At 62.6% G+C, this 57,671-nt stretch carries 48 protein-coding genes (1 of these 48 running past the window's edge); 22 read left to right on the top strand and 26 right to left on the bottom strand.

Annotated features, from left to right (window positions below; genetic code table 11):
* The 4 genes from gatA to RQI43_RS11475 all read left to right on the top strand — a co-directional run.
* Window positions 1-1,129: the 3' portion of an Asp-tRNA(Asn)/Glu-tRNA(Gln) amidotransferase subunit GatA gene (gatA, locus tag RQI43_RS11490; RefSeq protein WP_056424143.1), read on the top strand. It extends 353 nt beyond the left edge of the window; 1,129 of the gene's 1,482 nt are visible here — the last part of the coding sequence; its start codon lies beyond the left edge, outside the window; its stop codon occupies window positions 1,127-1,129.
* 10 nt (window positions 1,130-1,139) lie between these two features.
* Complete coding sequence (locus RQI43_RS11485; protein WP_056424145.1) at window positions 1,140-1,439, top strand: hypothetical protein; 300 nt, start codon at window positions 1,140-1,142, stop codon at window positions 1,437-1,439.
* Between the two features lie 68 nt (window positions 1,440-1,507).
* Complete coding sequence (gene gatB, locus RQI43_RS11480; protein ID WP_056424146.1) at window positions 1,508-2,980, top strand: Asp-tRNA(Asn)/Glu-tRNA(Gln) amidotransferase subunit GatB; 1,473 nt, start codon at window positions 1,508-1,510, stop codon at window positions 2,978-2,980.
* A gap of 88 nt (window positions 2,981-3,068) precedes the next feature.
* Window positions 3,069-3,404 (top strand): hypothetical protein, encoded by a 336-nt coding sequence (locus tag RQI43_RS11475; protein ID WP_311275240.1) that lies wholly within the window; start codon window positions 3,069-3,071, stop codon window positions 3,402-3,404.
* A gap of 655 nt (window positions 3,405-4,059) precedes the next feature.
* On the opposite strand, the gene RQI43_RS11470 is transcribed toward RQI43_RS11475, so the two are convergent.
* From RQI43_RS11470 to RQI43_RS11450, 5 genes are all read right to left on the bottom strand, one after another.
* Complete coding sequence (locus tag RQI43_RS11470; protein ID WP_311275239.1) at window positions 4,060-5,865, bottom strand: methyl-accepting chemotaxis protein; 1,806 nt, start codon at window positions 5,863-5,865, stop codon at window positions 4,060-4,062.
* A gap of 139 nt (window positions 5,866-6,004) precedes the next feature.
* Window positions 6,005-7,030, bottom strand: coding sequence for an HlyD family secretion protein (locus RQI43_RS11465; protein WP_311275238.1), 1,026 nt, complete (start codon window positions 7,028-7,030; stop codon window positions 6,005-6,007).
* A gap of 35 nt (window positions 7,031-7,065) precedes the next feature.
* Window positions 7,066-7,260 carry a DUF1656 domain-containing protein gene (locus tag RQI43_RS11460; protein WP_056424155.1) on the bottom strand — a complete coding sequence of 65 codons (195 nt, stop codon included), beginning with the start codon at window positions 7,258-7,260 and terminating at the stop codon, window positions 7,066-7,068.
* Window positions 7,261-7,272: 12 nt separating this feature from the next.
* Window positions 7,273-9,297 (bottom strand): FUSC family protein, encoded by a 2,025-nt coding sequence (locus tag RQI43_RS11455; RefSeq protein WP_311275237.1) that lies wholly within the window; start codon window positions 9,295-9,297, stop codon window positions 7,273-7,275.
* Window positions 9,298-9,346: 49 nt separating this feature from the next.
* Window positions 9,347-9,763, bottom strand: coding sequence for a DUF4345 domain-containing protein (locus tag RQI43_RS11450; protein WP_207412021.1), 417 nt, complete (start codon window positions 9,761-9,763; stop codon window positions 9,347-9,349).
* 247 nt (window positions 9,764-10,010) lie between these two features.
* On the opposite strand from RQI43_RS11450, the gene RQI43_RS11445 reads away from it, so the two are divergent.
* The 3 genes from RQI43_RS11445 to RQI43_RS11435 all read left to right on the top strand — a co-directional run bounded on the left by RQI43_RS11445 (window position 10,011) and on the right by RQI43_RS11435 (window position 13,985).
* Entirely contained in the window at window positions 10,011-11,711 is a 1,701-nt protein-coding gene (locus RQI43_RS11445; RefSeq protein ID WP_311275236.1) for a DUF6538 domain-containing protein, read from the top strand.
* A gap of 421 nt (window positions 11,712-12,132) precedes the next feature.
* The gene (locus tag RQI43_RS11440) at window positions 12,133-12,876 is read left to right on the top strand and encodes a Crp/Fnr family transcriptional regulator (protein WP_311275235.1); all 744 of its coding nucleotides are present in this window, start codon (window positions 12,133-12,135) and stop codon (window positions 12,874-12,876) included.
* Between the two features lie 944 nt (window positions 12,877-13,820).
* On the top strand, window positions 13,821-13,985 hold the full coding sequence (locus RQI43_RS11435) for a hypothetical protein (RefSeq protein WP_311275234.1): 165 nt from the start codon (window positions 13,821-13,823) through the stop codon (window positions 13,983-13,985).
* A gap of 56 nt (window positions 13,986-14,041) precedes the next feature.
* On the opposite strand, the gene RQI43_RS11430 is transcribed toward RQI43_RS11435, so the two are convergent.
* From RQI43_RS11430 to RQI43_RS11410, 5 genes are all read right to left on the bottom strand, one after another.
* Window positions 14,042-14,191: a hypothetical protein gene (locus RQI43_RS11430; protein WP_311275233.1), complete on the bottom strand. Its 150-nt coding sequence runs from the start codon at window positions 14,189-14,191 to the stop codon at window positions 14,042-14,044.
* Window positions 14,184-14,540: a hypothetical protein gene (locus RQI43_RS11425; protein ID WP_311275232.1), complete on the bottom strand. Its 357-nt coding sequence runs from the start codon at window positions 14,538-14,540 to the stop codon at window positions 14,184-14,186. The genes RQI43_RS11430 and RQI43_RS11425 overlap by 8 nt, the downstream gene beginning before the upstream one ends.
* Window positions 14,541-14,832: 292 nt before the next feature.
* Complete coding sequence (locus RQI43_RS11420) at window positions 14,833-15,810, bottom strand: hypothetical protein (RefSeq protein ID WP_311275231.1); 978 nt, start codon at window positions 15,808-15,810, stop codon at window positions 14,833-14,835.
* A gap of 404 nt (window positions 15,811-16,214) precedes the next feature.
* Window positions 16,215-17,384 (bottom strand): hypothetical protein, encoded by a 1,170-nt coding sequence (locus tag RQI43_RS11415; protein WP_311275230.1) that lies wholly within the window; start codon window positions 17,382-17,384, stop codon window positions 16,215-16,217.
* Between the two features lie 84 nt (window positions 17,385-17,468).
* Window positions 17,469-21,989, bottom strand: coding sequence for a phage tail tip lysozyme (locus tag RQI43_RS11410; protein WP_311275229.1), 4,521 nt, complete (start codon window positions 21,987-21,989; stop codon window positions 17,469-17,471).
* Between the two features lie 364 nt (window positions 21,990-22,353).
* On the opposite strand from RQI43_RS11410, the gene RQI43_RS11405 reads away from it, so the two are divergent.
* Window positions 22,354-23,025: a recombinase family protein gene (locus tag RQI43_RS11405; RefSeq protein WP_311275228.1), complete on the top strand. Its 672-nt coding sequence runs from the start codon at window positions 22,354-22,356 to the stop codon at window positions 23,023-23,025.
* 396 nt (window positions 23,026-23,421) lie between these two features.
* Here RQI43_RS11405 and RQI43_RS11400 read toward each other — a convergent pair whose 3' ends face one another.
* The 4 genes from RQI43_RS11400 to RQI43_RS11385 all read right to left on the bottom strand — a co-directional run bounded on the left by RQI43_RS11400 (window position 23,422) and on the right by RQI43_RS11385 (window position 26,189).
* On the bottom strand, window positions 23,422-23,667 hold the full coding sequence (locus RQI43_RS11400; protein ID WP_311275227.1) for a DUF6894 family protein: 246 nt from the start codon (window positions 23,665-23,667) through the stop codon (window positions 23,422-23,424).
* A gap of 855 nt (window positions 23,668-24,522) precedes the next feature.
* A complete protein-coding gene (locus RQI43_RS11395; protein WP_311275226.1) occupies window positions 24,523-25,005 on the bottom strand; it encodes a hypothetical protein in 483 nt (160 codons plus the stop codon).
* Between the two features lie 75 nt (window positions 25,006-25,080).
* Window positions 25,081-25,476 carry a hypothetical protein gene (locus RQI43_RS11390; protein ID WP_311275225.1) on the bottom strand — a complete coding sequence of 132 codons (396 nt, stop codon included), beginning with the start codon at window positions 25,474-25,476 and terminating at the stop codon, window positions 25,081-25,083.
* Between the two features lie 542 nt (window positions 25,477-26,018).
* A complete protein-coding gene (locus RQI43_RS11385) occupies window positions 26,019-26,189 on the bottom strand; it encodes a hypothetical protein (RefSeq protein ID WP_311275224.1) in 171 nt (56 codons plus the stop codon).
* 918 nt (window positions 26,190-27,107) lie between these two features.
* On the opposite strand from RQI43_RS11385, the gene RQI43_RS11380 reads away from it, so the two are divergent.
* The 3 genes from RQI43_RS11380 (at window position 27,108) to RQI43_RS11370 (ending at window position 31,975) form a co-directional block, all read left to right on the top strand.
* The gene (locus RQI43_RS11380; RefSeq protein ID WP_311275223.1) at window positions 27,108-27,881 is read left to right on the top strand and encodes a Hachiman antiphage defense system protein HamA; all 774 of its coding nucleotides are present in this window, start codon (window positions 27,108-27,110) and stop codon (window positions 27,879-27,881) included.
* Window positions 27,865-31,365, top strand: coding sequence for a DEAD/DEAH box helicase (locus RQI43_RS11375; protein WP_311275222.1), 3,501 nt, complete (start codon window positions 27,865-27,867; stop codon window positions 31,363-31,365). The genes RQI43_RS11380 and RQI43_RS11375 overlap by 17 nt, the downstream gene beginning before the upstream one ends.
* 403 nt (window positions 31,366-31,768) lie before the next feature.
* On the top strand, window positions 31,769-31,975 hold the full coding sequence (locus tag RQI43_RS11370) for a hypothetical protein (RefSeq protein WP_311275221.1): 207 nt from the start codon (window positions 31,769-31,771) through the stop codon (window positions 31,973-31,975).
* Between the two features lie 595 nt (window positions 31,976-32,570).
* On the opposite strand, the gene RQI43_RS11365 is transcribed toward RQI43_RS11370, so the two are convergent.
* Window positions 32,571-32,792 carry a hypothetical protein gene (locus RQI43_RS11365; RefSeq protein WP_405030604.1) on the bottom strand — a complete coding sequence of 74 codons (222 nt, stop codon included), beginning with the start codon at window positions 32,790-32,792 and terminating at the stop codon, window positions 32,571-32,573.
* A gap of 254 nt (window positions 32,793-33,046) precedes the next feature.
* Between RQI43_RS11365 and RQI43_RS11360 the strand changes: the two genes are divergently transcribed.
* Window positions 33,047-33,682, top strand: a complete 636-nt coding sequence (locus RQI43_RS11360) for a glutathione S-transferase N-terminal domain-containing protein (protein WP_311275219.1) — start codon at window positions 33,047-33,049, stop codon at window positions 33,680-33,682.
* A 4-nt stretch (window positions 33,683-33,686) separates the two neighbouring features.
* Here RQI43_RS11360 and RQI43_RS11355 read toward each other — a convergent pair whose 3' ends face one another.
* Window positions 33,687-34,226, bottom strand: coding sequence for a DUF2147 domain-containing protein (locus RQI43_RS11355; protein ID WP_056424163.1), 540 nt, complete (start codon window positions 34,224-34,226; stop codon window positions 33,687-33,689).
* Between the two features lie 313 nt (window positions 34,227-34,539).
* On the opposite strand from RQI43_RS11355, the gene ndk reads away from it, so the two are divergent.
* Window positions 34,540-34,962: a nucleoside-diphosphate kinase gene (gene ndk / locus RQI43_RS11350; RefSeq protein ID WP_018043493.1), complete on the top strand. Its 423-nt coding sequence runs from the start codon at window positions 34,540-34,542 to the stop codon at window positions 34,960-34,962.
* A 170-nt stretch (window positions 34,963-35,132) separates the two neighbouring features.
* Window positions 35,133-35,510, top strand: a complete 378-nt coding sequence (locus tag RQI43_RS11345) for a hypothetical protein (protein ID WP_056424165.1) — start codon at window positions 35,133-35,135, stop codon at window positions 35,508-35,510.
* Between the two features lie 48 nt (window positions 35,511-35,558).
* Here RQI43_RS11345 and purN read toward each other — a convergent pair whose 3' ends face one another.
* From purN to RQI43_RS11330, 3 genes are all read right to left on the bottom strand, one after another.
* Complete coding sequence (gene purN / locus RQI43_RS11340; protein ID WP_405030600.1) at window positions 35,559-36,230, bottom strand: phosphoribosylglycinamide formyltransferase; 672 nt, start codon at window positions 36,228-36,230, stop codon at window positions 35,559-35,561.
* A complete protein-coding gene (purM, locus tag RQI43_RS11335; RefSeq protein WP_311275216.1) occupies window positions 36,227-37,309 on the bottom strand; it encodes a phosphoribosylformylglycinamidine cyclo-ligase in 1,083 nt (360 codons plus the stop codon). The genes purN and purM overlap by 4 nt, the downstream gene beginning before the upstream one ends.
* 213 nt (window positions 37,310-37,522) lie before the next feature.
* Window positions 37,523-39,259, bottom strand: coding sequence for a HAMP domain-containing methyl-accepting chemotaxis protein (locus RQI43_RS11330; RefSeq protein WP_311275215.1), 1,737 nt, complete (start codon window positions 39,257-39,259; stop codon window positions 37,523-37,525).
* 235 nt (window positions 39,260-39,494) lie between these two features.
* Here RQI43_RS11330 and RQI43_RS11325 point away from each other — a divergent pair, with 235 nt between their 5' ends.
* From RQI43_RS11325 to ppx, 4 genes are all read left to right on the top strand, one after another.
* Window positions 39,495-40,586 (top strand): AI-2E family transporter, encoded by a 1,092-nt coding sequence (locus RQI43_RS11325; RefSeq protein WP_311275214.1) that lies wholly within the window; start codon window positions 39,495-39,497, stop codon window positions 40,584-40,586.
* An 8-nt stretch (window positions 40,587-40,594) separates the two neighbouring features.
* On the top strand, window positions 40,595-41,332 hold the full coding sequence (locus tag RQI43_RS11320) for a DnaA ATPase domain-containing protein (protein ID WP_056424514.1): 738 nt from the start codon (window positions 40,595-40,597) through the stop codon (window positions 41,330-41,332).
* Window positions 41,333-41,430: 98 nt separating this feature from the next.
* A complete protein-coding gene (locus RQI43_RS11315; protein WP_207412015.1) occupies window positions 41,431-43,956 on the top strand; it encodes an RNA degradosome polyphosphate kinase in 2,526 nt (841 codons plus the stop codon).
* A 26-nt stretch (window positions 43,957-43,982) separates the two neighbouring features.
* A complete protein-coding gene (ppx, locus tag RQI43_RS11310; protein ID WP_210348393.1) occupies window positions 43,983-45,533 on the top strand; it encodes an exopolyphosphatase in 1,551 nt (516 codons plus the stop codon).
* A gap of 94 nt (window positions 45,534-45,627) precedes the next feature.
* On the opposite strand, the gene RQI43_RS11305 is transcribed toward ppx, so the two are convergent.
* The 4 genes from RQI43_RS11305 to RQI43_RS11290 form a co-directional block, all read right to left on the bottom strand.
* A complete protein-coding gene (locus RQI43_RS11305; protein WP_311275213.1) occupies window positions 45,628-46,893 on the bottom strand; it encodes a pilus assembly protein TadG-related protein in 1,266 nt (421 codons plus the stop codon).
* A complete protein-coding gene (locus RQI43_RS11300) occupies window positions 46,890-47,273 on the bottom strand; it encodes a pilus assembly protein (RefSeq protein ID WP_311275212.1) in 384 nt (127 codons plus the stop codon). Before RQI43_RS11300 ends, RQI43_RS11305 begins: the two co-directional genes overlap by 4 nt.
* A 399-nt stretch (window positions 47,274-47,672) precedes the next feature.
* Complete coding sequence (locus RQI43_RS11295; RefSeq protein WP_311275211.1) at window positions 47,673-49,115, bottom strand: acetamidase/formamidase family protein; 1,443 nt, start codon at window positions 49,113-49,115, stop codon at window positions 47,673-47,675.
* Window positions 49,116-49,353: 238 nt separating this feature from the next.
* Window positions 49,354-51,687 carry an NADP-dependent malic enzyme gene (locus tag RQI43_RS11290; protein WP_281435339.1) on the bottom strand — a complete coding sequence of 778 codons (2,334 nt, stop codon included), beginning with the start codon at window positions 51,685-51,687 and terminating at the stop codon, window positions 49,354-49,356.
* Window positions 51,688-51,771: 84 nt separating this feature from the next.
* On the opposite strand from RQI43_RS11290, the gene RQI43_RS11285 reads away from it, so the two are divergent.
* Window positions 51,772-52,395: a CatB-related O-acetyltransferase gene (locus RQI43_RS11285; RefSeq protein WP_056424519.1), complete on the top strand. Its 624-nt coding sequence runs from the start codon at window positions 51,772-51,774 to the stop codon at window positions 52,393-52,395.
* Window positions 52,396-52,456: 61 nt separating this feature from the next.
* A complete protein-coding gene (locus RQI43_RS11280; protein WP_056424187.1) occupies window positions 52,457-52,708 on the top strand; it encodes a DUF3297 family protein in 252 nt (83 codons plus the stop codon).
* A gap of 81 nt (window positions 52,709-52,789) precedes the next feature.
* Here RQI43_RS11280 and RQI43_RS11275 read toward each other — a convergent pair whose 3' ends face one another.
* Genes RQI43_RS11275 through aspS form a run of 3 tightly spaced genes read right to left on the bottom strand, consistent with a single transcriptional unit; the run spans window position 52,790 to window position 55,791 of the window.
* Window positions 52,790-53,086, bottom strand: a complete 297-nt coding sequence (locus RQI43_RS11275; protein WP_311275210.1) for a hypothetical protein — start codon at window positions 53,084-53,086, stop codon at window positions 52,790-52,792.
* Window positions 53,083-53,952: a glycosyltransferase family 2 protein gene (locus tag RQI43_RS11270; protein ID WP_311275209.1), complete on the bottom strand. Its 870-nt coding sequence runs from the start codon at window positions 53,950-53,952 to the stop codon at window positions 53,083-53,085. Before RQI43_RS11270 ends, RQI43_RS11275 begins: the two co-directional genes overlap by 4 nt.
* A gap of 24 nt (window positions 53,953-53,976) precedes the next feature.
* Window positions 53,977-55,791: an aspartate--tRNA ligase gene (aspS, locus tag RQI43_RS11265; protein ID WP_311275208.1), complete on the bottom strand. Its 1,815-nt coding sequence runs from the start codon at window positions 55,789-55,791 to the stop codon at window positions 53,977-53,979.
* A gap of 188 nt (window positions 55,792-55,979) precedes the next feature.
* Here aspS and RQI43_RS11260 point away from each other — a divergent pair, with 188 nt between their 5' ends.
* Complete coding sequence (locus tag RQI43_RS11260) at window positions 55,980-56,396, top strand: hypothetical protein (RefSeq protein WP_311275207.1); 417 nt, start codon at window positions 55,980-55,982, stop codon at window positions 56,394-56,396.
* A gap of 94 nt (window positions 56,397-56,490) precedes the next feature.
* Window positions 56,491-57,642: a ribonuclease D gene (gene rnd / locus RQI43_RS11255; protein ID WP_056424197.1), complete on the top strand. Its 1,152-nt coding sequence runs from the start codon at window positions 56,491-56,493 to the stop codon at window positions 57,640-57,642.
* Window positions 57,643-57,671: the final 29 nt, after the last annotated feature.

Genomic DNA, 57,671 nt, shown 5'->3' with positions numbered 1-57,671 from the left:
GGGCAAGCTCAACCTCGACGAATTCGCCATGGGCTCGTCGAACGAGACGTCCGCCTATGGCGACGTGGTCTCGCCCTGGCGCCGGAGCGGCTCCGAGACCAAGCTGGTTCCGGGCGGCTCGTCCGGCGGTTCGGCGGCGGCGGTGGCGGCCCATCTCTGTCTCGGAGCCACCGCCACCGATACCGGCGGCTCGATCCGTCAGCCCGCCGCCTTCACCGGCACCGTGGGCATCAAGCCAACCTATGGCCGCTGCTCGCGCTGGGGCACCGTCGCCTACGCTTCGTCGCTCGACCAGGCCGGCCCCATCGCCCGCACGGTGCGCGATTGCGCGATCCTGCTCGGCTCCATGTCCGGGCCGGATGCCCGCGACACCACCTGCGCCGACCTGCCCGTTCCCGATTTCGAAGCGGCGGTGGCGCGGGGCGTGAAGGGGCTCACCATCGGCATTCCGAAGGAATACCGGGTGGAGGGCATGTCCGCCGAGATCCAGGCCCTCTGGGACCAGGGCGCCGCGATGCTGAAGGATGCGGGCGCGACGATCCGTGAGATCTCGCTGCCGCATACCCGCTACGCGCTCCCGGCCTATTACATCGTCGCCCCGGCCGAGGCCTCCTCGAATCTCGCCCGTTATGACGGCGTTCGCTACGGCCTGCGCGTGCCCGGCAAGGACATCGCCGGGATGTACGAGAACACCCGTGCGGCGGGCTTCGGCCGCGAGGTGAAGCGGCGCATCATGATCGGCACCTACGTGCTCTCGGCCGGTTATTACGATGCCTATTACGTCCGTGCGCAGAAGATCCGCACCCTGATCAAGCGTGATTTCGAAGAGGCCTACGCCTCCGGGATCGACGCGATCCTGACGCCCGCCACCCCGTCCGCCGCTTTCGGCATCGGCGAGAAGGGCTCTGGCGACCCCGTCGAGATGTACCTCCAGGACGTCTTCACCATCACGGTGAACATGGCGGGCCTGCCCGGCATCTCTGTGCCGGCCGGCCTCGACGCGCAGGGGCTGCCGCTGGGCCTCCAGCTCATCGGCCGTCCCTTCGACGAGGAGACGCTGTTCGCCGCTGCCCAGGTGATCGAGGAAGCCGCAGGCCGGACCAAGCTGCCCGCCGCGTGGTGGGCATGAAAGCGCGACCATGACCGTCCCGGTCTATCCTTTCGACGTCTGGATCTGGGCCGCGTTCGATCCCGTCCTGATCGCCATCGCGCTGGTCATGGGCTGGAAGTCGGATCAGTTCGTGAAGGTCATCCTGGTCTCGCTGATGGCTTTCGCCATCTCGGTGCTGGTGTCCTGGGCCGTTACCGCCATCGGCATCCCCTGGCCGGCGCCGGTGAGCCATGACGGGCCGACCTTCTTCCCCATCCGCTGGATGGCGGGCTTCCTGTGGGGCACCGTGGGCTTCATGGCACACCAGCTCTACCGCCTGCGCGCTTGACCGCGCCGGCCGGTCCTTCCACCTTTCCGGCGCGGTTTCGCGCCGCGCAACACTGAATCCGGGCCATCATGACCGCTGCCGTGAACCCCAAGAAGCTCATCAAGGGCGGCCTGCACGACTGGGAGGTCGTGATCGGCATGGAGATCCATGCTCAGGTCACGAGCCGCTCCAAACTGTTCTCTGGCGCTTCCACCGAGTTCGGTGGTGAGCCGAACGACCACGTCTCCCTGGTGGACGCGGCGATGCCCGGCATGCTGCCCGTCATCAACGAGGAATGCGTGGCCCAGGCCGTGCGCACCGGCCTCGGCCTGAAGGCGCAGATCAACCATCGCTCCGTGTTCGACCGGAAGAACTACTTCTATCCGGACCTGCCGCAGGGCTACCAGATCAGCCAGTTCAAGGACCCCATCGTCGGCGAAGGCGAGGTGCTGGTGGACCTGCCCGAGGGCGAGACCATCACGGTGGGCATCGAGCGCCTGCATCTCGAGCAGGATGCCGGCAAGTCCCTGCACGACCAGAACCCGACCCAGAGCTTCGTCGACCTCAACCGCTCGGGCGTCGCCCTGATGGAGATCGTCTCGCGGCCGGATCTCCGCTCGTCGGAGGAGGCGCGCGCCTACGTGACCAAGCTGCGCACCATCCTGCGTTATCTCGGCACCTGTGACGGCGACATGGAGAAAGGCTCCCTCCGGGCCGACGTGAACGTCTCGGTGCGCAAGCCCGGTGACCCGCTCGGCACCCGCTGCGAGATCAAGAACGTCAACTCGATCCGCTTCATCGGGCAGGCCATCGAGGTCGAGGCCCGTCGCCAGATCGCGATCATCGAGGATGGCGGCACGATCAGCCAGGAAACCCGGCTGTTCGATCCGGGCAAGGGCGAGACCCGCTCCATGCGCTCTAAGGAAGAGGCGCACGATTACCGCTACTTCCCCGACCCAGACCTGCTGCCGCTGGAATTCGACCAGGCCTATGTCGACGCGCTGGCCGAGGGACTGCCGGAACTGCCGGACGCCAAGAAGGCGCGCTTCATCGAATCCTACGGCCTGTCTCCCTACGATGCCGGCGTGCTCATCGCCGAGCGGTCCTCCGCCGATTATTTCGAGGCGGTGGCCAAGGGCCGGGACGGCAAGGCCGCGGCGAACTGGGTGATCAACGAGCTGTTCGGGCGCCTCAACAAGGAAGGCCACAGCATCGAGACGAGCCCGGTCTCGGCGGACCAGCTCGGCGCCATCGTCGATCTCATCGGCGAGGGCGTGATCTCGGGCAAGATCGCCAAGGACCTGTTCGAGATCGTCTGGTCCGAGGGTGGCGACCCGCGTCAGGTCGTCGAAGCGCGCGGCATGAAGCAGGTCACCGATACCGGAGCCATCGAGGCGGCGGTGGACGAGATCATCGCCAAGAACCCCGACAAGGTGCAGCAGGCCAAGGAAAAGCCGACCCTGCTCGGCTGGTTCGTCGGCCAGACCATGAAAGCCACCGGCGGCAAGGCCAACCCGGCGGCCGTGAACGCATTGCTGAAGGCGAAGCTCGGAATCGAATAAGGCTGGGCCGATCCTGGACGCGGACCGGTTCGTCCCTAGGAGGGACACGGCCGCGGCCGCGGCCGCGCCCTACGCCGACCTCCGGCATGTGGGTGCCAGCGCCATTCCGGGGTGTCTCACGAAAGGCGGCCTCGATCTCGTCGTGCGGGTGGATGCGGCGGAGTTTGACCGCGCCGAGGCTGCCCTCACGGCCTCGTTCCGGATGATGAAGCCCGGCTCGATCCGAACGGACGATTTCGCAGCCTTCGCGGACGAGACACGCGCGATTCCGCTGGGCCTCCAACTCACCGTCGAGAATGGCCGCTACTGGCGCAGTCCAACGCGTTCAAGATGGGGTGCGACGGGCTTTCCATGGCGGCGTATCACGCCGGAGAAGGCGGCCTTCATCGACGCGGTGTTGACCACGCGGGCGCGACGAGGGTGATCGTATCGAAGAGAGCGAACGCCTAACGCGCTCGGTCATCGTGAGACCGCGCAGCCGAGCCGCGGTTGACGACTTCAGCGAGCGATCTCCGGCACGCCGCTCAGATCTGCGAACGCCCTTCATGGAAGGAGAGGGACCTGCGCCAGCCGAAAGCGATGCTTTCATGGGTTATCCCGCTCGCGTAGATCGCGCAGCGGGTGGGCCCCGAAACCAGAAGATTCGCCACGAACCATGGCCGATCCTGCAAGGACATAGGCGGCGGAAGCGGTCGAGTTGGGGCATTCTGCGTATTCGAAGTCGTGCCGTGTCGGCCGCTTCTGCACCCCGGAGACCGCCTCCGTCCCGTAATTCGTATTTGTGCTGCTCAACGTCCGGACCGAATTAAACCCGGATGATCGTCACAGCATCCTGCTGGGGTGGAGTCATTCCCGTCTCCTGCGGCTAAGTTGGTCGCGATCGACAAACGATCAGCGCCTCCTCGTTGCTTGAGATGTGCTTTGCTTCGAAGCACATGATCAAGGTGCGACTGGATTTGACCCGCGTCAAGTCCCTATCTCCACTTTCTCGAACCTGTATTCATTCCCATCTGGACGGTTCGGGAAAAGCTATGGACCTTCAGGCGCTTGGCGCCTCGCGGCCGCCGCGAAGGACCGCCTCAGGCGACGTTTCGCAGGGCGCCGCTCCTGGTCGAGGGGGAAAGGCTCGGCGCCTTGCCCGTCGCCGCCTCGTAATCGGCGGCCAGATCCGCAGCGCCGCGCAGACGCCCCGGCTCGTCGCGGTAGCTGCCCGTTCCGGCCACGGGTGCTCCCTGCCATTGCCTCTCGATCGCCAGACGCTCGGGCGTGCCGGCGAAGGCGGCGATGAAAGCATCCGCCGCCATGAGCAGGCGGCAGGCGCTCGGATGGTCGGCGACGGCGGCAGTGTAGTACCAGGGCGCGGGTGCGATGTTGCCGGGCACGATCTCGATGCGGCCGCGCCACGGGCTGTCGGCGCCGGTGCAGGCCCAGTGCATGATCGGCGCGTCCACGGCGAAGGCATCCACCACGCCCTCGGCCAGAGCGTCGTGGATGCGGCCCTGGTCGGTGATCGGCACGAGGCTGCCGAGGGTCGCTACCCGCCTTCCCTTCGCCTGGAGGTTCTCGGCCCAGCGAAGCCCGGCGGCCTCCAGGGTGGCATAGGCGCTCGGATCGTTGATGACGCCCAGCGTCCGCCCTTCGAGGTCGGACAGGCTGCGGATGCGCGTGTCGCCGGTGCGGCGGGCCAGCACGTAATGGAGATGGGTATAGGCCTGCGAATAGGCGATGGCGCCGAATCCCGGGCTCGGCGGCAAGGCCGACCAGACGATGTCGGCGGGCGCCTCGGCGGCGGTCCGGCCCGCATCGAGCAGTTCCGTGCACTGGTCCCAGGGGCATTCGACGAAGACCGGCGCGACGCCGAGGGAGCGAGCGAAGGCCGTGGCATAGGCGATGTCGAGGCCGAGCAGGGCGCCGCCGGCGGACTTGCGGAAGGACAAACCCTTGAAATCGGGTTCCACGGCGATCCGCAGGGTACCGCGTGCCCGGATGTCGTCGAGGAGATCGAAGTTCTTCGGACGGCGAGCGAGACCGTGCCGGGCCATGTCCGGCGCGGGCAGGCCCGAGGCGGTCGCCTGCAGCGTGGCGTCGGCCAGGGCCAGGGCGCGAGACGTCTTGGCCTCCGTCCGGTCGATACTGCTCTGCATGGCGCCGAGAGCCTCGCCGATGGAGGCGTTGCTGGCGCTGATCGCGGACAGTTCGACGCCCACACCGCCGAGCAGGGTCTCGATCCGGTCGGCGGTGGACCGAACGGCGCCGGCGAGTCCGTCCAGGGCATGGTCCGTCGAAACCCGCAGGGCAGAGAGATCGGCGCGGACATCGGAGAAATCGATGATGCCGGCCGCGTTGCGTGCACTCTCCCGGGTCTGGTCGGCCAGGGCGCGGACCTCGGCGGCAACGACGGCGAAACCGGGCCCATGCTCGCCGGCCCTCGCCGCCTCGATCGTCGCGTTCAACGACAGCATCCGGATCGTCGCGCCGATCCCATCGATGGCGGCGACGATCCGGCTCGCCTCGGCAGCCTTGGTGTCGATGCGCGCGCCGATGCGGGCGATCTCGGCGTTGATCGCGCGCATGGCCTGCCCGACCGCATCCACGAGCTCGCCGCGGAGGCGCTCGGCCGTCCCCGCCGCCGTGTCGCGCCCGACGCTGCCGAGCGTCGCCGCCAAGGAACGGTCGACGCCTGTCGATTGGCGACGGATCTCGCGGGTGAAGCTGGCGGCCTGTCCATTGGCGCGGGCGGCGTGGCACATGAGTGTCGCCATGCCGGCCACAGCGTCGGTGACGCCCCCGCCTTCGGGCGCCGCGGTCGGGTCGTTCTCAAAGGCGTCGATGGATTTCAGCACGTGACCCGACCCAGCCGAGAAGATGCCGGAAGAATCGCTCATGGCCCTTAAGCGCTGTTGAAACCTCTTCGCGATCCGTGCTCAACTTCGCGCCAATACTGAAGAAGTTTTCACCTCTTCATCGCCGGGGCATGCTGCCCCGAGGCATTCGGCGAAGCGCGACGTCTTCCCGGCCAGGGCTTCAGCGGGCCGCCGCCCCCGGAACACGCTCCTGCCCGGAGGAGGCGGAGGGTCCCGTGAAGCGGTCGCGCAGGGTCTTCCAGAACGCGCCGCCATGGGCACCGGGCTCGCCCACGGAGACGGTGGCGTTCATGCCGGCCACCAGGGTGACGCCGTCGGGAACCCTCTCGATGCGGATGCGCACGGGGACGCGCTGGGCGAGGCGCACCCAGGTATAGACCGGGTCGACATTGGGCAGGCCCTGCGTGCTCGGCGAGGCATTGGCGTTGCTGATGCCAAGCGTGATGCTTTCCACCCGGCCATCGATGAGAGCCGAGTAGCCGAGGAGTTCGGCCCTCGCCACGTCACCCACACGGATATGGGCCAGCTTCGTCTCCTCGAAATAGCCGTCGATCCAGAACGAATCGGTGTCGATCACCGCAACGTTCACGGTGCCGGCGGTGGCATAGTCGCCCGCGCGCAGGAGGAGGTTGGTAACGCGCCCGTTCACCGGAGAGCGCACTTCCGTGCGTCCTCGGTTGACCCGGGCCTGATGCAGCTGCGCCTTCGCGGAAGCCAGCGCCGCCTCCGCGATCTTGGCGGTGCCCGCATATTGCTGCTTCTCCTCCACCGAGGTGGAGAGGGTGGTCAGGGCCTCGCGCCGGGCCGCCTGGGTCCGCTTCACCTGAAGATCGGCCTCGCGGTTCTCCAGCTCGGCCTGGGCGGTGGCGATGGAAATGTCGAAATCCACCGGGTCGATCACGTAGAGCACGTCGCCCTTGGCGACGTTCTGGTTGTCGGTGACGCGCAGCTCGACGATCTGGCCGGAGACCTGGGGCGCTACGCTGGCCACCTGCACGCGGACGCGCCCGTCGCGGGTCCAGGGCGCGGTGACGTAGAATTGCCAGACCAGGGCGGCGGCCAGGCAGGCGCAGGCCAGGATCACAACGGTCGCCAGGAGCCGCACCACGCGCCAACGCCGGCGCCGGGCGAGGGACGGCGCGCGCTCGCGGGACGGGCGAGCATCGGAGAGGTCGTCGTCGGCCATTGTCAGGCAAGATCCATGTCGGCGGCACACATTGCTCAGAAGAGAACGATGAGAAGCGCGAGGATGCAGACGAAGATCCCCGCCTCGGCCAGCGGCGGGTTGGCGACGTAGCGGCTGAAGCGGATGCGGCTGAAGCCGAACCGCAGGAGCACCATGATGGCCAGGGCCGCCACCACATAGGCGACGAAGGGCGAGATCAGGACGCCGCCGAGATCGATGTCATGCCGCACGGGGCGCCTCCATCAGGCCGGTCGCAGGATGCCGAGGCGGCGCAGGAGGCGGTGCTGGCTCTCCATGATGCCGCCCGCCGTCACCAGGTCGCTGACGAGGCGGGCGATGTCGAGCCGCGTCGGGGCGCCCACGGATCGGCTGTGCCGGAGGAACGCACGAACGGACCGGGAGAGCGCGGCCGTGTCCGCCGCCTCCAGTCCCTCCCGCGCCTGCCTCGCGGCATCGTTCAGAGAAGGCTCGTCGGGGAGGCGGCACAGCTGGGCATGGGCGCGGGAGGCGGCCGATTCGAGGCGGGCCAGGTCGAAGGCGCGGTCCAGGCTCGCCGCGCGGACGGCGCCGCTGCCCGAACTCCATTGCGAGAATTGCAGCAGCCGATCGCTGTTGAGGCTGGTGCGGGTGGTGGCGTCGCCGCCATCGCCAGCCAGCGCGTCCAGCACCGAATCCCGAGCCGAATCGAGGGCGAAGGCGCGGCGCTGGGCGGGCGAGATCGGCAGTACGATCCGCACCGCGACGAAGAGGATACAAGCCGCCATGGTCACCAGGAACGCGTTCGCCAGGAAGGTCTGCGCGTCGTAGGTCTGCGGGTTGGAGGGCGACAGGAGGACCATGAAGAACACGAGCAGGATGAAGCCGATTCCGAATGTCGGCGGGTTCAGGCTGAGAAAACACGCCACGAAGATCACCGGCGCGATGGCGATGGCGAGCAGTGGGAAGCCCTGCTCGCCCCCCAGCACGCCGAAGAGCACGATTCCGGCGCAGAGCGCCGCGATAGGCATGCCGATGAGGACGCCGCGGGCGAAAGCCTTCGAATCCGGCGCGATGGCCGAGAGCGAACAGGTCGCCGCCACCTGTACCAAGGCGAAGGAGGTGGCGGGCCAGCCGGCGGCGATGAGGAGGAGGGCGGTGGCGCCAAAGGCGATCCCCACCCGTGCCGCCCCACGAAGGGCCACTGGCAGGTCGCGATGCGTCGGCAGGGCGACGTCGCGCTTCGGTCGGCAGCCGGTGGAGAGGGCGTTCAATCCATCCTCGGCAAAGGAGGAGGCGCGCGCGAAATCGAGGCCGCGCTGCAGCACCAGAATCTCCAGGGGCTCGCTCGTCCCACTCTGGATTGCCTCATCCACCAGGGCACCGAGACGATGCGAGGCCGTGTCGGCATCGGGCTTCCCGTCGTCGGTCAGACCCAAACAGATCCGGCGGGCCTCGGCGACAGCCTCACTCTGGCGGTCCAGCAAGGCGGCGGCGGCCGTGAAGGCACGGCTCGCCGCCGCCATGGCGTAGAGCGCGGCGATGGCGCTGCGCGCCCCGGCGGCCCGGCGGGCGCCGTCGTCGAGTTCGCCGCCGATGGCGCTGGCATCGGCGCGCATCACCGCGATCTGCCGGATCAGGGCCGCCGCCCGCTCCGAGCCGGGATCCGCCCGGGACAGAGTCTCGCGGGCGAAAGCCCTGGTGGCCGACAGGGCCTCCGAGAGCGGCTTGCGCAGGGTGCGCCACGTGCTGGGCGAGGCCAGCGCGTCGTTGATGAAGGTGATGGCGACGATGCCGATGGTGATCGCCGCGACGCGGTCGATGGCGGCCTCGAAGACCGCCTGCGGCGTGTCGATATGGGCGACGGCGACGATGGCGACGGTGAAGCCCGCGAGCATGGCGCCATAGGCCCGCGTGTCCTGCAGGAAGTGGGCGACGAAGACGCAGAGGCCGAGCCAGGTCGCCACGGAGACCAGGAGGAGAACCCTGTCCTGTCCGAACGCACCGATCAGCAGGATCGATATCGCGCCCCCCGCCAGGGTGCCGAGAAAGCGGTACAGCGCCTTGGACAGGGCCTGGCCGCGTTTGGGCTGGGCCAGGATCGCCACACAGACGGCGGCCGACGAGGCGCCGGAGAGCTGAAGCCAGAACCCGGCGTAGAGGGCCAGCACCATGGCGAGCCAGATCCGCAAGGCGAAAGCCCAGGCGGAGGGCGCGGGAAAGATGCGCTCGACGAACGAGAGCACGCGGTCGGCCGGGGAGGGGCGTGTTTCGGCGGACAGCCCGCTCATCGGCAGGCTCCGCTCACAGGGAAAGCCCCGTTCACAGGGAAGGCTCCGTTCACAGTGAAGGCTCGCCCGCCGCCGCATCCGCGGCCTTGCCGGCGACCCGCATCTGCCAGAGGCAGAGGAGGGGCGTCACCACCAGCTCCATGATCAGCGCCCCCAGCATGACCGCCGAAGGCAGGCCGGTGAGATAGAGACCGAGCAGCCTCGCCAGACCGCCGAGCGCGACGACGAGGGTCAGGAAGCGGAACAGGCGCGATTTCGCCTCGATGGCCGGGACGCAGCTCCAGAACAGGATACCGATGCCCATCAGAAGACCCGACAGGTAGCGGAAATGACTGTCGGCGGAGATCTGGGCCAGGCTGTTGCCGCCGACTCCTCCAAGCCCGAACAGGATTCCGAAGAGGCCGGACGCCACCGGTATGATCGCGGCCACCGCCACGACTCGTTGCAGCGCCTCGCGCTCCCGCATGCGTCCGTTCCCCGTTCAGGCCCGGCTGATCCCGCGCCCGCGAGCCGGCTCCCAGCCGAACTAGATCAGGCCTTGATCTCCTTCAAGCGCTTGACGCATTTACTATAAGAGGATTGTTTTCCCCTGTAAGTCACTGAGTCATTGTGATATAAGGGTTTTTCAGAACGAAGCGGTATACAAAACCGGTATACAGACCATGCCAGCGGCTCGAAAATTAAAGCGCTTCTCGGGCCGCAAGGACTCGGGGATGCAACAATTCCTAGCCCGCGTTCCGGCCGACATGATCGAGCGCATGAAGGGGCGCAGGGTCTCGCTTGTCTTGCCCGCATCAGGCCCGGAAGGCGAAGTGACGGTTGAAACCAAACTCGGTCGGTTCGTGAAGTTCTCGCTGGCGACACGTGATCCTGAGACCGCTGTCGTCCGCCGTGCCGCTGTGAAAGCCGATCTCTCGCGCCTGTTCGACGGTGTGCGACGGGGACCGGCTCCCCTCTCTCCAAGGCAGGTCGTGGCACTGAGCGGCGAGGTTTACCGCCAACTGGTGGATCAGCATTCCGAGAACCCTGGCACACCGGATCAGTGGGAGCGGTTCAAAGCTCTGACTCGTGCTGCCTTGGAAGGGAAAATTCCAGGGGCTCCACCGATCTCCCACCAGGGCAGGGCGGATGACGCGATCATAGCCGAGCTTCTGTTCGGCAACGATGCGACGGCGGTGATCGATGCGCTTGCGCCAGACTATGGAGACCGGGCGCTTGAGCAAAGGGTCGGGCGGCTGACGCTATGGGTCTTGGACCGGCATGGGATCGAAGTCGACGACGAGCGACGGCTTACCCTCATGCGCGAGATTGCAAAGGCGGCACTACAGGCGGCATGGACGATCAAACGGGCATCGCGTGGCGACTTCCGGCCTGATCCGGACGCGAACCGGTTTCCTGAATTCAAGGCGGTTCCGGGGGTCTCTTCGGATAGGGCATGGACCACGTTCGAAGCCTGCAATACGGCATGGGCGGCAAGCGAACTGCCCAAGCTCGGATCGAAACGGAACCGCCAGACCGCCACATCGAACCTCGCTGCGCATGTCGGCCATAACGACATGAGCCGAGTAACCGGCGACGACATCATGGCATGGCGAGCATCGATGATGGAGAGCGGGTTAGCGCCGGGGACGTGCAAGACGAAGCTCAGTGATGCCCGCGCTGCGTTCGGATATGCTTTCGCTTACAAGATGATTCCGACCAATCCATTCACGGGCCTGCGCATCGGGATCAAGGCCAACCGCATGGCACCACGTGAGCGTCGGAAGGGGTATACTAGCGAAGAGGTTGCGGCCATCCTTTCCCTGTCTGGGGATGAGTCGAGGCCTTTCCTGAAATGGCTGCCCATGCTGGCGGCGACGACAGGCGCGCGGATCACTGAGCTTTCCCAACTCTGGAAAGAGCGTGTCCGGTGCATCGACGGCGTGTGGACTCTGGAAATCCGACCAGCTGAGGACGGTGGTTCGGTCAAGACAGAGGCCAGCGCGAGGGACGTGCCGATTCATCCCTTGGTGATGGAGGCGGGATTTCTGGCGTTTGTGAAGAAAAGCAAGCCCGGACCCTTGTTTTACCGGCTGACGAAGGATCGGAGCCCGGAGCTCGTTCACCCTTCCAAGAATGTAGCCGACCGCCTTGGCCGCTGGATACGTGATGCGGGCTTCACCGACGAGTCAAAGGCTCCGAATCATGCGTTCCGGCATTTCTGGAAAACACGGGCGTTCCAGTGCGGGGTCTCGTCTGATGTCGCTGATTGGCTGCAAGGGCACAGGACACCGGGAGAGGCGAGCAGGTATCGCCACATTGAGGCCGACCGGGAGGCATTAGCAAGAGCCGTTGCAAGCGTGACCATCCCTTCCAATGATAGGGAACCGGACGGCGCTATGCCGGTCCCGATGCAGGCTTCATCGCCTCAGTGATCCCAAGGCGGATAAGCTCCCGGATTGCGTAGCTGCGCGACGGGTAGTCCTCCCCCGGCCAGTTAGCCCGTGCGATCTCTACAGCTTCTAGTGGTGAAAAACCTGACGTTTGGTACCCGGTGCCGGGGCTGCTTTCGACCCTTTGCAGACCCTCGGAAGGTCTGCTTGCAGGCTTTTGGTGAGGCAGTGTTTCAAGCGTGGATCGGGGTATATTATTGCCAGTCTGCGTTGAGCCGAAAATTTAGCTGAGCAGTCATTCGCCTTTTTTCGCAGTTTTACGTCGCCCGTAATTATTACTAACGTATGATGGTACGCGCGGCCAGTTACTGCTTTATGTTGAAAATATCGTCAGCCGTTCCGATACAGGTGCTGATGCCTGGGAGAGCCGCGCGCTTCCGCCTGCAATGCAAGGCGAAGCCACATGGCCTCGAAGTCTTCTCATTTCTTACAGCCGATGGTCATCAAGCTGGAGAGCATCTCCACCCTCACGGAGGAGGAGCGCCAAGCCGTCGAGACCTTGCCCGTTAGGGCTCAAGCTTTCAGAGCGGATCACGACATTGTCCGCGATGGCGAGACGGCCACGCAGTGCTGCCTCATTCTCGAAGGCTGGGCCTGCCGCTACAAGATCATGGGCGAGGGCAAGCGCCAGATCTTCTCGTTCCACATCGGCGGTGACATCCCAGATCTTCAAAGTCTGCACATCCCACGGATGGATCACAGCCTCGCCACGATGACGGATGCTACCGTGGCCTTCATCCCCCATGAGGCGATGCGGGATCTCACCTACCGTTTCCCACGCCTCGCCGCAGTGCTTTGGCGCGACACGCTGGTGGATGCAGGGATCTTCCGTCAATGGATGGCGTGTATGGGCCAGCGCTCGGCCTACGAGCATCTCGCCCACCTCTTCTGCGAGTTGTACCTTAAGCAGGAGGCCGTGGGCTTAGCGGGTGAGCATCGCTGTTCTTTGCCGATGACGCAGGCTGACCTTGGGGACGCAACCGGCGTGTCGAGCGTGCACATCAACCGCACGCTGCAAGAGATGCGGGGCAACGGGCTCATTACCCTCCGTAGCAACACGCTGGTCATTCTGGCTTGGGATAAGCTTGTCCGCGCTGCCGAGTTTGACGAGACCTACCTACACCTGCGGAAGCAATCAGCCGGATGATTCCGCACGTCCCGCCGGTACGTAGATCATCAGCCTGCCAAGGCCGTCATCCATTCCATCGGTGAGGAGCCGGTAGCAAACGTCCGCTTCAGAGCGAAAGGCCAGTGTCCGCTCCCCACCCATCCCGGACGTTGGGGATGGGTACCATCCGTCAGATTTTGAACCACTAGAACCGATTCCGTGAGGGTCACGGAAGTGTCGATGGTCGGGTCAGTTGTGCTAATGTCGTGAGCTAAAGGCATTTATAGCGTTCTAGCGTGCGTGAGGATGGCATATCGCCGGGATGGGCGTTTAGATCGATTTAGAGAGGTCACCAGTGGCCGTTATAACACTCAAGGCTTTCGGCTTGGCCTGAGGCATTCTAGGGGCCTCCTAGAGCCTCCTGAGCGATTTAGACAAAATGCGTCGAGAACGCACTTCTCTCTGGAACTGAGCCGTAAGCTGTGAGCTTATGGATTGTCGGGTTTCCGATACGGGGTTTCTCCCCGGTCTCGCCAAACAGGAACGCGCATTAGTCGCCCCTGTGTAACGGAACCGGACAAGGTGAAACGAACGGGCTCTTTACAGCACGGATCGGAACTGACGTTCCTTGTCGTCCACCCGCAAAACGGGCTTCGGAAACAAGGCATCTCCTATGAGTTGTCAGTCGTTACAGACGGGGGGATACGCCGAATGAAACGACATTCACGGCGACGCTAGAGATGTATCGAGATCACAAAAATTCGCGGACCCTTCGCGAATATCCGAGATCGGCGCAGACAGTTCCGACACAGGATAAGACGGATCACAGTCCGTTTGTCCGAAATACCAATTGGCTACGGAGCGGGACGCCGTTTCAGTGGCCCCACATTCATGTCTGGACCATGGAACCTGCGCGTTCCAAGTTTACTTCGGCTCCCAGTATACCCATCCCGCCAACACTAGGCTTTGAAAGGCTTCGAGCGATGACCCATGCCTCAACCCCTGATGCCGGTGTGCCGGAACAGACGCATCCTGTAGCTGATGCAGAAGCTTCTGCCGATACGGTCATGATAGAGACCGTCACCATGGAAGAAATCGAGATAGAAGATTTCATGGATGAGATCTTCGGGTCTTTCTTCGGGCTGTAGGCTAGCAATCGTCAGCCTTCCAGCACCGAGACGATGAGGTGATTTCGCCGGTCTTCTCAAATCGTTCGATCCGTTTCTGCTAGCATCTTAATGACGCAAAGCATGGCCGGTGTATTGACGTCGAGTTCTCCGACCTGCTCCATGAGTTCGGTGCGGCGTGCATAGCCTTCATCGATGGCGTTAAGCATGGTCTCGGTCTCAGTCATTCTTCCGGTCTTTCTCTGATTGCTTGCGATTGTAGGCGATGAACTGGCGAATATAGGTCTCGGCGTCTTCCTGGGCCTTTGGGTCGTCTTCTAGGCCCACCAGGGCGTCAGTGATGATTGTGGTGGTGATCGGAGGCAGTGAGACCTGGGACGACACATGCTCGGGGAGGTCGTCTTCATCCTCGACAGCAGGTTCAACCGTGCGCTTGGATCTGCTCACATGAATGCCGCTTCGGACGTACACGCCAGAGCGGGGCTTACGGGCTCCACCTGTAGGCTTGCGCTTGCGTTCTGTCGGGATCTCAGGAGTAAAGGCGAGGTCTAGCTGGTCGGCTTGAATAGTGTTCATGATATGCAGTCTTCCAAGGGCTGAGGCGGTTACGTTCCTTTCATCGATAGTACCGATGCACGGCATATTACCAAAAGGTATCGATCGTTCGTTCATATCCTGGAAGGTTAGCTCTGTTTCCAGAGAAAGAGCCCCCCAGGGTTAGAGTGATAGACTGCCATCTGCTAATCGAGGTCACGCTCGTTTCGAGGTCGAACTCGTTTTACAGCCTGGGGTGATCCGACGACGACGATGATGATTATGGAAAGATGCTATCGAAGCCGTCCTCATCCTTCCTGGTGGGCCTTACAATCTAGCCACACACCGAAAGTTCGTTGTCGATACCGATAAAGAATGGGTCACACGATACCCACTCGGCCCTTGCCCTATCCGCATCCGCACGAAGCTGCGCGATAACTGACTGGATACGATCCTCGGACATGAGGATAAGGGGCTCGGCTACGGCCTGGACGGCCTCCACCGAAATCGAATTACGCGCCAAATCCGTCTGTGAGACGGTTTCGTCGCTTCCCTTACACGTACTACGTACTGTTACCGACGAATCTGTCTCACGAGCTTGTTTGGCCTTCATCTCGGCCTGCTCACGATAGTATGTCGCCCTGCTCACGCCAGCGGCATCCCAGGGCTTGAGACGGGACTTCGATAGCTCACGAGGGGTCGCGCCATTGGCGACACGATTAGCCTTGTGCTTCGCCGCATCGGCCTGCTTGTTCTCGGCATCCCGGAGGGCCTTCGGGCGGTCATGTGCAACGAGTGAGTAGAGGGTGAACCCTAGAACCTCATCCTGCGTGACGGTGAGCCGCTTGGCGATTTGATCCATCGTGCGGAATGAGCCGGTCTTTTCGTCCCGGATCTCCTCGTAACGCTCCTCAACCCATTCGAGGCCCTTGGCTTCCACCAGCTCGGGAAGCCACTTCTGAGACCACGCTTGAAGCTTGGCGTTCGCATCCTTTTTCGCGGTCTTTGCCCCTCTGATGATGCGTGGCGCTGCATCGTCAAAGATGGCTTCCGCAATGGCGAGGTTCCACGGACCTAGGCCCCGGCGACCGGCGATAAGCTTCTGGAAATCCGTGATGATAAGGGTGTTGAGACCGACACTGCCTTTTGCCTTGCCGCTGCCTTTGAGGCGGCCGGGCTTTGCAGGCTCCCAAATCTTGAAGCCAGTTTCGCCAAGACGCTCTCGACCGGATGGGCTCAGAGCAAAGGCGAGGGAGATAGAAACCGTATCCCCTTGATTTTTCGCATTAATTCGTGTAAATAGAGAACTCACTAAGACACCTATCAGACCCCTTCGCTGCAAGCCCCGCAAGAGCATTCCGCAGCGGAGGGGTTCCCCCCTTCAAATTGTTATCCCATCCCAAAATCCCGCTTGCGTTTGCCCGCATGGCGATGTAATTGACTGATGAGCGACTTCGCCTCGACCATTCTGGCGCTTGACTGTTGCTTATACACAACAAACCTATGGTTGTCTACATGCACTATCGTGCGTAGCATGCATTTTAATGCATGCCTGCTCTGCGCGAGCGGATCAGTGGCATCATTCATGCACTGGGCGCATAGATACCCCACTATTATGGTTCATTGATGCACTCGGCGCATGAATACCGCGTCAATCGCATAGCTATTATGCACTGTACGCATGACTATGCTGCGTTTCGTGTCTTGACTCAATGGTCATTCCAGGATCGGCGCAGGCTGTCCTACCATGGAAGGGACTGAGGAGAACGGGCTTCCGAGTGAATCAGGGGCGACCGGCATAACCTGACCGAACACCTGACCAGGGCCGATAGCTAGGAACTCGTCAGCGTTTTTCCCCTCCTGGTACTCCTCTGCGAGGCCATTCACGCCAGCCGTACCGCTGAAGCTGGTCGTTAGCGCTCCACCCTTCGTGTACGAATGCACCACGAGGTCGAGCAGATAGCTCCCATTGATACCGTCGCGGCATTCTGTGACGACGAAACGTTGACCGTCTCGAACCCACGGATCTCCCTCGGCTAGCCGCCCTGTGATCTTGCCTGTAGCGCGATCTAGCTGCGCCTGGGTGCTCTCAGCGGCCCTTTTCGCCTCATCCTCAGAGTTGTAAATGGTTCCGATCTTGTGCTTAGCATCGGTGCTCAAGTCTTTAAGCTTCGATTGAGCGTCTACCCACATTTTCTTAAGGGTTGTCTTGTCAGTATATGACGCTGAAGTCTGAGCATATTCGGAAGCTGCATCAACCATTACGTTAAGTTCTGCGAAGCTATACGGTCTCAGAACATATGTCGGAACGCTGATATCCGATACAGAGACGCCGCCTGATCTGGGGGTTAGTGAGACTTTCCCGTCATTAATCTTGGCTACCGCGTCGTAATGCTGTTCTAGTTTACCAATAAGCGCACCGAATGACATGCTTTGATTGAGAAACGGGATCTTCTCATCAGCGATAAAATTATGCACATCAGCTTTAAATCCGATCTTAGAGCCTGCCTCTGCTAGGATTTGCTCCACGGTCTTATCATCATAGCTTGCAATGACTGTTGACTTTAGGTCATTGAGAGATGAAGCGGCAGTGCATTTGACGGCAATAGCCTTTGGAGTGAAGCTAAATTTAATGCTGTTTACTTCAAAGTTGCCCATAAAGGTCGTTCCAATACCTTCATAGCCGAGATATACTTGAAGTCTGTCGCCTTTGCGGGGCGTAGCGATGAGCCAATCCCTATCGTCCAGGATGATATCGCACGAGTCTTGATCGCCACGGCCTGCGGCAAGCTGGACGACGATGGACACAGCGCGATCTTGGAAGCGGGCTGTAATGTTTTCACCGCCTTTATAGATTTCAAATGTTGGAATGAATCCCTTAGACATGGTTTCTTCTTTTACTGGTAGGAAAAGGACAGCCGAGTCCATTCCCTCAAGATGAAGGTTGAGGCCGGCTGTTGATATATTGATTTAGGCAAAGGAAAAGGGGTTTACGCTGCCAGTTTGACGCCGCATTTCTCCAGAAGACTTGCGGTTGACTGCATTCGCAATTTCTTCCGAATTAAGCCCTGTTCCGTTGATGTGGTTATTGATCGTCGTCGTGCTGCTAGATCCACCGGCACCGCCAGAACGCCCACCGCCTCCGGTCACACGCTCGATTGCCGCCGCTGGGACTGCATCAGTGATAGACGGCTTCCCAGGAGCAACGCCTTCAAGGGTGGATGTGGGAGCCGCATCGGTGGATGGCTTCCAGCTTGAACCCCGGATCTCCTTAGCCTTTTCGGCAATGCCGCCAAGGTTTCCAGAGACAGGCGACGGGATGGCGCTCCAATCGGTTGAACGCTTCATGGCAGCGGCCGGGGCCTTTGATGCAGCTACCGCATTGTTGGTAGCCTCAAGAGCCCTTCGAGCGATCACCCCGGATGCGTTTTCCCAGTTACGAGCTACCCGGCCCCCGAAGTTGCCGCTGATCTGCTCATATTGAAGCTGGCCGTTCCGCATCCGTTGATTGCCGGTAGCGATACCAGCGTGTCCGCCAGTCTGGCCGACACCCCGGCCACGGTGCTCAACGAGCACGTCGCCAGCCTTCACGCCGTCCGTAACTTCCTTGCCCCAACCCAAAAACGAGTTGGCGATAGAGGAGTTTACGCCCTTTATGTTCGCGCTCTTGAGAGAGCCGTTCACGAAGTCAGCGCACCATTGACCAGGGGTCATCCGGGAGCCGAGAGCCGTAGCGGCTTGCGAGCTTCCGAGACCGACCAGCTTGGAAGCGTTGTCCGCCACGTTGGAAGCGGCTTCCGTTCCGACCGATCCGCCGATGACCTGGGACGCAGGCTTGCCACCAGCCCCATATTCCCGCGCAAAGCCTTCCGCGAGAGCACCACGAGAAGCCCGCTCATCACGCGCTGGCCGCTCGAAATGCTGGACAAAAGCACCGCCTGCATCTCGTGCTGAGATCCCCGGCGTTTTGAGGATGCGGAGAGCCCGTTGAGCCCCTGCATCGCCGTTCTGCATCTCCCACCATGTGCCCTTTAGCTGGTCTTGGAGACCTGCCGTGCTCATGTTGATGCCGGTTGCTTGCTGGATTGCAGCGCGCCTATCCGGGTGATGTTGGAACAGACCATGAGCCCGTCCACCATCGCCGCGAGACTGAGGATTGAAGCCTGATTCCTGCTTCATGGAAGCGAGGATACCGGCCGTCGCCTCGTGCGAGAGACCCTTTGAACGGAAGAAATCGTATGACGCCTTCGCGTTCTCTGCGCCCTGGCCGCGCATCATGGGAGGCGTGACACCACCACCCAAGCCACCATCGCCACCACCGCCGATGATGCCTCGACGTGAAAGACCGGAGCCACCAGCTAGAGGTGATCCCGGAGCCGATCCTTCCAAGGGAGCGAGACCACCTGTCACGGTGCCCGATCCCGTAGAGCCGGACATGACGGACGATGCAGAACGAATGTCGGCCGACGATCCTGCGAGAGACGCCTTGACGCCATCTGAGGCCGTGGTGATCGATGCCCGATGCACCAGACCGCCCATGATGCCCTGTCGGTCGAGACCGGCACGGATCGCGCTGGTGTTCTCCTCGACGGCATGGGTTAAGTTCACAAGCTGTAGGCGTGGATCTGCGGTAGGCTTTGCGATGGACGCTGTATCCACCGTACCGCTCAGGACGGCTTCAGGAGCCGAGAACGACGCCTTATGAATCAGGCTACGAAGTTCACCATCAGAACCGAAATTCTGCTGTTGAATCAATGGGTTGGCTTGTACCGCGGAAGCCTTCTCCTCAATGGCAGGACGTGGATCTAGAGTGGGCGTCGAGGCTGGGTTCGTCCCCTTGGGAGGAGGAATGAACTCGTTCGCGTTTGCAGAACCCACCAGGGACGATGAGAGCCAATCCCACGCCTTCCCCAGGTAGCCACGTTCGGTAGGAGCAACCGGAGCGACCGGAGCCGCTGGGATACCCTTTGGAAGACCCTCAAGCGTCTTCTTTCCGAGCCCGTTCTTCTCCTCAAGCTTGCCATCGTTATCAAGCCAACGCTGGACCGGAGCCGGGATGAACTCCGATACGATTCCCTTCATCGCCGCTTGGATCGATTCCTTGCTGAAGGCGGCTTTGAGACCGTCCACGGCAGCCTGAAGGATCGATTTCCCGGCATCGAGGAGCCACGTCGAGATGACGCCACGGTTAGCGCCGATCTCGGCAGCAAGGCCAAGGGCGAACATGCGCGACAGTGCGAGGCCGAACCCCCGCATCAGACCCGCACCAGCCCCAGAAGTGACACCACCAGTCAGACCAGCGAGACCGGCGATTGCCTTCCCGGCAACAGCGAGACCCATCACCACAGAGGCAAGGCCCCCCAGGATCGTTAGGACCGGAGCAAACGCAACTGCGGCGAGTGTAAGTCCTAGAAGCTTCCCGGTTAGATTGCCGATTGATTCAGCCGATGTGTCCCCGCCGGTAAAGATCCCTGCGAACGACTTGATCGCGCTCCCAACGGACATGACACCTTCCGTCAGACCTTTGGCGAATGCCTTGATCTGGGGACCGATGTTTCCGACTTCCCCACCGAACACATTCCGAAGAAGTTCCGTCCAGGTCGAGACGCCAAGGGCTTCCTTGACACCATCGAAGAAATCGACCACGTAGCTCTTAACTCTATCGTAATCAAAGGTAGAGTTTAGTTCGAGGAAGTACCTGTTAATACTGGTAAGGATATCCTCGAACCCAGAGCCGAACGCATCCCAGAACCTTCCAAAGATTGTCTTTGTCGAGTTCCACTGTCCCTGTAGGCTGTCTGCGCGGATCTTGGCGGCTTCCTCTAGGAAGTTGGCATTCTTCGGATCAGAGATTTCCGAATAGGTCTTCTTTACTCCACCGGCACCTTGGCTAAACTGCAAACCTTCGTCGCTCCACTGCCTTCCGAGGGCGGCTTCAGCAACCTGGGTGCGCTTGCCGGACTCCATCTTTGCTAGGTTCTCGTGGAACTTCATCATCGTTCCATAGGAGTCCTTAGCGTAATCAGAGGCCATCTTTCGGGCATCGCCGAACCCTAGCTCTTTTGCGGCGAAGTCGAGTTCATCTCTGTTCTTCTTTCCGAGGAACTTTGAGTTACCCATGGAAAGCTGTTTACCCAGGGTCGCAACGTAAGTACCTGCCTTTCCGGGCTGAATACCTACCGATTGACCACCAGAGACTAGGGCGGTTAGCTGCTCTGCGGTCATGTTGCCCGTAGACAGGGCACCGAACGCACGCTTGACGCCCTCGACAATCTCATTAGATTGCGTGGGATCTTCTCTAGCGGCTACAGCAACCGCGTTAAGAGCGCTCTTGATCCTGGTAGGGTTTGAAGAAGCTCCAGCGTTACGATCAATGAGACCCGCTAGCTTCGTGGTATTCTTCAGGTCCAGCTCTAGAGCAGAGACCGCTTCCATGATCGTCTTAACGTTCTCGGCAGGGGCCTTCATGCCAGTTTTTAGGACTTCGCTGTAAGCGTCTAGTCCTCCGGCAATCCCTAGACCATTCTTAATCGAGAGATTATCGAGGAACCCCTTACGAGCGGCTTTGATTTGCTCGTTAGTCTGTCCTGAGAAAATCTTTAGGTTCGTCTCCGCTGTGTCCACGTCGAGGCGTGTATCGATGCCCTTCCGAGTGGCAGCGGCAACAGCACCAGTCCCCACGGCAGCAACGGTAGCGGCTCCACGAACCGCACGGCCAGTTCCCTCTCTGATGGACTCGCCACCCGAGCGCACATTCGAGATGTAGCGATTGCGGGCATTCTCCCGGCTGGTGCGAGCACGATCCACGCGACGGGCTTCAGTTTCCTCTAGGCGAGCGGTTGCACGGATAGAGGCGGCACGCTCGCGCATACGGGTTGCCTCGGCCCTAGCGGTCTCTGCGATGGAACGAACCTGCTCTCGTTGTGCGGATCTCTCCTCGCTCACACGCTGGCGATAGGCTCTGTTTTGTGTCGAAAGGCGGGTTTTAAGGGCTGAAATCGCGTCATTCTCAGCCGAATTACGCATTCTGCCGATACGTGACTCTGCCGTCATCCTGTCTTTGAGCGCGCGGATCTGAGCAGTTTCGTATCGAGTCTGAGCCGCGTTCCTGGTGCGGAAGTTCGCATATTCCTGACGCGAGGCTTTGGCCGCTTGAACCGCCGCTTGTGACTGGACAGTCATCCGGGTTTTGAGGAGACGCACGCTCTCTGCATCGAACATATTCACGCGCTGGGATGCGCGGATCGCGTCGGCATCGGCCTGCTTCTTAGAGCGACGACCACGAGCTTTCACGCCTTCAAGGGCAGCTTCATCCTTGGCAGCGGAAGACCCACCAGGAGATGAGACACGGCCGATGGCCTTCATGTTAGCGTTGATGGACTTCGTGCTGCGATCCAGGGCATGAAGCGTCTTGATAAGGTTGTTAACGGTGTCTTCGCCGGTAGTGCTTACGTCGATATCAATTTTAACTTTGTCGTTACTGTCAGCCATTGGCTAATCCTTAGAAGGTTGGAGAATGTAAATCCGAACGAGAATTTTGTACTCACTAGTACCACTTTGTTTTGTCCAAACTGAAACTTTGATTTCAGCAAGGTGGGGTGTCTCGGAAGGTAAATCCGAACGAAAAACAGTATAAACACTGGGTGCACTGGCCGACCGGGGGGGGCCTATGCTGCACAAAAAAGAGCCCCTGCCCATCTTTTAGGCAGGGTTACAGAGTGTGAGCGTTGAAGCTGGTCCGTGAAGACAGGACGAATATTCCAGCGTGCCGTGTCGATTGAGCTTGCCAATCCCGGCTGGACTGTTACGTTCTAGTCAACGAACGTAGACCACCCTGTAACAGAGCGAGTTTCCCATGGCCGAGGGCAGATTTATTTCCTACCTGCGTGTCTCGACGGCGAAACAGGGTGCGAGCGGCCTTGGATTGGAGGCGCAGCGCAAGGCAGTTGCCGACTATCTCAACGGTGGACGCTGGTCGGTCATCAGCGAGGTTGTCGAGGTCGAGAGCGGGAAGCGGAACGACCGTCCCAAGCTGGACGAAGCTTTGAAGCTCTGCCGCCTCCACGGTGCAACGCTGGTCATCGCCAAGCTGGACAGGCTGAGCCGTGACGCCGCCTTCCTCATGAAGCTACAGAACGAGGGCGTGAAGTTCATCGCCGCTGACATGCCAGAAGCAAACGAACTGGTCGTCGGCATCATGGCTTGCGTGGCTCAGGCTGAGCGTAAGATGATTTCCACCAGGACTAAGGCAGCGTTGCAGGCAGCGAAGGCACGAGGCGTCACGCTTGGTGGTGATCGTGGACAGACCCTCTCTGCCGAGGCTCAGGCTAAGGGCCGTGCGGTCCTGGTCGCCAGAGCTTCCGACCGTGCGGCGGACGTGGCAGGCATCATTGCCGAGATCCGGGCTGATGGAGCCGTTAGCCTTCGTCAGATTGCAGATGGCCTCAATAGCCGTGGAATCCCCACTGCCAAGGGTGGAACGTGGTCTGCCGTCCAGGTTAGCCGGGTCTTGGCGAAGACGGCTTGAAATCCTGAGACTGCATCACCATATATATAGTGCAGCCTAGACTAAAACCCGTCTGAATCTGGAATTATAGTTCCGGTTCATCAAGCATCGTTCTCCGTAGTGGGGAGCGGTGCTTTTTGTTGTGCAAAATCATAGCCTTGGGTATAAATATAAATAGCCTTTTTGTTTCTACCCGGTCGGACCTGGACAAGGTTTCATGGCTTCATGTTCGTTGGAGCTTGTTGTGGTGTGTCTTTAATACAACAGCAGGATGGGTGACAGGAGGTCTCGCCTTCCATGGTTAGAAGCCTTTACTTCTCCTATGGGGTTCACTGTCCCTTGTGGTGATGAGGAGGCGACGGCCCTCGGATGGAAGGGTTGCGCTCCTGCTAGGCTCTTCACTTCAGATAGCTAGGATCAAGAGGGCGGCTTATGCCACTCGCCTGAAACGGTGACCTCCGCACTGTAGACGGTAGCCCCAGAATCATCGCGCATCACGGCACTGATCGCTTGGTGATCGCTCCTCGGAATAGCGTCCTTGGCAATCTCAGCAAGGGTTTTCAAAGCCTCCGTTCGGCCTGCCTCTGCGTTGGGAAAATCCATCCCTTCGTCGTCTTTGAAACGCGAGCGACCATCATCAAAGTCGAAGTAGAGTCGTGACATGTCAAAGGCCTTCCGAGGTATCTATCCAATGGGTTCATGCATGGCACGCTAGGCAAGAAAACGTCTATCGATCATGATAGGTTCAATAACTATCAGCAAGATGCTATACTCTTAGGCTAATAACACATGATGGTCTGCTTTGGCCGTATCCCATACCCTCCCTGTCGCCTTGTCGAGCTTCTGTTCCTCAGCGGCTTCGGACGTTAGGGGTAGGCACCAAGCGTCGGATTACGGTGTTCCCCCCATGTGTGAGAAGGTCTCTCCTATGGGTGTCAGTGCCTTTGGTGGTGCATTGGTGGCGACGGCCCCCGGATGCGCCGAACCCTGCGTGAAACGGGACTTTGGCGGATGACATTAGCCCCGAAATCCAGACAATGCCGGAAACCCGTCAAGCCCCTCGGAAAAGCCGAGAAGCTACATGTAGCGGGTTAATTCCGATTTGGCATACTAGATATAGCGGGTTGACTGGGAGAAGAAAGACGGGCTCCGCATCAAAGCCCCCTCGCATTCCGATTTGGTTCGAGCGACTAGCGAGTACCAAGCGCTTAAACCCCCATCGGACAGACCGCGACAGACGTGGTGTATCCCACCAGGGTTGAGATGGGGCGACGGCTCTGGACTACCTCTGGCCTTCATGCTCTCTACCGTCTCAGATAGTTAGTTACGCGCGAGGCGAGCGAGGGCAGACAAGCGGAGGTTGCATCTCAAAATGGTGCAATCCGTCTGTGTTGACAACTTGTCGCACATGATGGGGGAGACCGGGCAATGGCGATAAACCCGGCCTCCCGTCGCTTCACGTCTCAAGCTGGAATGTCGTGGCTACGGCTCCCCCGGCGAAACGATCCGCGATCCCGGTTAGTCGTCGTCGCCATCGATGAGGAACATGCCGCTCTCAAGCTCCGGGGTCTTCTCAGGCTTCCTTGATCCCTTGGGAGGCAGCTTCAGGACGTTATCGAGCGCTACAGGGTCCGTGTGAGGCTTCTCGGCCTCGACGGCCTTGGCAGGCACGCCAGAGGCAGGGACGGGCATAGGCAAGCCGTGCATAAGGCGGATCACGGGGAATGACGGCGGCAACGGCTCTCCGTGGACCATCCGAGAGAACGCTTCAGTCTCAAGCTCGCTAGCAGCACGGCCTGCGCCTCGGAAGCGCTCAAAGGCGATCACAAGTTCGGTTGCCAGCTTGAGCGGCATCGCTGGGAACGTGACAAGCTCGCTCTGGCGACGGGCTTCAGCCTCGGCAGCAAGGCGGTTCTGCTCTTGGCGTTCGGCCTCGATACGGGCCTGAGACTCGGCGCGACGTGCCAGCAACTCGGGATCGTTGCGGGATGCGTCCACCATGGCCTTGTCCTGAAGACGCTTGCGCCATCCGGCCCCCATGATCGGGTTCTTTACAGTATGCATGTCTTGGTTTCCTTAGAGTTTCATTCCAGCCTGGAAGGCTAGTTCTTTTGCCGTTTCAGGATCAGTCCGATATAGCTTCATACCTTCCGAGAGGTTATAGCCTGGACTGCCCTTCATAAATGGGTTGCCCTTGACGCTTGAAGATGAAGACACACCAGGGTTAGACGGACGGCCGTTGAATAGCTCGGGACGGTCATTGGAAACTTCGTCCATGAATTGCTCAAACGACTTGGAATGGACCCGGTTTCCACTGGTATCGACAACGTAAACGCTACCCACGGAATCGATGCGGATACGGGTTGCGATGGCGTCTTCTACGGCCTTTGCGTCTTTGGGTTGACGGGCCTTGATTTCAGCGCGGATCAGTCGAATACCAAGATCGCGGATGATTTCATTCGTATTAGTCATTGGTCATTGCTTTTTCAGTATTGAAACTGCCATTCTCATGTGCGAACTTCAGTATTTGTCCGTACATATCAGCGACGCCTTCAGGCGTAATAGCCTTAAAGTCTAACAGTAATTCAGACATCTTCTCGATAGCGTATCTTTTTAACGCTTCAGGATAGTCGTTATATTCTGTATTAGTCATTGCCTGTAGCCTTGTTCTTTTCGTCCTTGACGTGTTTAAACAGTTGCGCTCTAATGTAGTCTTGAGGAGCAAGGCCAGCTTCAGCGGCCAGTTGGGAAATCTCTGCGAACTTATCTTTAGGCAGCCTAAGTTTAACCTCAGACGTGGTAGAACTATCGCCAAATGTACGTGGTCTAGCCATTAGATTGTCTTACTCTCTGTAAAAGCGCTGATCTTTGTTAGATGCATGGTCAGTAGTGACCGGATGAATTGGCTTCTAGGCATTGCATTGGATTTTGCAGCCCGGCCTAGTGCCTCATATGTCACAGCATTTAGCTTGACGATTACGTCAATCTTGTTCGCTAGACGAGGATCGAGCTTCTTACGCGGCATTGAGAACTTCTCTCGGCTTGGTGTGGATGGTTTGCGGCTGATGGATGGTCTTCATCAGTTGAGCGCGAATGAATGTGCCAACGGTCATGCCCTGAGCATTGGCTGCCTTGACGATTAGATCTAAGGTTTCGTAAGGTAGTCTCAAAGCTACCGGGATCATGATTGTATCTCCTTGATTGATTTCCGCACAAAAAAAGCCGCTCCAGGTGTGACCCTGTGCGGCTGGCTGAAATACTGCTATCTTATCTGAACAATAACACAAATGGTTCCTTTTGTCAACTTACATAGCCAGATGTAAACTATATAATGTTTACAAGCGCTTGCGAGTATGCTGCCATTCATCAGCGGAGCGTGGGCATTGCGTCTAAACACTGGAAGGTTATGAGTGGAAGCTTCTAAGGTCGCAACCTCAAAACTCTACAGGGCCATTATGAGTTCACTCCGACTTGCATCAATCACTGTCCTAGCCTCCGCTATGGCAACCTTTGGCGCTGCTGCCATGGAAAGCCCTGACGGGGAAGCGAAGTATGTTGGCAAGTGCCTGCTAGAGGTCAAAAACGTCCCCAAGCTGTTCGGCTCATGCAACGTTACTGAAGGTGCGGATGGGGGCATGACGCTTGGCATGGATGAGCGAAAAGTGACCTACTTCGCTACCGTCATGGCCAGTGGAAATGGCGAGGCGGACGGCTATTGGAACGGCACGAAGGGAGCTGGTCACGCGCACGACTCTTTGGGGACGCTGAAGCGGAAGGGTCGGTGTTGGGAAAACGCCAACGCTCGCGTCTGTGCTTGGCAATAAGTAAGGCCGGAATACGAGACAAGCTTCTCAAAAGAGTCCCGAATCCGAGGCATCTCTGAATTTTAGAAGGTCCGCCTCCCTGCATCGTGACAGAGATGACGGAAATGACGGAGGACCTCGGCCGACCCTTGCCGCGTGCCGACTGGTCCCGGAAGCACAATGATAGCGTTGATTGCGCTCGCAACGGATGCGCGCGGCTTGAACGACGAAAACATTGATCAAGGGAGGTGCCGTCGCGCTTCCTGCCGTGATAGGGACCTCCGCAGGGGGGATCCGCAGGTGGCTGACATCAAAGCGTGGTGTACTAAGACTGTAACTAAGTTAAAATTGCACAGTCTTACTTATTTGGAAGCGCACTCTCATGCGCACGCCAGTGCTATTTCATCGGTCGCTGCGGTCGTCCCAGATCACTATGCTGCCCCTGATCGCGTTGCCAACATTTTGCGTCGGCTAGGTAAACCGGCGGTCGCCGATTATGTCCAAACTAAACTGCCCCAAGGTATCAAATCGCGCTCCGGCGATCTAGGTGAAATCCTCGCCACCAGCTATGTGAGCGAGTTTACCAGTTACAAGGTTGGTGTCTATAAATTGCGATGGTCTGATCATCGCGAGATGGCCATGCGCGGCGACGACATACTAGGGATCCGACTCGACCCAACATTAACGGTCAAGTTTCTAAAAGGCGAAGTCAAGAGTCGCGCCACGCTTGGTAAAAAGACAGTTGACGAGGCACGAGCGGCGCTCAACGCTAGCAACGGCCGACCTACGCCGCACGCTCTTGCCTATGTCGCCGACCGGCTGTTCGAGACCGGCGAGACCGCACTGGCCGAGATTATCGATCAGTTTCAGCTGAAGGCGCGGATCAATACGAATCAGGTATCTCATCTGATGTTTATGTTTACCGGAAACAATCCGTCCAATCTGCTAACATTGAACTTGAATGCTTATAGTGGAAAAATACGGCAATTTGCTGTCGGTCTGCGCGTAGCGTCTCACCAGGACTTCATCAAACAGGTTTTTGAGAAGGCGATTGACGATGGCAATAAGCCCTGAGGCGATCGCCCAGCTGATTGTGGAGGCGACCGCGCCCGGTTTTCGCGACGACCTACTTGCGAAGGGGCAGGCTCGGGCAATGGTGTGGCGCGAAGGCGTGGTTCCACCCGAGGCGCCGCAATTCTCTGCCCTGCTCACTTACGACCTTCTCACTTACGCTTATTCACTCTTAGCTCAGGGCCTGCGCCTGCTTGATCATGGGGCTGAACTCGACGCAGCGCGAAACGCTTTTGAGCATGCCGCCTCTGCTATTGAAGCGGCAACGACCCATGGTCGCGCGACAAGCGATCGGGATTTCCATCGGATAGTTGCGGGTGCCTGTTATCATCTCGCCCGATACGCCGCGCGTGCCTTCTCTCTGCTCCACGAAGGGCTAAACGACGCAAATCTGAGCGTGCCCGAGCGCGCGCTTGCGCTGCTGATGTTGCGCGACCTTGATGCTCTTGAAGCGTTGATTGTCGGACAGCGTGCTGATGAATTCGCATCCGACGACAGTATGATCTCGCGTCTTGCTGCTGCCAATGAAGGCACGGACACAACGGCCGGAGACGCCGAGGACGAACCCGTAGGCGCGCCATTACTACAGGCAGTTGATCAGGCTCTGACCGACAATTTCTCGCGCGCGATGGCAGTCGCGCTGCTCGCCTTCGAGCGCGGGGAGGCCGAGCTAATTGGGGCCGCGGTCGAGCGTCTAAACGTTGGTCTTGCGTCTGCAGCCGAACTCAACATGGTTCCCAGCTGGTGGTGCCACCGCCTTACCATTTATCTGCTTGGCGACCTCTGGTCCTCCAGTTTCCATGTACGGCTCCCGAACCAGCCGGCCGATGGCGGCGCGGGAGACTGGAGCGCCTATCGCGAGGTGTTCATCGCCTCGCTACTGCGCCGCAGCCGCGCAGAGATCGATCTTTGGCCGTCACAGATCGACGCGGCGACGCGCGCCCTCAATCTCGACGACAACATGGTCGTTTCGCTGCCAACGAGCGCTGGCAAAACGCGGGTTGCCGAGCTTTGCATCCTTGCTTGTCTCGCCGCCGGCCGCCGCGTGGTGTTTGTTACCCCCCTTCGCGCTTTGTCGGCGCAGACCGAAAGTACGCTTCACCGGACGTTCCAGCCGCTCGGCAAAAGCGTATCCAGTCTCTACGGTGCGATAGGCGTGGGCGACGTGGACCAGGATTTCCTGCGTGACAGCGACATCATCGTCGCGACACCAGAGAAGCTAGATTTCGCCCTTCGCAACGACCCCGGCCTGCTTGATACCGTTGGGCTCGTCGTCCTCGACGAAGGTCATATGATTGGACTGACCGAGCGCGAGGTACGCTACGAAGTTCAAATTCAGAGGCTGCTGAGGCGGAGCGATGCCAAGCACCGGCGCATTGTCTGTCTTTCGGCTATCCTCCCCGAGGGAGACCAGCTTCAGGATTTTTCGGCTTGGCTGACGAACGATCAAGAAGATGGATTGATTAAAATGGACTGGCGTCCAACTCGCCTTCGATACGGCGAGGTCGAATGGCGTGATGAACATGCAAGGCTTGAGATTTCCGTTGGTGCTGAGAAGCCGTTCGTGCCGCGATTTCTGACTGCCGCCCTGCCAAGGGGTCGTAAGACGCGGGTCTTCCCCTCTGATCAGCGCGAGCTCTGTATCGCTTCGGCCTGGGCATTAATTGCAGATAGACATTCGGTTCTTATCTTCTGCCCCCAGCGGCGCTCGGTCGAACCTTTCGCCAAAGCGATCGTAGACCTAGCAAATCGCGGATCCATCCTTCCGGTATATATTCATGATCCGGCGGTGCTCGACAACGCAATCGCAATTGGCAATGAGTGGTTGGGGGCAGGCAGTCCAGTAATAGCCTGCCTTAGACTTGGCGTTGCAATTCATCATGGCGCCCTTCCCACACCCTATCGTAAGGAAGTCGAACGACTGTTGCGGGAGGGCGTTCTGCGGGTGACCGTTTCTTCGCCTACGCTCGCACAAGGGCTGAACCTAACTGCAACCACGCTTATTTTCTACGGTGTGAAGCGGGCCAACGATCTGATCGATATCGCAGAATTCCGAAATATTGTTGGTCGCGCCGGGCGCGCCTATGTCGATGTCGAAGGTCTGGTACTGATGCCCATGTTCGACCGGATTCGCGCTCGCCGCGCCGACTGGAAGGCGATGATCGATAGCGTAAAGGGCAAGGAGATGGAGAGCGGCCTAGTTCGACTTCTGATCTGGTTGATGAGACGTATTGCCCTCAAATCCAACGCCAAATCGATGGCCACCGTGTTTGAATACCTCGCTGGCACGACTGCTTGGGATTTTGCAGTTCTACCAAATGAACCTAATGTTGTTGAAAACCAGGAACGCGTCCGGTGGTCAAACTACCTGATGACACTTGACACAGCTTTGCTTAGTATGCTCGGCGAGCAAGAAGTGCCCGATGATCAAATCGAGGCGATGCTTGACGATGTGCTGACCTCATCCCTCTGGTCACGTCGGCTTCTGCACCGCACGGCTAAGGTTCAGAAATTGCTCAAGACCGGCTTGGTGGCGCGCGCAAAGTTTATCTGGGGGCGAACAACAGCAATGCAGCGCCGCGGCTACTTCCTTGCAGGCGTTGGCCTTGAAACGGGAGAGGCTCTTGATGCCGCTTCAGCCGAGCTTAACGAGCTGTTGGTTCGCGCGAACGCCTGCATTTGTCTCGACGAAGCCGAGGATGCAATCGCCGCGATCACCGATTTCGCAAAATCGGTCTTCTCTATCGCGCCATTTATCCCCGATAACTTACCATCCGATTGGGAGTTGATCCTCAGAACTTGGCTTCTTGGCAGCCCATTAGCGAAACTGGCGACAGGACAGGAAGACGAAGTTCTCAAGTTCGTCGAACAGGCACTTGTTTACAAGCTGCCCTGGGCAATGGAAGCAGTGCGGGTGCGCGGAATCGCGCACCGTGATGTGGTGGATAGTGGATTTTCCATGGAGGACGTAGAGCTTGGCGTAGCAGCCGCCGCAGTTGAAACCGGTTCGCTCAATATATCAGCCGCCATTCTGATGCATGCCGGTTTCAGTTCGCGCCTCGCAGCGATTGACGCCGTTACCGTCACAGGTGCGGATTTTACGACCATGCAGGGTCTTCGCGGCTGGTTGCGAAGCGGTGAAATCTCGCGTCGCCGTAACGATCCGGAATGGCCAACGGCAGTATCGCATGGTCTGTGGTTGCAGTTCATCGACGGCATGGCACCTTCACGCCGCCACACATGGGCTGCCACGGAACATGAACTCGACGTCGATTGGGACGCGGAAGGGCCACCGACCGGGTCAGTCCTACGTCTTGTCGACAGTGAGGATGGAACCCGTGTCTACGGCTCCGAATTCGAACGGTTGGGAAGGCTCACGGTGCCGCTCAACCGAAATAGACTTGGTTTGGCACTGGCCAGCGTGGGGTGGCTTGGGAACAGCGTGGACGTTCGCTACATCGGACCCGATGACATGTTTCGTCGTTGAAGCGGACGAGCCTCCACGTCAAATGGTGCCGCGTCCGGCCTGAACTTAAGGCTGGCATCAGAGATGCGATTCTAAACTAGATAAACGGAACGGACGTAACCCCGAATGTCCACTGGTGGGCGCGTATCCAACTCCGACCTCCCACGCTCTCCTGTCGTAGGACTCTAGCCACCAAGCTGCCGTGAAATAGATTTTCCCTGATTCGTCAAAGGGCAGTTTCGCGACAGGGCCTTTGAGTGAGGAAGCAGGAAATGGGCATCGATCTAACCAAATAGCTGGAGCGTGCGACGGTCGGGGGGACGGAGATCAAGCGTCGGCACACGGTTTGTGGATGCACAACATGTGAGCTTCTTTTCCTCCCCCAATGAGGTATGTTCCTGGTTCGTTCTCACAGGAGGCAGGAATGGCTACCGCAGCTCAGTTGGCCGAGATCGAGGCGATGACGGATGTGGAAGCCGGAACGCTTGCGTATCTTGAAGCCGCGCAGGGCGACATTGAAAGGGCGCTGGCCTTCGCTGTTGAGGACGTTTTGCGTTTGGAGGCGGACCTTGTGGTGGCGTTCAAGGCGATCTCGACAGGCTACGTTCGTGGATCGATCTCGGCCACGTGACCTTCCATGGACACACTGGGGGGCATCGTTGGCGGGAAGCTGCGAATCAGGTGCACACCTTGTCGCCGGGAGGGCCGTTACCTCGTTAGCCGACTCGTGGAGGTCCATGGCCCAGAAACGTCGCTTGAGACGCTAAGGGAACGGCTCACGCTCGGATGCCGATGGCGTTGGCCTACTGGCATGAGAGAACCCGGAAAATATGAGCCGAAATGCCAAGCTCGGCTTGTCGTCCCGACGATCAAAACAGCGCCCAGCGGAGACGGCTTCACAACCGCAACGTCAGTCTTTCGGATCGATATCTGGCACGATGACGACTCGGGAATTGAACGAGAGGTTGTGCTGTGCACGGATCTGTCACTTGCGAAAAAGTGGTTTGAGGACGTCGTGGCGCGCTATCCCGGCAAGATCATCACACTTCGCCAGCGCGCCCATGTCCTCCAAAGCACGGAGAGACGGCTTCCTCACGGGACGGGCGGATGGTGACCCACGATCCAGGGCAAGGCAGGGCAGGGCAGGGCAGGGCAGGGCAGGGGTAACAATCGGGTATCAAGACCGGTATACATTGCGTGCAATTTAAATATCTAAGCTATTGAAATCAAACTGCTTTTAGACGCTTGACGCATTTACTATAATATTGCGGCCATTTCGGTCCTTGCGCGGCCTTGTCGGCGACCGAGAGGGCACGCCATTCGGCACCGCACTTCTTCTGCCGCTCCCTGGCAGCGTTCTGCCCCACGCTCAATTCCTTCGCGGCGGCATCCGGGGAAGCGGCCACAGGGGCCTGGGCGGACGCGGCCGTGGCGAAGCCCAGGACCATGGACACCGCGATCACCATGGCTGGAAAACAACAAACCCGCATGATTGCAACCCCAGATCGTTACCCTGCACTCACGAAACGGAGGCAGAGCCGACCTCATCACAGCCAGAAGTCGGGGGGAGAGCAAGTCTCTTCGTCGCGCCGCCCCATGCCGTCCACCGTTGGATGTCGGCGTGAAAGCTGCAACCATCCGCTTTCTCGTCCGGTTTGAATCGGCGATATGACGCGACCCTGACAGGAGCGGGACGTTTCCCATGGCCGCCGCCACCCAGAAGCCCATCGACGTCCATACCTGGGGCACGCCCAACGGTTGGAAAATTCCCATCATGCTGGAAGAGTGCGGCCTGCCCTATCGGGTGGTGCCGGTGAATATCGGCAAGGGCGACCAGCTGGCCCCGGACTTTTTGGCGATCTCGCCCAACAATAAGATTCCGGCCATCGTCGATCCGGACGGCCCCGGAGGGAAGCCGATCTCGATCTTCGAATCGGGGGCGATTCTGCAATATCTCGGTCGCAAGACCGGGTGCCTCTACCCGGCCGACGAACGCGCCAGAGCGGCGGTGGACGAATGGCTGTTCTGGCAGGTTGGCGGCTTTGGGCCGATGCTTGGCCAGACGCATCATTTCCGGATCTACGCGCAGGAGAAAATCCCCTACGCCATCGAGCGGTTCACCACCGAATCGCATCGGCTCTACGGCGTGCTGGATCGCCGCCTCGCGGATCGCGACTACGTGGCCGGCGAATATTCCATCGCCGACATTGCGATTCTCACCTGGGCCAAGCATCACGAGAAGCAGGATATCGACCTGTCGAGCCTGCCGAATGTCCGGCGCTGGCTCGATCTGGTTCTGGCGAGACCCGCCGTGAAGCGAGGCTTCGCGGCGATCTGATCCGCTACTTCTTGGCTTCGGCCTGAGCGGCAGCCGGTTTGGCGGCCGCCTTCGTAGCGGGCTTCGGCGCGGCCTCGGAAGCCGGGGCGACAGCGGCCTGCTGGTTCACGTCCGGCACGCGGGTCCAGGTCTCCGAACCGCACAGGACCTTGAGCAGGCATCCCGACACGCTGAGCTCGGAGCCGGATTCGCGCTCCAGGCTGACCTGATAGATCTTGCCCTCGTCGATATTGTAGATGTCGCCCGAAAACTTCTCCTCGTCGGGGGCGAGCCCCTCGATGAGTTGCAGGCCAATCACGGGACGCGAGCGCTTCTTCGGGTCGGGGTTCTTGGCGTCGGTGCGCGGCGCACCCGTCTCGGTGGTCGGCGTCTTCAGCCACACGACCTTACCGCAGATGTTCGCGCTGTTCGGGCCGCAATGATCGATGCGGATCTTGGCGCGGCCATCCTTCGTGAGCCAGGTGCCGGACGGGTCCTTCGACGGGGCCGCAACGGCGGCGACGAGTCCGGAAAGCAGGAAGGCGGAGGTCAGGGCAACGCGCATGGCTTTTGGTCTCCTGGAGCCTGTGAAGGGCCGCGGCGCATCGGCGGAAGCGTCGCGAAGGGTCGTGAGCCTGGGGTCGAGAGCTTGGTCGTGGCCGTGCCGGGCGTCGAGAACGGTCCAGGCCGGCGTCTTCTGGTGCGAGAAGACACCAGCAATCGGGCGAATTTCCGGCACTGTTGCGCCGAAGCCATGACCAAGGGAATTCCGCTGTGGATGCGCCGTCTTCGTCCTCCGGGTTGAGAGGATGGGGCGTGCCCGCTATAAGCCGGCCGCCGAAGCCGTTTTCGGCTGAGCGAACATAACCGGACTGAACATGGCCACCGAGCGCACTTTCTCCATCCTGAAGCCCGACGCGACCAAGCGGAACCTCACCGGCGCCGTGAATGCCGTGATCGAGAAGGCGGGCCTGCGCATCGTCGGCCAGCGTCGCATCCAGATGACCCAGGCCCAGGCCGAAAAGTTCTACGAGATTCACAAGGAGCGCCCGTTTTTCGGTGAACTCGTCTCCTTCATGACCTCGGGCCCCGTGGTCGTGCAGGTGCTCGAGGGCGAGAACGCCGTCGCCGCTTACCGCACCGTGATGGGCGCCACCAACCCGGCCAATGCCGACGAGGGCACCATCCGCAAGACCTTCTCCGAGTCGGTCGGCGAGAACACCGTGCACGGCTCTGACAGCGCCGAGAACGCGAAGATCGAGATCGCGCAGTTCTTCCAGGATTCCGACATCGTCGGCTGAGCCCGACCGGCTTTCGCGCCGCCAACGGGTTCGTGATCGCGTCGTCGTCCGGTGAACCGGGAGCGTGGCGCGGAACGATGCCGGGTGTGGCGCGAACGCCCTTGCGCGCGAGTCCTGCCGGGCGTGAAAGGAATTCCCTCATCGAATCCCTTTCACGGACCCCACATTCCATGCGCTCCATCGCTTCGCGCACCGGCCGGATCCTGCTCGCCGCCGGCCTCGTGTCCCTGCTCGCCGCCTGCAACGCGAACAAGGGTGCGCCCACGGCCTCCCTCGAAGGCTACACGCCCGACCCCGCGTTGAAGACGGCCTCCGCCAGCAACCTCACCGGACGCGTGCGCCACGCCTGCACGGTGACGCAGTCCCGCCTGCAGAGCGTCCCCGAAGCGTCGCTCGCCCGCCCATGCGGCTGCTACGCCAAGCAGACCCTGGCGAGCCTCAACCCGGCCGAGCTCGAATCCTACCGCACCACCGGCTACTTCAACGATTCCGCCCGCGCGAAGGCTCTCTCGGCCCTCGACAGCTGCAGCCTGCCGCGCCCGGCGTAAGCCGTCATCATCGCCGATCTCGATGTTTCGGGATCGGCGATTCGGGCCTCAGCCTTGCGCGGACAGGCTGAGCAAGGCCCCCTCGGCCGGCGCGATATCTCCGGCGAATACCACGCGGCCATTCTCCAGCCTGGCCCGTCCGCCGGCGATCAGCGCCAGGGCACGCGGGTAGAGGAGGTGTTCCTGCACGAGAATGCGCGCGGCGAGACTGTCGGCATCGTCGCCCGGCAGGACCGGGACGGCGGCCTGGGCCACGATCGGCCCGGCATCGAGTTCCGGCACCACGTAATGCACCGTGCAGCCATGCAGGCAGACGCCGGCCGCCAAGGCCTGCTCGTGGGTATGGACGCCGCGAAACAGCGGCAGCAGCGACGGATGGATGTTGATCATCCGCCCGGCCCAAGCCTCGACGAAGCCCGCGGAGAGGATCCGCATGAAGCCGGCGAGCACGACGAGTTCGATCCCGGCCGCTTCGAGTTCCGCGTTCAGGGCGGCATCGAAGCTCGCCCGGTCGGGATAGGCGCGGTGATCGAGCGCCTTCGTGGCGATCCCGACACTCGCCGCATGGGCGAGACCACCGGCGTCGGGCCGGTTGGAAGCGACGAGAACGATCTCGGCCGGATAGTCCGGTGCCCGAGCGGCCTCGATCAGCGAGACCATGTTCGAGCCGCGTCCCGAGATGAGGATCGCGACCCGCGTCTTGGCTCGGGGAGCCATCACAGGGCGAGCTTACCCTGGAAGGTCACCGGCTCGGGTCCGCGCTCGGTGATGAGCCCGAGGCGGATCGGCGAGGCCCCGGCAGTGTCGAGCGCACGGGTCACCGCCGACACGCTCTCGGGCGAGACCACCGCCACCATGCCGATACCGCAATTGAAGGTGCGCAGCATTTCGGATTCCGCGACCCCGCCGACCTTCGAGATCCATCCGAAGACGGGCGGCGGAATGATTGCGTCGAGGTCGATGCTGATGCCGACGCCGTCGGGCAGGACGCGGGGCAGGTTGTCGGGAAAGCCGCCGCCGGTGATGTGAGCGAGCGCCTTGATCCCGTCCGTTGCCTTAAGGGCGGCCAGCAGCGGCTTCACATAGATCCGGGTCGGCTCCAGCAGGGCGTCGCCGAGCGAGCGCGACGGCTCGAACGGGGCCGGGTCGTCGTAGGAGAGGCCGCTTGCCTCGACGATCCGGCGGACCAGCGAGAAGCCGTTTGAATGTACACCGGAGGACGGCAGGCCGAGCACCACATCGCCGGGTGCGATGCCGGGGCGTGGCAGAAGCTTGCCACGCTCGGCGGCGCCGACGCTGAAGCCTGCAAGGTCATAATCCGACCCGTCGTAGAGGCCGGGCATCTCGGCGGTCTCGCCGCCGATGAGGGCGCAGCCCGCGATGCGGCAGCCCGCCGCGATCCCGCGGACGATATCGGTGCCGACACCCGGCACCAGCTTGCCGGTGGCGTAATAGTCGAGGAAGAACAGCGGCTCGGCGCCCTGGACGATGATGTCGTTCACGCACATCGCCACGAGATCGACGCCGATCGTGTCGTGGCGGCCGGTCTCGATGGCGATCTTGACCTTGGTGCCGACGCCGTCATTGGCCGCCACCAGGATCGGGTCGGAGAAGCCGGCGGCCTTCAGGTCGAACAACCCGCCGAACCCGCCGATCTCGGCATCCGCCCCGGGCCGGCGGGTGGAGCGCACCAGCGGCTTGATCGTCTCGACCATGGCGTTGCCCGCATCGATATCGACGCCCGCATCCGCGTAGGTCATTCCGTTCCGGCTTTCGCCGTTCTTGCTCTCGGCCGTCATCGGCACCTCGTCTCAACGTCCTGTCCCGGCTGCTCTAACGGGTCGCGGCGGTCTCGGCGAGTCGTCGCGGACGAGTTCGGCACCCGGTGCCGGGCGCGGAAGCACATTTCGATCGCCTCCACCGTTCGACGAGCGCCGCACCGAGCTCGCCGATCCCGCGCCCGCTTCGATGAATCGGACAGGCAACGCCCCGCGCAGATCGGAGCATCGTCCTCAGGCGGCGCGAAGCTGCGCCAGAAAACGGGTGACTTCGGCATCGAGATGGTCGGCATCGTGCGAGACCGAGGAGGCGACGGAAAGCACTCGCTCGGCCGCTCCGCCGGCCCTCTGCGCCGCGTCGGCGACGCCGCCGATATGAGACGTGACCTGACCGGTGCCATCGGCGGTCTGGTGGATGTTGCGAACGATCTCCCGGGTCGCCGCCCCCTGTTCCTCCACCGCGGCCGCGATCGCGCTCGAGATCCCGCTCAAATCGTCGATGCGCCCGGCGATGGCGCCGATCGCTGTCACCGCCTCCTGGGTGACCGACTGGATGTCGCCGATCTGGGAGGCGATCTCGTCGGTGGCCTTGGCGGTCTGGGTGGCGAGTTCCTTGACCTCGGCCGCCACCACCGCGAAGCCGCGTCCCGCCTCGCCGGCACGCGCGGCCTCGATCGTGGCGTTAAGGGCGAGCAGGTTGGTCTGGCTGGCGATGCCGTTGATCATCGCCACCACGTCGCCGACCCGGGTCGCCGCGCGGCTCAGATCCTGAACCAGCCCCGCGGTGCGCCCGGCCTCCGTCGCGCTAGCCTGCGTCAGCGCCGCCGAACTATCGACCTGACGGCCGACCTCCGACACCGAGGCACTGAGTTGCTCCGCAGCTGCCGCTACGGCGGCGACGTTGGCCGAGGCCTCCTGCGCGGCACGGATCACCGCGCCGGAACGGTCGGCGGTGTCACCGGCCATCTGCGACATCGCCTGCGCAGTGTCCTGCAGCTCACCCACGGAGGTCCCTACGGCACGGACGATGCCGCCGAAAGCTGCTTCGAAGGCCTGCGCCAGGGTCTCGGTCTGAGCCCGGCGCGCGATCTCGCGCTGTCGGGTTTCCTCGGCGTGACGCTCCGCCACGTCTCGGGCGAGGTTGGCCTTGAAGGCTTCGAGGCCCCGGGCGAGGCTGCCGACCTCGTCGCGGCGGTCCAGGCAGGGCACCGCGGCGGCGTAATCGCCATCAGCGATCCGGCCCATAGCCAGGCCGACCGCACCGTAGCCGCGGACCAGCGCTTCATGGGCGAACCAGCCGAGCGCCAGGAAGGTGGCGACGGTGGCGACCAGCGTGGCGACAACGACGGCGAAGTAGAAGCGCGCCTGGGCTTCGTCCGCCGCGACGGCCGCGTCGGTGCGGGACTGCATCAGCCCGTAGAACGCGTCGAGCGGCTTCATGATCTGCGCCTTGAACCCGTGATAGGCCTCCGAATGGACAAGCCCGATCGCTCGGTTGCGGTCTCGGGCCGGATCCGGCTGTGCCAGGGGCTGGCCATTCTTGTCCTTGCCCTCGACGAGATTCATCGCCTCGACCTCGAGATGAACCAGGCCGTCCGAATTCCGAACGGATTCCGCCAGCATGTCGGTTTCCTGCCGGCTGAAGCCGAGACGCTTCATCAGGTCGTGCACCGACACGGTCTCGCCGTCGGGGCGCGGCTTGGCCACGCCGGCCGCGACGAAATCCCAGTAGATACGATGATACTCCTCAGGGCGTGGCTTACGGCCGGAGCGGATATCGAGGATGTCCAGATATTGCTGCTTGTACGACGCATGGCCGGTGACGACGTAGGTGCGGCCGAGCCGGGTGAGATCGTCCGAACTCTGCCGGATCTCGTCAGCGAGGAGGATCGATTTCTGGCGAGTCGCGTAGGCTGCGCCTACCTGATCGACAGCCCGTCCATAAAGGATGATGGACCCAGCCAGAAGCAAGCTGGATACCAGCATAGCTGCGATTAAAACAACAAACTTTCGCGATAGACTCATTTTATCCCCCGTCGTAACGGGGATAATGCAGTCTATCTTGTTAAAAATCCGCTCTCGTGCCGATGAAAGTCATCCAAGCCCGCCCCCGGTCGCGGGCCGGGCCTCCGCGGCCGAGCCTTGACCCCGCCGCACCGCCTTCCCACTCTTGTGCGCGGGCGACAGACGAGACGGAGGAGGGCCGATGCGCGGCAGGGCGGTGATCGGACTGGTGGGCCTCGGCATCGTCGCGCTGCTGCTTTACCTGCTTTCGGGGGTGATGCTGCCCTTCGTGGCAGGGCTGGCCCTCGCCTATCTTCTCGACCCCATGGCCGACAGGCTCCAGCGCCTGGGTCTCGGGCGGCTCTCCGCCTCGCTCCTGATACTCGCCATGTTCGTCGTCGGGCTCGTGGTGATCCTGCTGATCGTGGTGCCCCTGGCCGCCAATCAGATCTCGGCGCTTGTGACGACGTTCCCCGGCATGGTGTCACGGCTGCAGGGTATCATTGTCGAGCGGGTCGGGCCGATCCTGACGCGGGTCGGCGGGGCGGACGTTCTCAACGACCTGCAATCGTCCGTCGGAACCCTGGTGGGGCAGGGCGGCACGTGGTTCCTGGCTTTCCTGAAGTCGCTGTGGTCGGGCAGCCAGGCGCTGGTCTCCATCGCCTCGCTCCTCGTCGTCACCCCCGTCGTGGCCTTCTACCTCCTCGTTGACTGGGATCGGATGGTCGCCACCGTCGACGGCTGGACCCCTCCGCGCCACCGCACCACCGTGCGGCGTCTGGCCGACGAGATCGACCGGGCGATCATCGGCTTCGTCCGCGGACAGACCCTGGTCTGCCTGATCCTGGGGACGTTCTATGCCGTCGGCCTGTTCTTCGTCGGGGTGAATTTCGGCGTGCTGATCGGGATGATCGCGGGTTTCCTCACCTTCATCCCCTATGTCGGCACCCTCGTCGGCTTCCTTCTCTCGGTGGGCGTCGCCCTGGTCCAGTTCTGGCCGACATCGGACTGGCTCCATATCGGGCTGACCGTCGCCGTATTCGTGGTCGGCCAGTTCTTCGAAGGCAACGTCATCTCGCCCAAGCTCGTCGGTGACTCGGTCGGGCTGCACCCGGTCTGGCTGATGTTCGCGCTCCTGGCCTTCGGCTCCCTGTTCGGGTTCCTCGGCCTCCTTCTCGCCGTGCCGGTGGCCGCCTCCATCGGCGTCATCGTGCGGTTCGCGATCTCGCGTTATCTTCAAAGTCCACTCTATTATGCGGAAGAACCGATCCTGATTCAGAAGCGCGAGGGATGAAGACACCGATGCGCGTGGCCGCGCCTCCGAAGCAACTCGCCTTCGACCTCCCCCTCGACCCGCGCTACGGTCGCGAGGATTTCCTGGTGGGGCCGGCGAACGAGGCTGCCTATGGGCTGATCGAAGCCTGGCCGCGCTGGCCCGATACGGTCTGTCTCATCACGGGGCCGTCGGGCAGCGGCAAGAGCCATCTGGCCTCGATCTGGGCGACGCGTTCACACGCCTGGACCGTCCCCGCCTCGGGCGTCACCGCCGACTCAGTCACCCATCTCGTTTCGAACGGTGCCCTGGTGGTCGAAGATCTCGACCGGCCCGAGGGGCGCGACGAGGCGGCCCTGTTCCACCTCCTCAACCTCGCCCGGGAGAATGGCAGCCCCGTCCTCATCACGGCGGCGGCACCGGTTGAGGCGCTAGGCCTTGTTACCGCCGATCTGCGCTCGCGCCTCAGGCTGGCGCCGGGCGCCACGATTCTGCCCCCCGACGATGCGCTGATGCGAGCGGTGCTGGTAAAGCTTTTCGTGGACCGCCAGCTCGTCGTCGATCTCAGCGTCGTCGAGGCCATCGCCTTGCGGATCGACCGTTCCCTTGCCAGGGCAAGGGCAGTGGTGGCCGAACTCGACCGCGACGCCCTGCGCCGGGGTCGACGCATCACGCGGCCGCTGGCCATGTCGGTCCTGGCTGATCTGGGAGTACCGGACGACGAGGCCGGCGACGACGAGACCGAAGAGGACGGTCCGCCGACCTGAAGAAAGGTCCGGCCCGATTGTCATCGAAATGTCAGACGCGGCGACCCTATCGTATGTTACGAAGCAGATCGTTTTATCAGAGTCGAGGAGAAGACCCGTTGCCGGAAGTCGAGTCGGACGCGATCGCCAAGGGTACGGATGCCGAGGAGCGGGAAGCGGCTCTGGCCGCCGAGGACTCGCACGGCGAGAACGGCCCCGGCGAGGACGACCTGGATTCCCGGACGCCGAACGCGGCGCCAGCGAAGGGGCCTGCGCCCCGACGCCGGCCCGCGGGCGCCGGCACCGTCCGGGCCCCCGCCGCGCATGCACGGGTGACGAAGCCCGCCTCGACGGCCTCGAAGTCCCGGCCCGGAGCGACGGCGCAGGATTCCGCATCGGCGGACGACGCGGAGACCGATTCCATCCTGGTCGAGACGGTCATCGCCGACACGGTGCCCGAACGGGCCGCTGCCGAGCCCCCGGCACGGGAGAGCGTTCTGGCGGCCGGTAGGGCCCTTCGCGAATCGCCGGAGCGTTTCGTGAACCGGGAATTGTCGTGGCTGCAATTCAACCGCCGGGTGCTGGAGGAAGCCTCCAACACCAGCCATCCGCTGCTGGAACAGCTGCGCTTCCTCTCGATCTCGGCCAACAACCTCGACGAGTTTTTCATGGTTCGCGTGGCGGGCCTGCACGATCAGGTCCGCGCCGGGCTGATCCAGCCATCGCAGGATGGGCTGAGCCCGGCCGAACAGCTTGCCCGCATCGGCTCGGAAGTCTCGCGGCTGGCCCTCGACCAGCAGCGGCGCTGGCGTGAATTGCGTGACGATCTGCATGGAGTCGGTATCGACTTGGTAGAGCCCGGTGACCTGACCCCGGAGCACAAGGCCTGGCTGGAGGAGTACTTCCTCAGTCACGTCTTCCCGGTCCTGACGCCGCTCGCCATCGATCCGGCCCATCCCTTCCCGTTCCTGTCCAACCTCGGCTCCAGCATCGCACTGATGATGGTCCGCCCGCGCGACGGGCGGACGCTGCGCGCCCTCATCCGTCTGCCCTCGGTCCTCGGCCGCTTCGTGCGCCTGCCCGACATGGCCGGAGACACCACCGCGCGCTTCATCGCCATCGAGCAGCTGATCGTGCTGTTCACGGGCCGCCTGTTCCCCGGATATTTCGTGAAGGGGCAGGGGGCGTTCCGCGTCATCCGCGATTCCGACCTCGAGATCGAGGAAGAGGCGGAGGACCTCGTCCTGCATTTCGAGACCGCATTGAAACAGCGTCGGCGCGGCGTCGTCATCCGGCTCGAGGTCGAGGCCGGGATGCCTGAGGACCTTCGGGCCTTCGTCGCCGACGAACTCGAGATCGGCTACGACGCCATCTTCGTGGTGGAGGGCATGCTTGCCCTCAATGAGTTGGCGCAGATCGTCGGAATCGACCGGCCGGACCTGAAGTTCAAATCCTACAACCCACGCTTCCCTGAGCGCATCCGCGAGAGCGGCGGCGATGTCTTCGCCGCCATCCGGCAGAAGGACTTCATCGTCCACCACCCCTACGAATCGTTCGATTCGGTGGTTCAGTTCCTGGCCCAGGCTGCCCGTGACCCGAACGTGGTGGCGATCAAGCAGACCCTCTACCGCACCTCGTCGAACTCACCGATCGTGGCTGCGCTGGCTGAGGCCGCGGAACTCGGCAAGTCCGTCACAGCCCTTGTGGAGTTGAAGGCGCGGTTCGATGAGGAAGCCAATATTCGCTGGGCCCGTGACCTGGAGAAGGCCGGCGCGCAGGTGGTGTTCGGCTTCATCGAACTGAAGACCCATGCCAAGCTGTCGATGGTGGTGCGCCGCGAGGGCGACAAGCTCGTCACCTACTGCCATGTCGGCACCGGCAACTACCATCCGATCACCGCGCGGGTTTACACGGACCAGTCGTTCTTCACCGCCGATCCGGCGGTGGCGCGGGACGTCTCGCGCATCTTCAACTACATCACCGGCTATGCCGAGCCCGCCGAACTCGAGCGGATGTCGGTCTCGCCGCTGACGTTGAAGCCACGCCTGATCGAGAGCATCGCGGCCGAGGTGGCGCATGCCAAGGCCGGGCGTCCGGCCGCGATCTGGATCAAATGCAATTCCCTCGTCGACGCGCAGATCATCGACGCGCTCTACGACGCCTCACAGGCGGGCGTGCAGATCGACTGCGTGGTGCGCGGAATCTGCTGCCTGAGGCCCGGCATTCCCGGCCTCTCGGAGACGATCCGGGTCAAGTCCATCGTCGGGCGCTTCCTCGAACACGGTCGGATCTACGCCTTCGGCAACGGATTCGGCCTGCCCCATCCCAAGGCCACGGTCTCGATCTCGTCCGCCGACCTGATGAGCCGTAACCTCGACCGCCGGGTCGAGGCGCTCCTGCCCATCACCAACCAGACTGTGCACCAGCAGGTGCTGGACCAGATCATGCTCGCCAACCTTCTCGACAACCAGCAGAGCTGGCGTGTACTGGCGTCTGGTGCGAGTGAACGGGTCCAGCCTGCGGAGGGTGAGGAGCCGTTCAACGCGCACAAATACTTCATGACGAACCCGAGCCTGTCCGGTCGGGGCAAGTCCTCGAAGAAGTCGAGTCCGCGGGCGCTGAGCCGCAGGGCCCAACGTTCGTGAGCGGACGATTCCAGCAGGAGCTGGTCATGGGACTTCCTCGTGACGGCAGGTCGGGTCTAGGCTTCACGACTCAAGGAGATCCCGGCGTGCAGGACCGCGTGGAACCGGTGGCGATCATCGACATCGGCTCGAATTCCGTGCGGCTCGTGGCCTATGACGGTCTGAACCGCGCGCCGACGCCGCTCTACAACGAGAAAGTCCTGTGTGGGCTGGGCCGCAACGTGTTCAGCACGGGCCGGCTCAACGAGGAGGCGGTCCGGCGCGCGCTCAGCGCGCTCGCGCGCTTCCGCATCCTCTGCGAGACGATGAAGGTCGGCCGTGTCTTCGTGCTGGCCACGGCCGCCGCGCGCGACGCGCAGAACGGCCCGGAATTCCTCGCCGCGGCGGAGGCCGCCTGCGGCCACAGGATCGAACTCCTGTCCGGTCGGCGGGAGGCTGAGCTCTCGGCCCTCGGCGTGATTTCCGGGTTCCACACGCCGGACGGGGTCGTGGGCGATCTCGGCGGCGGCTCCCTCGAACTCGTGGACGTACGGGGCGCCACAGTAGGGCAGGGCGTGACCATGCCGCTGGGCGGCCTCGCCCTTCAGGACCTGTCCGGCGGGTCGGTGAAGAAGGCCCTCAAGATCGCCCGCGAGAACCTCGCCAAGGCGGCCCCCCAGTTGGAAACCCTGCGCGGTCGCAGCTTCTACGCGGTCGGCGGCACATGGCGGGCGTTGGCCCGCCTGCACCAGGCAGCGCGGGGCTACCCGCTCCACGTCATGCACGGCTACAGCATCGAGCCGTCGGACGAGCTGAGCTTCCTCGAAGTGGTCGAACGCACCGACGCCGCCCTGCTGCAGGACGTGGAAGCGGTCTCCGAGGCGCGCAGGCCCCTTCTCGCCTACGGTGCCGTGGTGCTGGAGGAGATCATCCGCGTCGGCCGTCCGCGTGAACTCGCCATCTCGGCGAGCGGCGTCCGCGAGGGCCTGCTGTACGAGCAGCTCGACCGCGACACGCGCCTGACCGACCCGCTTCTCGCGGCGGCGGCGGAACTCAACCGGCTCCGCGCCCGCTCGCCGGGCCATGGCGCCGATCTCATCACCTGGACCGACCGCTTCGTCGCCACCCTCGACGGGCCGGAAACCGCCGACGAGCGCCGCCTGCGCCACGCCGCCTGTCTCCTGTCGGATATCGGCTGGCGCGCGCATCCCGATTACCGGGGCGAGCAGAGCATCAACATCATCACCCATGCCGCCTTCGTGGGCATCGACCATCCGGGCCGGGCCTATCTCGCGCTGGCAGTGTATTTCCGTCACGAGGGCGTCGCTGCCGAGAAGGCGAGCCCGATGCTGCGCAGCCTCGCCGGACCACGCCTGTTCGAGCGCGCCCGGCTCCTCGGCGCGCTCCTGCGCATCGCCTTCCCGGTCTCGGCGGGGATGGAGGGAGCCCTGGCGCGCCTGCCCCTCCTCTTGGACGATCGACGGGTGACCCTGACCCTGCCGGCGGACCTGGCCGCGCTTCCCGGAGACCGCCTCCTCAACCGCGTCCGCGGTCTCGGTCGGATTCTGGGGATGGAGGGGCGGATCGCCTGTCCCTGACGTTTTGAAAACAAGCGCCGCGGGGCGGACCTCTCGACACGAGGGGTTCTCAGGACAACGGCCGTGAACGGCGCGGGCTCACGTCCGAGACTTGTCACCGGACGAGGCGAGTAGTCCCCTTATAGACGTTGTTGCTGCAATTCGCGTTCGGATTCGAGGCGCGATACTTCGAGTCGTTGTCGAGTTCGAGGCGGGACACGATGATACGAATGCAATTGGCCTCCCATACGACGTCGTTCTCGAACTCGACCTGACTGCTGGGGGCATAGATCGTCCCTTCGGCCGAGGCACCGAACTTCGAGTATATGTCGTGATCGTGGGTGTTTCTTTTGTCCGACCAGAGAACGATCCCCGCGTAAGGTCCCGTCGTCGGGGCCTTCAGCTCGAAGCTCGTCTTGCTGTGGAAGAAGATATCGCTCCCCAGCCCATCCATATAGATGATTACGTCATTGCCTTTGATCGAAGCCCCGTTCTTCAGCGTGAGCGGTCCCTTGATGACATAGACGCCTGGTGATAAAGTCACGGACGCATCGTCGATCGTTAAGCCTTTGCAGAAAGCAAAGCTTGGTTCGATCGTTTTCGCTGCCGTATCTTTATTGATCAACTTGGCACCCCCGCAAGTCTCGTTGACCGGAGGAGCCAGCGACGCATAAGGATCTGCGACCGGTACGGCTCCCGTCATGGGAGCGGGTCGTACAGTTGCCGTGCTGTGCATGCCGACCCCGCCGACGACGCGGATGCTGCTGACGTTGACGTAAGACGAGCTTCCGATCTCCAACGCGGAGTGATGCTTCGAGTTGACCTGCACGCCACAATCCGGCGCATCGATCTGTGCTCCGGGATCGATGTCGAAAGCATTGGAATGATCCGGATGGAGGATCAGGATGCACATCGGATTGGCGAGTGCGATCGCGCTCGCGGAGATCTCCCAGAAATCAGAGCCGAAGAGCTTCGCGAACGAGGTCTTGAAGCTGTTTCCCTTGGCCGTCGTTCGCGATGCCGTGACGCGTACGGCATTGGCGTTCTCGTCGACGGTGAAGGCGCCGTTTTCCCACTTTCCGAACTCCAGATCGGCATTGGTGACGAGTTGATCGACGGTCGGCCGGTTCTGCCGCGCATAGAGCTGCGCCGTCGCCAGGGCCGCGCTCCGGTCCGCCGCCCCGATGTAGCTGGCCGTGGCGAGAGCCGCGGCCTCGGCGCTGGTCATGAGAGTATTCTTCTCGAGGACCGCCGCTCCGAAATCGATGACGAGCCCCCCGACCCCCACCATCACCGGTAGGACGAAGGCAAAGATCAGGGCGACGTTTCCGCCGCGGCCTGCCGAAAAGGCGCGGATATGGGAGGGACGGAGTTTCGTCATTCCGCCAGACTCCGCATGACGGCCCGCGACGTGACGCCGGCCGAAAAACCGCCGAACGGTGTGATCTTGGCCATTTCGGCCTTGGTGATCTCAATGGTGACGACGACATCCCGGTCGGCTTCGTCCCCTTTGGTGGCGGGATCGATATTGGCCGTTGCGACGACGCCGGGATCGTCCAGAGAATGAGATTCAGCGAACTGCTTTGCCTCCGCAGCGGTCATGTATCCCACCGCCACGCCACGTGCGGCCTCCCGCGCAGAGGTCGAGATTGTGGTGTGGGTCCGTATAAAGATTGCGACGGTAAAGAACGCCCCCAGCATCAGAAGCAGAACGGGTGCGATCAAGGCGAATTCGACCGCCGATACACCTTGGCGATCCATGATGAGGGATCGAGTTTGCCGAAAAAATCCGCCAACTCCGCCGGTCCATACCATGCTAAAATACGCTCTGCTATCGAGTATCAAACTCATCCAGCATAAACACAGAATTGTTAATTGATTTATCTTGATTAAGAGATACTTTGTAGGCAAAAGCAGAATCTATTATGTAGTCAGCCGCCGTGGTGGGAGCCGAAATTCCGCTATGCCGATGCGGTCAGGCGATCGCGTCGCAAGGGAGCCGGCGCCGAACGGGCCTGTCAGGGGAGCCCTGTCGGGACACAAGCTGGCCGAACGGCCTAGTCACCCCCCCCCCGGAGAGGTCCAATACGGGCAGCCTCCGTCATTGCCGTCGTCTTCACGAGGCGACGACCGGAAATTCCGGCCGCTGCCTCGGTGTCTTCACGCCGGCCTGTCCGCGAAGATCGACTTCTTGACGATGGCGTGGACGCCCCAATTGCCGTCCACCACCTGGGTGATGCCAAAATCGACGGCGATGGACATGAGCGAGATCGCCTCGTCCTCGGTGAGCCCCTTCGCCTGCATCAGGAAGGATCGCATCTTACGGAAGGCGTCGCGCATGGCGAGGTCGATGGAGGATTTGGCGAAGATCTCGCTCTGCGCCTCAGGGCCGAGATCGGCGAGGTAGTTCGGGTAACTGAAGCCGGACAGCACCCAATCCTCTGACGTCTCGATCATCGGGAAATCGAGGGATTCGAGCGCGGTACCGGCCAGGTCGGCCTTCTTGTGCAGGATGAACTGGAACGTGCCGGTGAGCGAGCATTCGATGGCCGTGCCGCAAAGCTCGGAATCGCCCTGGCTCGCATGCGGGTCGCCCACCGAGAAAAGGGCGCCCGGCACTGCCACCGGGTAATACATCGTCGCGCCCTTGCCGATGCGCCAATTGTCGATATTGCCGCCGGTGTAGCTCGGTGGAATCGAGTTCACCATGTCGGCTTCCTTGGGCGCGAGGCCCATCGTGCCGAAATGCGGGCGGATCGGCACGCGCACGCCCTTGAGCACGTCGAAGTTGCGCTGTGTCTTGGTGTGGTCGACGGGGATGCCTGGATAATCGATGGTCGGATGCGCTACGCCGAATGGATCGGTGACGCCGGGCCAGCGAAAATTGTAGACCGCCTTCGCCCAATCGCGCGCGCCGGTAGCGTCGACCTCGTAGATGGTGACGACCTCGCGCGACCGGTCGCCGGTGATCATGTCCTTGTAATGGTAGCCCCACCAGGCGGCGGCGTTGCTGCCGAAGCTGCGCCCTTTGAAGGCGGGGTTGGCGCAGGGGCGCGGCGCCACGTCGAGGATGCGGACCTCCAGCACATCGCCGGGCTCGGCGCCTCGGATCGCCACCGGGCCAGTGCAGATATGCACGCCGAGCCCTCCGCCCGGTCCGAGCGGGCCGGTTTCCGGTCCGGCGCCCCGGCGGGCCACGCCCTTCTTCTCCTTGGTCCAGAGGAATACGCTCTCGGCGCCGGGATCTCCCGTCACCATGCGCTCGGCATCGTCGTTGGCGTGGTGGGTCAGGGTCTCGATCGTGACGTAGTCGCCGGAGGCGATCTCGACTTGGGGCTTCAGCAGCTTCGAGAAATAACCCCAATGCACCGTCTCGGCCGTTGCCGGCAGGTGGTAATGCGCCGTTTGTTTGATGCCCTTGGCACTGGCTTGCGCCAGGGCGGGGCCGACGAGGGACAAGCCGCCTGCGGCCAGTGCCGCGGCACCTCCAGTCGCGACGAATCCGCTCTTGAGAAAGGCACGCCGCTCGGGTGCGAGATCGCCGAGGAACCGCTGCCGATGTTCGGCGAAATGCGCGCAGTTGGGATCGTCACCGAGGCACATGGACTTCTCCGATGGGAAGGCTCGTCCTGAGTCCTGTATGCAATCCGTCGGCCAAGGAGTTTCCTCCGGATTGGGCGGCTGCTTCGGCGCCATGGGCCCGGCCATCGCCTACGGCGAGCGACAAGCCTGATCCTATCCCCAAGCGACAGGGACACGACAAAAAGGCCCCCGGACCATTCGATCCGGGGGCCTTTGCGATGACGATGCCGGAAGGTTCGAGACGACCGGCCAGGGCGTCCTATTCCGAGAGCGGGGTCACTCCCGGCTCGGCCGCGGCTGCCCTCGATTCCACGGAGGTCGCTTGCGCTTCCACCACCGCTGCAGCCGTGACGTTAACGATGCCCCTCGCCGTCACGGAGGGCGACAGGATGTGAGCGGGCTTCGCCGGTCCGATCAGGAGCGGCCCCACCGGAAGAGCATCGGCGAGAACCTTCGAGAACTGGAAGGCGATGTTGGCCGCATCGAGATTGGGGAAGATCAGCACGTTGGCCGCACCCTTGAGGGGTGAACCCGGCAGCACCCGGTCGCGGATCAGGTCGGACAGGGCACTATCGGCCTGCATCTCGCCATCCACCTGAAGTTCGGGCTTGCGAGCCTGGATCAGGCCCAGCGCGGTGCGCATCTTGATGGCCGAGCGGGAATCGGACTGGCCGAAATCCGAATGGCTCAGAAGAGCGATCTTCGGCGTCATGCCGAACCGCGAGACATGCCCGGCGCAGGCCACCGCGACATCGGCGATCTCCTCGGCGGTCGGATCCGGACGGACATGGGTATCGGCCAGGAAGAACGCGCCCTTCTTCGTGATGACGAGGCTCATGGCGGCAAAGTCGAGCACGCCCGGCGCGAGACCGATCACGTCGCGGATCACCCGCAGACGTGTCTCGAACCGGCCCTCCAGGCCGCAGATCAGCGCGTCCGCCTCGCCCCGGCGCACGGCGACCGCGCCGATCACCGTGGAATTCGTCCGCACCAGGGTGCGGGCGGCGTCCGGAGTAATGCCGCGCCGGCCCGCCGCCTCGAGATAGGTGGCGACATAGTCCCGGTAGCGCGGATCGTCCTCGGGATCGATCAGGTCGAAATCGGTGCCCTGCTTGATCGAGAGCCCGAAGCGCTTGATCCGGGTCTCGATGACACGCGGGCGGCCGACCAGAATGGGCCGCGCCACCTGATCCTCGACGATGGCCTGGGCGGCGCGGAGCACACGCTCGTCCTCGCCTTCGGCGTAGATGACGCGCTTGGGCGCTTCCTTGGCCTTGGAGAAGATCGGCTTCATGATGAAGCCCGAGCGGTGGACGAACCGGTCGAGGCTGTCGGCATAGGCCTGGATGTTCTCGAGCGGACGGCCGGCGACGCCGGAATCCATCGCGGCCTTGGCCACGGCCGGCGCGATCCGCAGGATCAAGCGCGGATCGAACGGGCTCGGGATCAGCGAATGCCGGCCGAAGGGCCGGGCCTCGCCGCCATAGGCGCGGGCGACCACGTCGGACGGGGTCTCACGGGCGAGCGCGGCGATGGCCTTCACGGCGGCCTGCTTCATTTCCTCGTTGATCGAGGTGGCGCCGACATCGAGGGCGCCCCGGAAGATGTAGGGGAAGCAGAGGACGTTGTTGACCTGATTGGGGAAGTCCGAACGCCCGGTGCAGATCATCGCGTCGGGGCGCTTCTCCTGCGCCAGGTCCGGCATGATCTCAGGGTAGGGGTTGGCCAGCGCCATGATCAGCGGCTTCTCGGCCATCTTCTCCAGGTATTCCGGCTTCAGCACGCCACCGGCCGAGAGGCCGATGAACACGTCGGCACCCGGAATGACCTCGGCCAGGGTCCGGGCCTCGGTCTCCTGCGCGTAGACGTCCTTCCAGCGATCCATCAACTCGGTGCGGCCCTTGTAGACCACGCCCTTGATGTCGGTGACCGTGATGTTCTCGACACGGGCCCCGAGCGACACGAGCAAGTTCAGGCAGGCCAAAGCCGCCGCACCCGCGCCCGAGGTCACGATCCGGACCTCCGGAAGCTGCTTGCCGGCGAGTTCGAGGGCGTTGAGCACACCCGCCGCGACGATGATCGCCGTGCCGTGCTGGTCGTCGTGGAAGACGGGGATGTTCATCCGCGCCCGACACTGCTCCTCGACCTCGAAACACTCGGGAGCCTTGATGTCCTCGAGGTTGATGCCGCCGAAGGTCGGCTCGAGGGAGCAGACCACGTCCACGAGCTTCGACACGTCGGTCTGGTCGACCTCGATATCGAACACGTCGATATCGGCGAACTTCTTGAACAGGACGGCCTTGCCCTCCATCACCGGCTTCGAGGCCAGCGGGCCGATATTGCCGAGGCCGAGCACGGCGGTCCCGTTGGTCAGCACGGCGACCAGGTTCTGGCGGATGGTGAGGTTGGCCGCCTCCTGCGGATCCTCGTAAATCGCCATGCAGGCGGCGGCGACGCCGGGCGAGTAGGCCAGCGCCAGATCTCGCTGGTTGCCCAGCGGCTTCGTCGCCTGGATCTCGAGCTTTCCGGGCCGGGGTAGACGATGGTAGACGAGGGCTCCGGACTTGAGATCGTCAGACATATTGTCGCCCATGAGCCTCACTCCCTCACTGACGGGCCTTTTCGGCTCCGCCGGACTCTCCCGCCGGACGTCGGGATGCGTTGGTTGACGTCCCTGTTGCACCGCCTGCGGAGTGGGCGCAACCCGCACAACCAAACCCGGATCCACCTCGAGAAATTGGTGAAAACTTACGGTTTCTCCATCGGGGAATACTCCTATGGCCGTCCCAAAGTGCGGTTCCCGGAAGCTGGGCGGCACCTTACGATCGGGCGGTATTGTTCCATCGCCGACAAGGTCGAGATCCTTCTCGGGGGCGGGCATCGCCTCGACTGGGCGACCACCTATCCTTTCGCAGCCATGGCGGGGCTGTGGCCGGGGGTGGACGCGTCGGTCGACGACCAGGCATCACGCGGCGACGTGACGATCGGCAGCGACGTCTGGCTCGGCTCCGGTTGCCTGATCCTGTCGGGCGTCACCATCGGACATGGAGCGGTGATCGGGGCCCATGCCGTCGTCTCCCGCGACGTGCCGCCCTATGCGGTGGTGGTCGGCAATCCTGGCCGGGTGGTGCGCTCCCGCTTCGATCCGGGTCTGGTGGCGGGCCTGTTGGAGACGGCTTGGTGGGAGCTCGATCCCGCAACGATCCGCCCGCTCGTGCCGCTGCTCCAGAGCGATCGTGTCGCCGAGTTGATTGCGGCCGCGCGCGCGGCACGGGCGGCCGGCGTTGCGGGCGCCGCCTGAATCCCTTACCCGGACTGTTTCATACCCACACTGACGATCGATCGACTTCAAGGCACAGACGATGTCCGACACGCCTCCCGACCGCCTCGCGGTGAACCCCAACAGCCCGTTCTACAACGAGGCCATCCTCGAACGCGGCATCGGCATCCGTTTCAAGGGCGTCGAGAAAACCAATGTCGAGGAATACTGCGTCAGCGAGGGCTGGGTCCGCCTGTCGGCCGGCAAGACCCTGGATCGGGCCGGCAACCCGATGACGGTGAAGCTGAAGGGCCCGGTGGAGCCCTATTTCCGGGACGACGCAGCGGAAGGCTGAAGGCAGTCAACCCGACGCCGTGTCCAATGGGAACGGCACCGGCTCCCTGATCGCGGGACCTTCACCGCGATCCGGCGGGCCTTAGCCCTCCCGCTTCCGGCACTCTCCCGCGTAATTCCGCAGGGCCTCCGCCACCAGGGCGTCGATCTGACTTTCTGTCTTCGGCTGGCGGATGACGAGGCTCGTCACCGAATCCGGATGGTTCGCCCGCTGCTTCGGGGTTCGCGCATGGTTCGAGACGCGCAGGGCGAAGACGCTGCCCTCCGGCTTGAGATAGACGCTGTCGCCGCGCGTGTTGCGGGCGACAATCAGGAAGCCATGTGACGCGACGCCGGCCACGGCGCGGGCCAGGGCGTCCGTTGGATTGAGCAGGGTCATGCCAGCCCTTCCTGCGCGAGAGCCGTGCGGCCACGAATAGCGGCGAGGGCGCCCGCGGTCGAACCGGCATAGCGTTCGAGCAATTGCCGGCGGAAGCTCAAGGAGGCCAGAGCTGCCTTCGGGGCGTTCACGGCAAGCATCCGGGAGCTCGGATCGGGCAGACCATATTTGCGTGAAACGTAGGCCCGTGACCAGGCCTGGTGCCAGCGGGTGCGGAAGACCCGGCCCGGCTCAGGCGCGGATGAACGCCCGCGCCCATGCAAGGCGACCGCCCCGTGAATATGGACCAGGGAGCGACCGGCATCGGCGACCCGGCGACACAAGTCGTCATCTTCATAGAACAGGAAGATGTTCGGATCGAACCCGCCGAGGTCGAGGAACAGGTCGCGCCGGATCATCAGGCAGGCGCCCGACAGGAAGGGCGCACAGGCATCGCCCTCGGGCAAGGCACGGTTGCCTGGCGGATTGGTCAGATAGGGCGCGAGCAGCGAGCGCGGCTGGTAGAAGAAGCGCCCGTCCGGCTCCATCAGGCGCGGCGCCAGCAGCCCGGCATCGGGATAGGCGGCGGCGGCCCGCAGCAGGGCATCGACCGCTCCTGCCTGAACCACGATGTCCGGGTTGAGAATGAGCACGCGCTCGGCGCGCTCGGCGGCCCGGATCCCGATGGTATTGGCCCGACCGTAGCCCTCGTTGCGGAGGTTGCGGACCACTTTTGCGCCGGCCGCCTCGGCGACGCTCGCCGAGGCATCACGGCTCGCATTGTCGACCACGACGGCAGGCACATGCTCCGCCGCCAGGGCCGCGAGGCACGACGGAAGCGCATGGGCGCTGTCATGGGCAACGACGATGGCGACGAGGGAAGGCATCGTGGCCGGCCGGGCGAAGGTTTCTCAGCCCTGCTTCTCCGGCAGGTTGAGACGGATGTGGAGCTCGCGCAGCTGCTTCGGAGTCGCCTCGGCAGGGGCCCCCATCATCAGATCCTCGGCGCGCTGGTTCATCGGGAACAGCACCACCTCACGCAGGTTCTGCTCGCCGCAGAGCAGCATGACGATGCGGTCGATTCCCGGTGCGATGCCGCCGTGCGGCGGGGCGCCGAGTTTCAGGGCATTGAGCATGCCGCCGAACTTCTCCTCCAGCACCTCCTGGCCGTAACCGGCCAGACCGAAGGCCTTCTCCATCACCTCGGGGCGGTGGTTACGGATCGCGCCGGAGGACAGCTCCGTGCCGTTGCAGACGATGTCGTACTGGAACGCCTTGATGCCGAGGATCTTTTCGGACTCGCTCGGATCGAGGGCGAGGAACTCCTCGCGGTCGAAATTCGGCATCGAGAACGGGTTGTGGGAGAAGTCTATCCGCTTCTCGTCCTCGTTCCACTCGTACATCGGGAAGTCGGTGATCCAGCAGAACGCGTACTGATCCTTGTCGGAGAGGTTCAGCTCGTCCGCGATGCGGATGCGGGCCTTGCCGGCCAGAGCCGCGGCCTTGGCCTCGGTACCGGCGGAGAAGAACACGGCGTCGCCGGCCTTCGTGCCGGTCTTTTCGCGGATGAGGGCCTGGATCTCCGAAGGAATGAACTTGGCGATCGGGCCCTTGCCGGTGACCGTGCCGTTGTCGTCCTCGAAGATGATGTAGCCGAGGCCCGGCGCGCCCTCGGAGCGGGCGAAGTCGTTGAGCTTGTCGAAGAACGAGCGCGACTGCGTCGCCGCCCCCGTCGCCGGGATGGCGCGAACGACCCCGCCGGACTTGATCACGCCCTTGAAGGCCTTGAACTCGACCTCGTCGCGGGCGAACTCGTCCGTCACGTCGGCGATGATCAGCGGGTTGCGCAGATCCGGCTTGTCGACGCCGTATTTCAGCATCGCCTCGGCATAGGGGATGCGCGGGAAGGTCTCGGTGACGCGCTTACCCTCGGCGAATTCCTTGAAGACGTCGCGCAGGACCGGCTCCACCGACTGGAACACGTCCTCCTGGGTGACGAAGCTCATCTCGATGTCGAGCTGGTAGAACTCGCCCGGCGAGCGGTCGGCGCGGGCATCCTCATCGCGAAAACACGGCGCGATCTGGAAGTAGCGGTCGAAGCCGGCGATCATCGTCAGCTGCTTGAACTGCTGGGGGGCCTGCGGCAGCGCGTAGAACTTGCCAGGGTGCACGCGGGACGGCACCAGATAGTCACGCGCGCCTTCCGGGCTGGAGGCGGTGAGGATCGGCGTCTGGAACTCGAAGAAGCCGCCCTCGCGCATACGGCGGCGGAGCGAATCGATGATCGCGCCGCGCTTCATGATGTTGGCGTGCAGCTTGTCACGGCGCAGATCGAGGAAGCGGTACTTGAGCCGCGTCTCCTCCGGGTATTCCTGGTCGCCGAAGACCGGCACCGGCAATTCGCCGGCGGGGCCGAGAACCTCGATGTCGTCGATATAGACCTCCACCGTTCCGGTGGGCAGGTCGGCATTCTCGGTTCCCGCAGGGCGCGTGCGCACGCGGCCGTCGATGCGGATCACCCATTCCGAGCGGGCGAGGTTGGCGGTCTTGAACGCCTTCGAATCGGAGTCGACCACGCATTGGGTGCGACCGTAATGGTCGCGCAGATCGATGAAGAGCACGCCGCCATGATCGCGGATGCGATGGCACCAGCCGGAAAGGCGAACGGTCTCGCCGACGTCGGACGGGCGGAGCGCCCCGCAGGTATGGGTACGATAACGGTGCATGACGGGCTCTTCAGATTGAGCGGCGCACCATTCACGCGAGGGCGGGCAAGTCAAGGCGAAGGCGATCCCACCCCACGCGGCGGAGCCCGTAGGCGGCAGCGGGGACGAGCCCGGAACGGGCACCGTCGAGGCCCTGGAAACGAGGGCAGGACCTTTCGAAAACGAGGGTGAATCCCCATATCAGGTCCATGAATGCAAACGCATTTTTCGATATTTTGAACGAGGCCGCCGCTCCTGTCGAACGCCGGAAGACTGCCGAACAGGGCGAACACAAGCACGGCGCGTGGCAGGTTCTGCCGCTCGAAGGCCGCTACGAGATCGTCTACGAGGATTCCCGTGGCCTCTGGAGTACGCGGAGCCTGAGCGCGCGAGAGTTGAGGCTCGGACCCGGCCGGACGCTGCTGGGCGGTATCGACCGCGCACGCGGCGGCTATCGCGGCTTTCGGGTGGACCGGATCCGGCGCCTGTCCGAGGAAGGCGGCCCCCGGATGAATGCCGGCATCCTCGACTGGCTTCTCGCCCGTGCCGAGGCCCAGAGGCGCGAGCGTGCCGAACTGGTGCGCAGCCTCGCTCGCCGGAACCGGTCCCGCAAGCGTGCCGCCTGACGAGGCAAGTGCAGCACGGGATGTCGGGGATAGGCGCGCGCGGCGCGAGATACGATCTCGCCTCACGCGTCAACCTCCGATATAGCCGGCTCTCATGGACCTCATAGCTACCACGCCGGCCCTCGCCGAGGCTTGCAGCCGTTTCGCCGGACAGCCGTTCGTTACCGTCGACACGGAGTTCATGCGGGAGACGACCTACTACCCCAAGCTCTGCCTCATCCAGATGGCGGGGCCGGACGGGTCGGGCGTGCTCGTCGACCCGTTGTCTCCCGATATCGACCTCGCGCCATTCTTCGCGCTGATGGCCGACGAGAGCGTGGTCAAGGTGTTCCACTCGGCACGCCAGGATCTCGAGATCATCTGGCTGCTCGGCGGGCTGCTGCCGCAGCCGTTCTTCGATACGCAGGTCGCCGCCATGGTCTGCGGCTACGGCGACTCGGTCTCCTACGAGCAGCTGGTCAACGACGTCGCCAAGGCCAAGATCGACAAGTCGTCCCGCTTCACCGACTGGTCGCGCCGTCCGCTCTCGGACGCCCAGTCGAGCTACGCCCTCTCCGACGTGACCCATCTGGTGACGATCTACGAGGTGCTGGCCGGCAAGCTTCTCTCCACCGATCGCGGCGAGTGGCTCGACGAGGAGATGAGCGTCCTGACCTCGCCGGAAACCTACAAGGCCGACCCGGCCCAGGCCTGGCGCCGGCTCTCCGGCCGCATGCGCAAACCGCGCGAAATCGCGGTTCTGGCCGAGGTGGCGGCCTGGCGCGAACGCGAGGCCCAGACCCGCAACGTGCCGCGCGGGCGAATCCTCAAGGACGAGGCGGTGATCGACATCGCCACCTCCGCGCCTCGCAGCGTCGAGGCCCTGGGACGCCTCCGCTCGATCCCGGCGGGTTTCGAACGCTCGCGCACCGGAGCCGACATCCTGGCCGCCGTGGAGCGCGGCTTTCAGCGTGACCTCTCCGAGATTGCCTTGCCCGAGCGCAGCCGGGGCCGGGGCGGCAACGGCGCCGTGGTCGAATTGCTGAAGGTCCTGCTCAAGGCGGTCTGCGAGGCCGAGGACGTGGCGCCCAAGATCGTCGCCACGATGGATGACCTCGAAGCGATCGCGGAAGACGACGAGGCCGACATCGCGGTGCTGCAGGGATGGCGCCGGACGCTGTTCGGCGAGAAGGCGCTTGCCCTCAAGGCAGGCCGCCTGGCCCTCTCGGCCCAGGGTGGGCGGATCGTGGTGCGCGCGCTGGATTGATCCAGGCCTCGCGTCCCCCCCGCCTGGGG

Source organism: Methylobacterium sp. WCS2018Hpa-22 (genome assembly GCF_031843785.1).
Taxonomy (GTDB): Bacteria; Pseudomonadota; Alphaproteobacteria; order Rhizobiales; family Beijerinckiaceae; genus Methylobacterium.
The sequence above is the reverse complement of the archived record's forward strand: the minus strand, read 5'-3'. Positions and strand labels throughout refer to the sequence as shown.

Coding starts and splice junctions, on each gene's coding strand:
- RQI43_RS11390 (WP_311275225.1), bottom strand. CDS start 25,476: ATGACTAATACGAATGAAATCATCCGCGATCTTGGTATTCGACTGATC.
- RQI43_RS11445 (WP_311275236.1), top strand. CDS start 10,011: ATGCAACAATTCCTAGCCCGCGTTCCGGCCGACATGATCGAGCGCATG.
- RQI43_RS11320 (WP_056424514.1), top strand. CDS start 40,595: ATGCGCGTGGCCGCGCCTCCGAAGCAACTCGCCTTCGACCTCCCCCTC.
- purM (WP_311275216.1), bottom strand. CDS start 37,309: ATGACGGCCGAGAGCAAGAACGGCGAAAGCCGGAACGGAATGACCTAC.
- RQI43_RS11355 (WP_056424163.1), bottom strand. CDS start 34,226: ATGCGCGTTGCCCTGACCTCCGCCTTCCTGCTTTCCGGACTCGTCGCC.
- RQI43_RS11360 (WP_311275219.1), top strand. CDS start 33,047: ATGGCCGCCGCCACCCAGAAGCCCATCGACGTCCATACCTGGGGCACG.
- RQI43_RS11260 (WP_311275207.1), top strand. CDS start 55,980: ATGAATGCAAACGCATTTTTCGATATTTTGAACGAGGCCGCCGCTCCT.
- RQI43_RS11430 (WP_311275233.1), bottom strand. CDS start 14,191: ATGACTGAGACCGAGACCATGCTTAACGCCATCGATGAAGGCTATGCA.
- RQI43_RS11325 (WP_311275214.1), top strand. CDS start 39,495: ATGCGCGGCAGGGCGGTGATCGGACTGGTGGGCCTCGGCATCGTCGCG.
- aspS (WP_311275208.1), bottom strand. CDS start 55,791: ATGCACCGTTATCGTACCCATACCTGCGGGGCGCTCCGCCCGTCCGAC.
- RQI43_RS11400 (WP_311275227.1), bottom strand. CDS start 23,667: ATGTCACGACTCTACTTCGACTTTGATGATGGTCGCTCGCGTTTCAAA.
- RQI43_RS11290 (WP_281435339.1), bottom strand. CDS start 51,687: ATGGGCGACAATATGTCTGACGATCTCAAGTCCGGAGCCCTCGTCTAC.
- RQI43_RS11470 (WP_311275239.1), bottom strand. CDS start 5,865: ATGAGCGATTCTTCCGGCATCTTCTCGGCTGGGTCGGGTCACGTGCTG.
- RQI43_RS11425 (WP_311275232.1), bottom strand. CDS start 14,540: ATGAACACTATTCAAGCCGACCAGCTAGACCTCGCCTTTACTCCTGAG.
- RQI43_RS11455 (WP_311275237.1), bottom strand. CDS start 9,297: ATGAGCGGGCTGTCCGCCGAAACACGCCCCTCCCCGGCCGACCGCGTG.
- RQI43_RS11485 (WP_056424145.1), top strand. CDS start 1,140: ATGACCGTCCCGGTCTATCCTTTCGACGTCTGGATCTGGGCCGCGTTC.
- RQI43_RS11275 (WP_311275210.1), bottom strand. CDS start 53,086: ATGACCCTGCTCAATCCAACGGACGCCCTGGCCCGCGCCGTGGCCGGC.
- RQI43_RS11415 (WP_311275230.1), bottom strand. CDS start 17,384: ATGTCTAAGGGATTCATTCCAACATTTGAAATCTATAAAGGCGGTGAA.
- RQI43_RS11270 (WP_311275209.1), bottom strand. CDS start 53,952: ATGCCTTCCCTCGTCGCCATCGTCGTTGCCCATGACAGCGCCCATGCG.
- ppx (WP_210348393.1), top strand. CDS start 43,983: ATGGGACTTCCTCGTGACGGCAGGTCGGGTCTAGGCTTCACGACTCAA.
- gatB (WP_056424146.1), top strand. CDS start 1,508: ATGACCGCTGCCGTGAACCCCAAGAAGCTCATCAAGGGCGGCCTGCAC.
- RQI43_RS11450 (WP_207412021.1), bottom strand. CDS start 9,763: ATGCGGGAGCGCGAGGCGCTGCAACGAGTCGTGGCGGTGGCCGCGATC.
- RQI43_RS11395 (WP_311275226.1), bottom strand. CDS start 25,005: ATGGTGGACGCATCCCGCAACGATCCCGAGTTGCTGGCACGTCGCGCC.
- RQI43_RS11305 (WP_311275213.1), bottom strand. CDS start 46,893: ATGACGAAACTCCGTCCCTCCCATATCCGCGCCTTTTCGGCAGGCCGC.
- RQI43_RS11345 (WP_056424165.1), top strand. CDS start 35,133: ATGCGCTCCATCGCTTCGCGCACCGGCCGGATCCTGCTCGCCGCCGGC.
- RQI43_RS11405 (WP_311275228.1), top strand. CDS start 22,354: ATGGCCGAGGGCAGATTTATTTCCTACCTGCGTGTCTCGACGGCGAAA.
- RQI43_RS11375 (WP_311275222.1), top strand. CDS start 27,865: ATGGCAATAAGCCCTGAGGCGATCGCCCAGCTGATTGTGGAGGCGACC.
- RQI43_RS11410 (WP_311275229.1), bottom strand. CDS start 21,989: ATGGCTGACAGTAACGACAAAGTTAAAATTGATATCGACGTAAGCACT.
- RQI43_RS11365 (WP_405030604.1), bottom strand. CDS start 32,792: ATGGTCCTGGGCTTCGCCACGGCCGCGTCCGCCCAGGCCCCTGTGGCC.
- RQI43_RS11440 (WP_311275235.1), top strand. CDS start 12,133: ATGGCCTCGAAGTCTTCTCATTTCTTACAGCCGATGGTCATCAAGCTG.
- RQI43_RS11300 (WP_311275212.1), bottom strand. CDS start 47,273: ATGGATCGCCAAGGTGTATCGGCGGTCGAATTCGCCTTGATCGCACCC.
- RQI43_RS11370 (WP_311275221.1), top strand. CDS start 31,769: ATGGCTACCGCAGCTCAGTTGGCCGAGATCGAGGCGATGACGGATGTG.
- RQI43_RS11465 (WP_311275238.1), bottom strand. CDS start 7,030: ATGGCCGACGACGACCTCTCCGATGCTCGCCCGTCCCGCGAGCGCGCG.
- RQI43_RS11295 (WP_311275211.1), bottom strand. CDS start 49,115: ATGTGCCTCGGTGACGATCCCAACTGCGCGCATTTCGCCGAACATCGG.
- rnd (WP_056424197.1), top strand. CDS start 56,491: ATGGACCTCATAGCTACCACGCCGGCCCTCGCCGAGGCTTGCAGCCGT.
- RQI43_RS11280 (WP_056424187.1), top strand. CDS start 52,457: ATGTCCGACACGCCTCCCGACCGCCTCGCGGTGAACCCCAACAGCCCG.
- ndk (WP_018043493.1), top strand. CDS start 34,540: ATGGCCACCGAGCGCACTTTCTCCATCCTGAAGCCCGACGCGACCAAG.
- RQI43_RS11385 (WP_311275224.1), bottom strand. CDS start 26,189: ATGATCCCGGTAGCTTTGAGACTACCTTACGAAACCTTAGATCTAATC.
- RQI43_RS11435 (WP_311275234.1), top strand. CDS start 13,821: ATGACCCATGCCTCAACCCCTGATGCCGGTGTGCCGGAACAGACGCAT.